The sequence below is a fragment of the Pseudomonas sp. FeS53a genome, assembly GCF_000931385.1.
GTDB lineage: Bacteria > Pseudomonadota > Gammaproteobacteria > Pseudomonadales > Pseudomonadaceae > Metapseudomonas > Metapseudomonas otitidis.
The window spans coordinates 1-57,671 of record NZ_JYFT01000002.1; the positions used below are offsets into that span (position 1 = coordinate 1).

Annotated in this window: 29 protein-coding genes (1 of these 29 running past the window's edge); 12 read left to right on the forward strand and 17 right to left on the reverse strand. The window is 69.3% G+C overall.

Annotated elements, in window-relative coordinates:
• Positions 1 to 78 precede the first annotated feature (78 nt).
• From pcaC to pvdP, 7 genes are all read right to left on the reverse strand, one after another.
• The gene (gene pcaC / locus SZ55_RS00010) at positions 79 to 474 is read right to left on the reverse strand and encodes a 4-carboxymuconolactone decarboxylase (protein WP_044399336.1); all 396 of its coding nucleotides are present in this window, start codon (positions 472 to 474) and stop codon (positions 79 to 81) included.
• Between the two features lie 95 nt (positions 475 to 569).
• Positions 570 to 1,358, reverse strand: a complete 789-nt coding sequence (gene pcaD, locus SZ55_RS00015; protein WP_044399340.1) for a 3-oxoadipate enol-lactonase — start codon at positions 1,356 to 1,358, stop codon at positions 570 to 572.
• Between the two features lie 9 nt (positions 1,359 to 1,367).
• Positions 1,368 to 2,720, reverse strand: a complete 1,353-nt coding sequence (locus tag SZ55_RS00020) for a 3-carboxy-cis,cis-muconate cycloisomerase (protein ID WP_044399343.1) — start codon at positions 2,718 to 2,720, stop codon at positions 1,368 to 1,370.
• A 145-nt stretch (positions 2,721 to 2,865) separates the two neighbouring features.
• On the reverse strand, positions 2,866 to 4,083 hold the full coding sequence (gene pcaF / locus SZ55_RS00025) for a 3-oxoadipyl-CoA thiolase (RefSeq protein WP_044399347.1): 1,218 nt from the start codon (positions 4,081 to 4,083) through the stop codon (positions 2,866 to 2,868).
• Entirely contained in the window at positions 4,080 to 4,865 is a 786-nt protein-coding gene (locus SZ55_RS00030; RefSeq protein WP_044399351.1) for a CoA-transferase subunit beta, read from the reverse strand. Before SZ55_RS00030 ends, pcaF begins: the two co-directional genes overlap by 4 nt.
• Positions 4,865 to 5,713, reverse strand: coding sequence for a CoA transferase subunit A (locus SZ55_RS00035; protein ID WP_044399355.1), 849 nt, complete (start codon positions 5,711 to 5,713; stop codon positions 4,865 to 4,867). The genes SZ55_RS00030 and SZ55_RS00035 overlap by 1 nt, the downstream gene beginning before the upstream one ends.
• A gap of 190 nt (positions 5,714 to 5,903) precedes the next feature.
• Positions 5,904 to 7,538, reverse strand: coding sequence for a pyoverdine maturation tyrosinase PvdP (gene pvdP, locus SZ55_RS00040; RefSeq protein WP_044399358.1), 1,635 nt, complete (start codon positions 7,536 to 7,538; stop codon positions 5,904 to 5,906).
• A gap of 461 nt (positions 7,539 to 7,999) precedes the next feature.
• Here pvdP and SZ55_RS27210 point away from each other — a divergent pair, with 461 nt between their 5' ends.
• The 6 genes from SZ55_RS27210 (at position 8,000) to SZ55_RS00070 (ending at position 17,230) form a co-directional block, all read left to right on the forward strand.
• Positions 8,000 to 9,127, forward strand: a complete 1,128-nt coding sequence (locus SZ55_RS27210) for an IS481 family transposase (protein ID WP_044405495.1) — start codon at positions 8,000 to 8,002, stop codon at positions 9,125 to 9,127.
• A gap of 252 nt (positions 9,128 to 9,379) precedes the next feature.
• Complete coding sequence (gene pvdM / locus SZ55_RS00050; RefSeq protein ID WP_044399365.1) at positions 9,380 to 10,735, forward strand: pyoverdine-tailoring dipeptidase-like protein PvdM; 1,356 nt, start codon at positions 9,380 to 9,382, stop codon at positions 10,733 to 10,735.
• Positions 10,732 to 12,021 carry a pyoverdine-tailoring periplasmic protein PvdN gene (pvdN, locus tag SZ55_RS00055; RefSeq protein ID WP_044399368.1) on the forward strand — a complete coding sequence of 430 codons (1,290 nt, stop codon included), beginning with the start codon at positions 10,732 to 10,734 and terminating at the stop codon, positions 12,019 to 12,021. Before pvdM ends, pvdN begins: the two co-directional genes overlap by 4 nt.
• 24 nt (positions 12,022 to 12,045) lie before the next feature.
• Complete coding sequence (gene pvdO, locus SZ55_RS00060; RefSeq protein WP_044399371.1) at positions 12,046 to 12,900, forward strand: dihydropyoverdine dehydrogenase; 855 nt, start codon at positions 12,046 to 12,048, stop codon at positions 12,898 to 12,900.
• 139 nt (positions 12,901 to 13,039) lie between these two features.
• Positions 13,040 to 14,689, forward strand: a complete 1,650-nt coding sequence (locus SZ55_RS00065; protein WP_044399374.1) for a cyclic peptide export ABC transporter — start codon at positions 13,040 to 13,042, stop codon at positions 14,687 to 14,689.
• Between the two features lie 114 nt (positions 14,690 to 14,803).
• Positions 14,804 to 17,230, forward strand: a complete 2,427-nt coding sequence (locus tag SZ55_RS00070) for a TonB-dependent siderophore receptor (protein ID WP_044399947.1) — start codon at positions 14,804 to 14,806, stop codon at positions 17,228 to 17,230.
• 741 nt (positions 17,231 to 17,971) lie between these two features.
• Here SZ55_RS00070 and SZ55_RS00075 read toward each other — a convergent pair.
• The 6 genes from SZ55_RS00075 to SZ55_RS00100 all read right to left on the reverse strand — a co-directional run bounded on the left by SZ55_RS00075 (position 17,972) and on the right by SZ55_RS00100 (position 46,793).
• Positions 17,972 to 18,922: an alpha/beta hydrolase gene (locus SZ55_RS00075; protein WP_044399377.1), complete on the reverse strand. Its 951-nt coding sequence runs from the start codon at positions 18,920 to 18,922 to the stop codon at positions 17,972 to 17,974.
• Positions 18,923 to 18,981: 59 nt separating this feature from the next.
• Positions 18,982 to 32,610: a non-ribosomal peptide synthase/polyketide synthase gene (locus tag SZ55_RS00080; RefSeq protein WP_044399382.1), complete on the reverse strand. Its 13,629-nt coding sequence runs from the start codon at positions 32,608 to 32,610 to the stop codon at positions 18,982 to 18,984.
• On the reverse strand, positions 32,603 to 40,507 hold the full coding sequence (locus SZ55_RS00085) for a non-ribosomal peptide synthetase (protein WP_044399385.1): 7,905 nt from the start codon (positions 40,505 to 40,507) through the stop codon (positions 32,603 to 32,605). Before SZ55_RS00085 ends, SZ55_RS00080 begins: the two co-directional genes overlap by 8 nt.
• Positions 40,508 to 40,509: 2 nt before the next feature.
• Complete coding sequence (locus SZ55_RS00090; protein ID WP_044399388.1) at positions 40,510 to 43,914, reverse strand: non-ribosomal peptide synthetase; 3,405 nt, start codon at positions 43,912 to 43,914, stop codon at positions 40,510 to 40,512.
• 473 nt (positions 43,915 to 44,387) lie between these two features.
• Positions 44,388 to 45,365, reverse strand: a complete 978-nt coding sequence (locus SZ55_RS00095; RefSeq protein WP_044399392.1) for a TauD/TfdA family dioxygenase — start codon at positions 45,363 to 45,365, stop codon at positions 44,388 to 44,390.
• An 18-nt stretch (positions 45,366 to 45,383) separates the two neighbouring features.
• Positions 45,384 to 46,793, reverse strand: a complete 1,410-nt coding sequence (locus tag SZ55_RS00100; RefSeq protein WP_044399396.1) for an aspartate aminotransferase family protein — start codon at positions 46,791 to 46,793, stop codon at positions 45,384 to 45,386.
• Positions 46,794 to 46,944: 151 nt separating this feature from the next.
• Here SZ55_RS00100 and SZ55_RS00105 point away from each other — a divergent pair, with 151 nt between their 5' ends.
• Positions 46,945 to 47,454, forward strand: coding sequence for a hypothetical protein (locus SZ55_RS00105; protein WP_044399398.1), 510 nt, complete (start codon positions 46,945 to 46,947; stop codon positions 47,452 to 47,454).
• Between the two features lie 4 nt (positions 47,455 to 47,458).
• Positions 47,459 to 47,770 (forward strand): cyclic-phosphate processing receiver domain-containing protein, encoded by a 312-nt coding sequence (locus SZ55_RS00110; protein WP_044399400.1) that lies wholly within the window; start codon positions 47,459 to 47,461, stop codon positions 47,768 to 47,770.
• Here SZ55_RS00110 and SZ55_RS28770 read toward each other — a convergent pair.
• The 3 genes from SZ55_RS28770 to SZ55_RS00125 all read right to left on the reverse strand — a co-directional run bounded on the left by SZ55_RS28770 (position 47,755) and on the right by SZ55_RS00125 (position 50,904).
• Complete coding sequence (locus tag SZ55_RS28770; protein WP_044399401.1) at positions 47,755 to 49,425, reverse strand: methyl-accepting chemotaxis protein; 1,671 nt, start codon at positions 49,423 to 49,425, stop codon at positions 47,755 to 47,757. The genes SZ55_RS00110 and SZ55_RS28770 overlap by 16 nt on opposite strands.
• Before the next feature lie 272 nt (positions 49,426 to 49,697).
• Entirely contained in the window at positions 49,698 to 50,129 is a 432-nt protein-coding gene (locus tag SZ55_RS00120; RefSeq protein WP_044399403.1) for a hypothetical protein, read from the reverse strand.
• A gap of 31 nt (positions 50,130 to 50,160) precedes the next feature.
• Positions 50,161 to 50,904 carry an AAA family ATPase gene (locus SZ55_RS00125; protein ID WP_044399406.1) on the reverse strand — a complete coding sequence of 248 codons (744 nt, stop codon included), beginning with the start codon at positions 50,902 to 50,904 and terminating at the stop codon, positions 50,161 to 50,163.
• Between the two features lie 133 nt (positions 50,905 to 51,037).
• Here SZ55_RS00125 and SZ55_RS00130 point away from each other — a divergent pair, with 133 nt between their 5' ends.
• From SZ55_RS00130 to SZ55_RS00145, 4 genes are all read left to right on the forward strand, one after another.
• A complete protein-coding gene (locus tag SZ55_RS00130) occupies positions 51,038 to 51,919 on the forward strand; it encodes a formate/nitrite transporter family protein (RefSeq protein ID WP_044399408.1) in 882 nt (293 codons plus the stop codon).
• Positions 51,920 to 51,986: 67 nt separating this feature from the next.
• Complete coding sequence (locus tag SZ55_RS00135) at positions 51,987 to 52,508, forward strand: RNA polymerase sigma factor (protein ID WP_044399411.1); 522 nt, start codon at positions 51,987 to 51,989, stop codon at positions 52,506 to 52,508.
• The gene (locus SZ55_RS00140; RefSeq protein ID WP_082078080.1) at positions 52,505 to 53,530 is read left to right on the forward strand and encodes a FecR domain-containing protein; all 1,026 of its coding nucleotides are present in this window, start codon (positions 52,505 to 52,507) and stop codon (positions 53,528 to 53,530) included. Before SZ55_RS00135 ends, SZ55_RS00140 begins: the two co-directional genes overlap by 4 nt.
• A gap of 564 nt (positions 53,531 to 54,094) precedes the next feature.
• A complete protein-coding gene (locus tag SZ55_RS00145) occupies positions 54,095 to 56,680 on the forward strand; it encodes a TonB-dependent receptor (RefSeq protein WP_044399420.1) in 2,586 nt (861 codons plus the stop codon).
• Positions 56,681 to 56,751: 71 nt separating this feature from the next.
• Here SZ55_RS00145 and SZ55_RS00150 read toward each other — a convergent pair whose 3' ends face one another.
• Positions 56,752 to 57,671 carry the 3' portion of an EAL domain-containing protein gene (locus SZ55_RS00150; RefSeq protein WP_044399424.1) on the reverse strand. The gene runs 724 nt beyond the window's last position, so 920 of the gene's 1,644 nt are visible here — the last part of the coding sequence; its start codon lies off the right edge, out of view; its stop codon occupies positions 56,752 to 56,754.

The following is a 57,671-nucleotide window of genomic DNA, read 5'->3' on the forward strand; positions in this document are numbered from 1 at the left end:
GGCAGGACATGACAGTGGCGTGAACCCGAGCCTGCCCGGCCGCAGGCTCTGGAGCCTGGGCCGGGAGTCGCTCGGCGATCAGGGGTGCAGCGACTCGACCCCCAGTTCATCCCACACGGCTTCGGCCAGGTGGAAGGTGGCGTTGGCGGCGGGGATGCCGCAGTAGATGGCGCTCTGCATGATCACTTCCTTGATCTCGTCGCGGGTGACGCCGTTGTTCTTCGCGGCGCGCAGGTGCAGCTTCAGCTCGCCCTCGCGGTTCATGCCGATGAGCATGGCGATGGTCACCAGGCTACGGGTGTGGCGCGGCAGGCCCGGGCGGGTCCAGATGTCGCCCCAGGCGTGGCGGGTGATCATTTCCTGGAACTCTTCGTTGAAGGGCGTGAGGTTCTGCAGGCTGCGGTCGACATGGGCGTCGCCCAGTACGGCGCGGCGGACCTGCATGCCGGCTTCGTAGCGTTCTTTTTCGTCCATCGATGAGGGCCTCGAACAGGGTCGCGGAAAGGCGACGCGGCATCCGCGTCGGGAAAGCGGTAGCCCGGGCTTCAGCCCGGGGTGATCCGGCGCGCTCAGGCGCTGAGGAAGGCCAGCACGCGCTGGCTGAAGGCCTCACCGGCCTGCACGTTGGACAGGTGGGCGGCCGGGAACTCGACGAGTTCGGCGCCGGCGATGTGCGCCTGCATGAAGCGGCCGTGCTCCGGGGTGGTGACCGGGTCGCCGCTGCCGCAGACCACCAGGGTCGGCGCCTGGATGACAGCTAGCTGCTCGCGGAAGTCGGCGTCGCGCACAGCGGCGCAGTTGGCGGCGTAGCCCTGGGGCGAGGTGCGCGCCAGCATGCCGACGATGGCCTCGACCTTCTCCGGCTGCGCCTTGGCGAAGTCCGGGGTGAACCAGCGGGAAATGGAGGCGTCGCGCAGATCGGCCATGGCCTGGGCCCCGCCCGCCAGCACGGCGTCGATGCGCGGGTTCCACACCTCGGGGGTGCCGATCTTGGCGGCGGTGTTACACAGCACCAGGCGCTGGATGCGCTCGGGGGCATTGATGGCCAGCCACTGGCCGATCAGCCCGCCCATGGACAGGCCGCAGAAATGCGCCTTGGGAATGTCCAGGGCATCCAGCAGGGCCAGCACGTCGCGGCCGAGCTGATCGATGCGATAGGGGCCTTCGCTGACCAGGGACTGGCCATGGCCTCGGGTGTCGTAGCGCAGCACCCGGAAGTGCCGGGTGAAGGCCGGGACCTGGGCGTCCCACATGTGCAGGTCGGTGCCCAGGGAGTTGGACAGCACCAGCACCGGCGCTCCGGCCGGGCCTTCGAGGAGGTAGTTCAGGTCGCCATCGGCGAGACGTACGGCAGGCATGGAAAACTCCTAGCGCGGGAAAGTGGTGTGTTCAGCGAGGGCACGGTCCACCCAGCGGCGGGCCTGCCCGAGGTAATGGGCGGGGTCGAGCAGGCGGTCCAGCTCGGCGGCGGACAGCTCGGCGGTGACCTCGGCGCAGGCACCGAGCACGGCGCGCAGGTGGGCGCCCTCCTTCACCGCCTGGCGGCAGCACTGCTCCACCCGATTGTGGGCGGCATCGCGGCCGATGCGCTGGGCCAGGGCGATGCTCACCGCCTCGGCCAGCACCAGGCCCTGGGTTAGGTCGAGGTTGCGGCGCATGCGCGCGGCGTCCACCTCCAGGCCGGGCACCAGCAGCAGCGCGTGCTGCAGGGCACCGGACACCAGGCAGCAGAGCTCCGGCAGGCTTTCCCATTCGGCGTGCCAGAGGCCGAGGCTGCGCTCGTGCTCCTGGGGCATGGCGGCGAACAGGGTGGCCACCAGGCCCGGTGCACGGGTGGCGGCGCCGATGAGCACGGCGGCGCTCACCGGGTTGCGCTTGTGGGGCATGGTCGAGGAGCCGCCCTTGCCGGGCGCGGCGGGCTCGAAGAGTTCGCCGGCCTCGGTCTGCATCAGCAGGCTGAGGTCGCGCCCCAGCTTGCCCAGGGTGCCGGCGACCAGGCCCAGCAGGCTGGCGAACTCCACCAGGCGGTCACGCTGGGTGTGCCAGGGCTGGTCCGGCAGGTTCAGCGACAGCTCGACGGCCAGCGCTTCGGCCACCGGCCAGGCCTGTTCGCCGAGGGCGGCGAGGCTGCCGGAGGCGCCACCGAACTGCAGGCACAGCAGGCGCGGCTTGAGTTCCGCCAGGCGCTGGCGATGGCGGGTGACGGCGCCCAGCAGGCCGGCGAGCTTCATGCCGAGGGTCACCGGGGTGGCCTGCTGCAGCCAGGTGCGGCCGGCCAGCGGGGTGTCGGCGTGGCGCTCGGCCTGCTCGGCAAGGGCGTCGCCCAGGGCCGCGAGGTCGGCTTCGATCAGGCCGATGGCAGCACGCAGTTGCAGCACCAGGCCGCTGTCCATGGCGTCCTGGCTGGTGGCGCCCAGATGCACATAGCGCTCGGCCTCCGGGCTGGCCGCTGCGATGCGCTTGCCCAGGGCCTTGACCAGGGGGATGGCGGAGTTGCCGGCGGTGGCGATGGCCTGGGCCAGGGCGGAGAAGTCGTAGAAATCGGCCCGGCAGGCGGCTTCGATGGGTGCGACGGCCTCTCGGGGGATCAGCCCCACGCGGGCCTCGGCACGGGCCAGGGCGGCCTCGAAGTCGAGCATGCCCTGCACCCGGCCCTGGTCGCAGAAGATCGCGCGCATGGCCGGGGCGGTGAAGTAGGCGTCGAAGAGTTGGTTGCTCAAGGCGACCTCGTTGCAGCGGTTGGGGGTGGGCCTAGGTTGGCAGGGCGATGGGAGTGAATCCAGTCTGTCGAGTGGGCTTCAGTTGGGCCTCAGCCCACTCGACCGTGCTGGGTCGCAGTCGTGGTGGGCTGAAGCCCACCCTGCGTCACTTCGCCTGCTGGACGCGCTCGATGGCCAGGGCTAGGCCCTGCCCTACCCCTACGCACATGGTGGCCAGGCCGCGCTTGCCGCCGGACTTCTCCAGCTGGTGCAAGGCGGTCTGTACCAGGCGCGCGCCGCTGGCACCCAGGGGGTGGCCGAGGGCGATGGCACCGCCGTTGGGGTTGACCTTCTCGCTGTCGTCGAGGAGGCCCAGCTCGCGCATCACGGCCAGCCCCTGGGCGGCGAAGGCTTCGTTGAGTTCGATGACGTCGAACTGGTCGATGCCCAGGTTCAGGCGCTCCAGCAGCTTGCGCACCGCCGGCACCGGGCCGATGCCCATGACCCGTGGCGCGACGCCGGCACTGGCCATGCCGAGCACCTTGGCGCGCGGGGTGAGGCCGTGCTTCTTCACCGCCTCGGCGGAGGCCAGGATCAGCGCCACCGCGCCGTCGTTGACGCCCGAGGCGTTGCCGGCGGTGACGGTCTTGCCTTCGCCGTTGACCGGTTTCAGCTTGGCGAGGGCTTCCAGGGTGGTGTCCGGGCGCAGGTGCTCGTCGGCATCGACCACGGTGTCGCCCTTCCTGCCCTTGATCACCACCGGGACGATCTCCTCGGCGAAGAAGCCTTCGGCCTGGGCGCGGCCGGCGCGCTGCTGGCTGCGCAGGGCGAACAGGTCCTGGTCGGCGCGGGATACCTGGTAGTCGTCGGCGACGTTGTCGGCGGTCTGCGGCATGGCGTCGACGCCGTACTGGGCCTTCATCAGCGGGTTGATGAAGCGCCAGCCGATGGTGGTGTCCTCGATCTTCTGGGTGCGGCCGAAGGCGCTGTCGGCCTTGCCCATCACGTAGGGCGCGCGGGACATGGATTCGACGCCGCCCGCCAGGGCCAGCTCCATTTCACCCGAGGCGATGGCGCGGAAGGCGGTGCCCACCGCATCCATGCCCGAGGCGCAGAGGCGGTTGAGGGTGACGCCGGGAATGCTTTCCGGCAGGCCGGCCAGCAGCAGCGCCATGCGCGCGACGTTGCGGTTGTCCTCGCCGGCCTGGTTGGCGCAACCGAGGAAGACTTCGTCGACCTCGCTCCAGCGCACCTGGGGGTTGCGCTCGATCAGGGCCTTGAGCGGGATGGCCGCCAGGTCGTCGGCGCGAACGGGGGCCAGGGCGCCGCCGAAGCGGCCGATGGGCGTGCGCACGGCATCGCAGATGAAGACGTCACGGCTCATTCCTCACCCCCTTGCTGGCCGTGGGCGGCCGCGGTGCGGGCTTCCAGGGCACGCAGGGCGCTCAGCTCCACCTCGTTGGGGGCGGCGGTCTCGGCCACCTGGTCGGCGAAGCGGATGGCCCAGCCGGTGTTGGCCACCACCTGCTCGCGGGTCACGCCCGGGTGCAGCGAGGTGACGATGAATTCGTGGGTGCCGGCTTCCGGCTCCATGATGCAGAGGTCGGTGATGATGGCCACCGGCCCCTTGCCGGGCAGGCCGAGCTGCTGGCGATGGTCGCCGCCTTCGCCGTGGCCCACGGAGGTGATGAAGGCCAGCTTGTCGACGAAGGTGCGGTGGGACTGCTTGAGGATGATCAGCACCTCCTTGGCGGAACCGGCGATCTCCGGCGCGCCGCCGGCACCCGGCAGGCGCACCTTGGGGGTGTGGTAGTCGCCGATCACGGTGGTGTTGATGTTGCCGAAGCGGTCCACCTGGGCAGCGCCGAGGAAGCCGACGTCGATGCGCCCGCCCTGCAGCCAGTAGCGGAAGATCTCGCCGGTGGGGACCACGGTGTCAGCGGTCTCGGCCAGCTCGCCGTCACCGATGGACAGCGGCAGCACGCTCGGCTTGGCGCCGATGGGGCCGGATTCGTAGATCAGGACCACGTCCGGGGACGAGGTCAGGCGCGCCAGGTTGGCGGCCTTGGACGGCAGGCCGATGCCGACGAAGCAGACGGCGCCGTTCTTCAGGCGACGGGCAGCCGCCACGGTCATCATTTCGTTGGTGCTGTACTGGGCGCTCATCACTTGGCCTCCGCAAGCTTCTGCTGGAACTGGGCGAAATCCTTGGTGCCTCGGATGTATTCGTCGATCCAGGCGGTGAAGGTGTCGCGGTCGCGGGCGATGGGGTCCCAGGCCTGGTAGAAGCGGTTGTCGCGCTCGTAGTAGCCGTGGGCGTAGGACGGGCTGGCGCCGCCGGGGACGTGGCACACCGCGGTCAGTGCCCAGGTGGGCAGCACGCAGGCGTTCATCGGCGCGTCGAGGTCATCGACGATCTCTTCCACGGTAACGATGCAGCGCTTGGCCGCCAGGGCCGCTTCCTTCTGCACACCGAGGATGCCCCAGAGCAGCACGTTGCCCTTGCGGTCGGCCTTCTGCGCGTGGATCACGGTGACGTCCGGGCGCACGGACGGCACGGCGGCGAGCGTCTCGCCGGTGAAGGGGCAGTCGATGAAGCGGATGTTCGGGTTGACCTTCGGCAGGTCGGAACCGGCATAGGCACGCAGTACGGCGAACGGCAAACCGGAAGCACCGGCCACGTAGGCGTTGGCCATGTCGGCGTGGCTGTGCTCGTCGAGTTCCAGGGCGTTGGGCCACTGTTTCTCCACTGCGTCACGCAGGCGGTGCAGGGAGCCCACGCCGGGGTTGCCACCCCAGGAGAAGGTCAGCTTGCGGGCGCAACCGGCGCCGATCAGCAGGTCGTAGACCAGGTCCGGGGTCATGCGCACCAGGTGCAGGTCTTTCTTGCCCTGGCGGATGATCTCGTGGGAGGCGGCGGTGGGAATCAGGTGGGTGAAGCCTTCGAGGGCTACCTTGTCGCCGTCGTTGATGAAACGCTCGACGGCCTCGCGGAGGGAAATGATTTCAGCCATGGTCGATCTCGTGTTGTTGTCCAGGGCGGCCTGGCGGCGCGCCCGTGGCGACACCCGGTGAAGCCACGGGCGGCGGGCCCGGGCCGGGGTCGGCTGGGGAGCAAGGTACCCCCCGCCTCCGGGTGTAACAATCCGATAATCGACTATTCGTTCGATAATCGAACGAATCCAGTATTCACCCTCTCCGGGGCTAGCGGCCCTCCTCGCGACGCTTGAGGTGGCGCGCATACCAGGGACGCCGGGGCGTTCGTGGCAGCAGCCGGCTGACCAGGTCGTCCTCGCCGAAGGTGATGCGCAGGGCCAGTTTCATGGCCTCCACCTCCAGTTCACCGGCGCCGCCGCCGGCATCGTCCAGCCCGCCGCAGCCATGGGTCAGCGCGCCCAGCCAGGGGTCGCCCACCTCCACCCAGCGCCCCGGCGCGAACCAGCGCACGCCCTGGACCTCGCGCACCACCACCTCGCCGGGGTGGGCGCGCTCGTGGGCGCGGTACCAGTCCTCGATGCGGTCGTCGATCCAGCCGTGGAAGCGCCAGAACACCGGGTTGACGTGGGATGAGAACGGGTCGCCGAGGTAGTCGTTGTCGACGCGGAACCAGCGGGCGCCGTAGTCCACCTGGTCGCGGTCGCCGGGCAACGGCATGCCGTTGGACGGGTCGCGGGTGACGGTGGCCCAGCGCATGTGCAGCCAGTCGTGGATGTTCAGTTCCATCTCCGAGCCCAGTTGGGCGAGGGTCAGGCGCGCGAGGTAGTCCGGGTCCTGGTACTGCGACTCCCAGACCTGGAAGTTGCTGTAGAAGGCCTGGGCGGACTTGATGTCGTGCAGCCACTGGCCCAGCTCGTCGTCGTCCCAGGCGAACCAGGCCGGCGGCACGGCGTTGCCGTCGTGGTTCTCCTGGTAACGGATGAAGCCGATGCGGTCGTGCTCCAGGTACGGGCACGGCAACGGCAGCCGGCTCCAGTTGGGCAGGCCCGGCTGCAGGCGGCGCGCCTTGGCCAGCATGTGCCGGTGCATGAAGAGAAAGTCCTCGCCAGAGCCGTTGAGGTGCTTGCGCCGGCCCCGTGCGCCGCGCTCGGCATCCCGTGGGCCGGGTTGCCAGCCGGCACCGCGCAGGGCATCGCGGCGACGGTCGTCGAGGCGGTGCCACTTGTCGCGGGTGGCGTGCCAGAGCTGGTGGAACAGGCGGTGCTCGGGGGACACCAGCCACTGCAGCAGCGCCGGCTCCAGGGGCGTCACCTGCCGCGCCTCGGGAAAGGCGCGCTTGCGGGCGACGAAGCGGCTGTCCGGCTCGGGCAGCGCCAGGGGCCGGTCGACGCGGCGGATGCGCCCACTCAGGCTGGCGTCACCGGCCTGGGCCCAGTTGCCCCAGACCTCGTCCAGCACGGCCTCCAGTTCATGGCTGGGGGCCGACTCGCCGACCGGGACCAGACGCCAGCGGATGCGCTTGCCGTCCTGGTCCACCACCTCGCCGAGCACCCGGTAGCGGGGTTCACCCGTGCCCCGCAGCGCAGCGCCCTGGTCGATGCAACCGCGCAGGGCCCGGCCGGTGGGGCCGATGTCCAGCAGCATCTCCACGCCCTCGCGGGGCAGCCCGTCCAGGCCGCCATCGAGGCCGTCGAAACGCAGGTCCCAGATACCGCGCAACTGGGTGGCCAGGCGCACCCCGCCCCAATCGGCGGCGTCCACCGTGGCCTCCCCCGGGGTTTCCACCTGGTCCGGTTCGAGGGTTTCGTCGTAATCCGGCTCACGCCGCGCGTACCACACCGCCGGTACTGCTGCGCCGGCCACCGCCAGCGCCCCCATGAACCCACGTCTGGAAAACCTCATCGCTACATCGCATCCGTGTCAGCCACGCCTATCACGCTAGAACGAGGCGATGGAGGGCAAATTTACCGCCACGCCTCCTCGGCATTCCGGGTCGCCATGCAGACCGCCTTCATCCCTGAGAGGAGAGGGCCTCGATTCCGAAGCACACGCAAAAGTGCCCGTCTGGCTCAAGCGGTGACGCGGGGGAAACGCCCCTTCAGAAGGCCGAGCGGAGTCATCGTGGAAGGGGCTGAGCGACATGGATGTCGCGAAAGCGCTGCCGGGCCATGGATGGCCTGTCAGCGCGGGCCCCTGGAACGATGATGGAGCGAGGGGAGTTCCGCGAAGCGGAACCCGTATGCAGGGGCAAGCCCTTTTGGCTCCTTTTGGGGCGACTGCTGTACGGACCGGAGACATAGCTGACAGGTGTGCGGAGACATGGTTGACACTTTCCGGCAAGCCAGCCTTGCCGGGTAACGACCATGCCTTGGAACACGAGAGACGCTATGAGCCTAAAAGCAGAGTTCATTGCCCTGGCGCTTCTTCCCGACAGCAACCGAAGGGAGCTGTGCCGTCGTTTCAACATCAGCCCGCAAACAGCCTACAAATGGCTAAAGCGATATGTCGCGGAAGGTGCTGCGGGTTTACAGGAGCAATCCCGGCGACCGCGCAGTAGCCCTCGGCAAGCGYCTGCAGAGATCGAGGCGCAAGTGGTGGCCCTTCGACGAGCACATCCAGCCTGGGGTGGGCGCAAGATCAGTCATGCTCTGGGCTGTTGTGTTGCGCCCAGTACGGTGACGAACATCCTGCATCGCAACAATTTGGTCGAATCGCCTGCATCGGAAGCGAAGAAGCCCTGGCAGCGCTTTGAGCACGAAGCGCCTAACGACCTTTGGCAAATGGACTTCAAAGGGCACTTCCAAACCCACCAAGGCCAATGCCATCCCCTGACGCTGATCGACGACCACTCTCGTTTCAGCCTCGCCATTCAGGCGTGTGCCAATGAGAGACGACAGACAGTTCAGGAACGCCTGATAGAAGTGTTCAGGCGATACGGCTTGCCAGAGAGAATCAACACCGACAATGGCGCGCCTTGGGGCTCCCCGCGTAACCCTGGCGAGCTTTCGGAGCTTGGTGTCTGGTTGGTCAGCCTGGGAATTCGACTGAGCTTCAGCCGTCCCTACCATCCGCAAACCAATGGCAAGGATGAGCGTTTCCATCGATCCCTCAAACTGGAAGTTCTCAAGGGTCGGCATTTCCATGATCTGGCTGAAGCCCAATCAGCCTTTGATCGCTGGCGGGAGATCTACAACCAGCAGCGTCCGCATGAGGCCCTGTCTTACCAGGTTCCTATCAACCGCTATCGGACGAGCCCCTGGAAGTATCCCGAACAACCAACAGAGTTCGAGTACGGTCTGGATGATGTGCTGGCGAAGGTCTACCACAGCCGTTTCCGCTTCAGAAAACGCTACTTCCGCATTGCCAAGGGATTGGCTGGGAAAGTGATAGCAATACGTCCGCACTCGGATGCCGAACATTTGTTCGATGTGTACTTCTGCCACCAACTACTTCGGACCATTGACCTGAATGACCCTGAGTGCAGTCCATAATGCGTCAACCATGTCCCCGTACATGTGTCCACCATGTCTCCGGTCCGTACAGGGCGACTGCCAAAAGGGGCTCGCCCGGGAGGGCGAAACAGGAGACACCCGCAAAACTCGGTAATCAACCTGACTTCAACTCCCCCGGCTGCCCCGATGAATCAGTTTTACCAGCTCTAAATTTCCCCACCCTGCCCTCGTTCTTCCGACACGGGCACCCACCCCGGGTGCGCTCGGCATCAACCCCTGGCAACGAACGGGATGGCAATGAACACGACCCGCAAGGCCCTCTACCTGATCGCCCTGGCGATCCTCCTGGCGCTGGTCGCGGCAGCGACCTGGCACTTCTTCCTGCGGCAGGCCCCGACCTACCCCCGGGACGTGATGCAGCACGCGGAGGAACTGCAGGAGCGTATCCTCTCCTTCGACAGCCACATCACCGTGCCCACCGATTTCGGCACCGAAGGCAACGAGGCGGACAAGGACGGCGAAGGCCAGTTCGACCTGGTCAAGGCCGGGCGCGGGCGTCTCTCCGGTGCGGCGCTGACCATCTTCGGCTGGCCGGAAATCTGGAACGGTCCCAACGCCCCCCATCGCCCCACCGCTGCCTTCGTCGACGAGGCGCGCCACCAGCAGGAGCTGCGCTACAGGATCATCAGCGGCCTGGTGCGCGACTTCCCCAACCAGGTCGGCATCGCCTACAGCCCGGAGGACTTCCGCCGCCTGCACGGCGAAGGCAAGTTCGCCATCGTCATCAGCTTGCTCAACGCCTACCCCCTGGGCGAGGACCTGAACGCGCTGGACGCCTGGCACGCTCGCGGCATGCGCCTGTTCGGCTTCAGCTACGTCGGCAACAACGCCTGGGCCGACTCCTCGCGCCCGCTGCCCTTCTTCAACGACACCGCCGATGCCCTCGGCGGGCTCTCGCCGCTCGGCGAGCAGGCGGTGAAGCGGCTCAACGACCTGGGCGTGGTGATCGACGTGTCGCAGATGTCCACCCTGGCCCTGGAAGACGTCGCCCGCCTCAGCCGCGCCCCCATCGTCGCCTCGCATTCGGCGCCCCGCGCGCTGGTGGACATTCCGCGCAACCTCAGCGACGCGGAGATGCAGCGGATCAAGGCAAGCGGCGGGGTGATCCAGGTGGTGGGCTTCCCCGCCTACCTCAAGCCCCTCTCGCAACCGACCCTGGACAAGCTCAACGCCCTGCGCGCGCGCTTCGACCTGCAGCCGCTCAACGGCCTGGCCAACGCGCTGATGCCGGGTGACCCGGTCATCGCCATCTGGCCGGAACAACGCTTCGGCGAATACGCCAGCGCGCTCTACGCCATCCTCGAGGAGGAGCCCCGCGCCAGCGTCAAGGAGCTGGTGGACGCCATCGACTACACCGTGCGCAAGGTCGGCATCGACCACGTGGGCATCGCCAGCGACTTCAACGACGGCGGCGGCGTCGAGGGCTGGATGAACGTCGGCGAGTCGCGCAACGTGACGGCCGAGCTGATCCAGCGCGGCTACTCCGACGCCGACATCGCCAAGCTCTGGGGCGGCAACTTCCTGCGGGTGTGGGGCGAGGTACAGCGTCTGGCCGCGCCGGCCAGCGCCGGGGAGGTGCGCCCATGAGCGACCGCCGCACCTTCCTCAAGCAGGCCGGCCTGCTGGCCGCCGCCCTGCCCCTGGGCTCCGCCTTCGCCGGCAACGCCCAGGCCGCCCCATCGCCGAACCGCCCCGCCACGGACAAGTGGCTGGCCCTGCGCGAGCAGTTCGACCTCGATCCGGACTACCTGCACTTCTGCACCTTCCTCCTGGCCTCCCACCCGCGCGTGGTACGCGAGGCCATCGCCCACTTCCGCGCCCGGCTGGATGCCAACCCCGGCGAGGTGCTGGACTGGGACCGCGAGGAACTCTGGGGCTATGAAGACGAGGTCCGCGCCTGGGCCGGCCGCTACTTCGGCGTGCAGCCCGCGCAGGTGGCCCTCACCGGCAGCACCACCGACGGCCTGGCGATGATCTACGGCGGCCTGCAGGTGGCGCCCGGCAAGGAGATCCTCGTCAGCGCCCACGAGCACTACTCCACCAACACCCGCCTGGAGTACCGCGAGCGCCTCATGGGCACGCCGGTGCGGCGCGTCACCCTGTTCAAGGACCCACACCTGGCCACCGTGGACGAGATGCTCCACAACATCCGCCAGGCGATCCGCCCCGAGACCCGCGTACTGGGCATGACCTGGGTGCAGTCCGGCAGCGGCGTGAAGCTGCCGGCGCGCGAAGTCGGCCAACTGGTGAAGGAACTCAACCAGGGCCGCGACGAAGCGGACCGCCTCCTCTACGTGGTGGACGGCGTGCACGGCTTCGGCGTCGAGGACCTGAACTTCGCCGATTTCAACTGCGACTACTTCATCGCCGGCACCCACAAATGGCTGTTCGGCCCCCGTGGCACCGGCGTGATCATCGCCCGCGACCCGCAACCCCAGGCCCACCTGGTGCCCAGCACGCCGACCTTCACCAAGGGCGAGACCTTCGGCACCCTGATGACCCCCGGTGGCTACCACGCCTTCGACCACCGCCTGGCGGTGGGCTCGGCCTTCGAGCTGCACCTGCAACTGGGCAAGGCCGACGTCCAGGCGCGCATCCACCAGCTCAACGACTACCTCAAGGCGCGCCTGGCCGAGTACCCCAAAGTGCAGCTGGTCACGCCGCGCAGCCGCGAGCTGTCCTCGGGCTTCACCTTCTTCCGCGTCGAGGGCCGCGACTGCGACGCCGTCGCCCGCTACCTGCTGGAGCGCAAGGTGATCAGTGACGCCGTGGACCGCGACGTCGGCCCCGTGGTGCGCCTGGCCCCCAGCCTGCTCAACGACGAAGCGCAGATCGACCGGGTGATGGCCCTCCTCGCCCCCCAGCTCGCCTGACCCATTCCCTTCGAGAGAATCGCCATGCCTGCAACCCAACCCCTGGCCCTGGTGGTCGCCCTGCTCGTCAGCGCACCGGCCCTGGCCGCCGACGCCAAGCAACCCGGCAGCCTGTTCAAGGACTGCAAAAACTGCCCCGAGATGGTGGTGCTGCCTGCCGGCAGCTTCACCATGGGCACCCCGGGGAACGAAGTGGGCCGCCAGCCCGACGAGGGCCCGCTGCACACCGTGACCTTCGCCAGGCCCTTCGCCATCAGCAAGTTCCAGGTGCTGGCCCGCGAATGGGACGCCTACATGAAGGAAGCCCGCATCACCCTCCCCGACGGCGACGACCGCCCCGGCCGCCGCTGCACCAACGGCAAGCCCAGCTACCCCCAGGGCCCGGACCAGCCCGCCGTGTGCATGGACCATGACGAGGCCCGTGCCTACGTCGCCTGGCTGTCGAAGAAGACCGGCAAGCACTACCGCCTGCTCAGCGAAGCCGAACGCGAGTACGCCGCCCGCGCCGGCAGCGAAGGCCCGTTCCCCTTCCCCTTCGACGAAGGCAAGGACTACAGCATCGCCCAGCACGCCAACACCTACGGCGCCGCCGACGGCTTCAACTACACCTCCCCGGCCGGCAGCTTCCCGGCCAACGCCTTCGGCGTCTACGACATGCACGGCAACGTCTACGAATGGGTGGCGGACTGCCTGCACGACAGCTACGTCGGCGCCCCCAGCGATGGCAGCGCGTGGGAGGAAGCCAACTGCGAGTACCGCCACATCCGCGGCAACGACTACAGCGAGCCGCCGATCTTCTCCCGCTCGGGCAACCGCAACTACCGCGAGCCCTACGTGCGCGGCGACTGGCTGGGGCTGCGAGTGGCGCGGGAACTGTGAACCGCACTGCCCACGCCGTCACCGGCGGCTAAATCAGGCGCCTTGCGGCGCGTCTACTCCATGAGGTCGCGCCGCCCGGAACACGCCACGGTCGCGGGTCGCCCGACCCGCCTTCCCGTGCCCCCATCCGGACCTGCCCATGAACACACAAGCCCCCGGCGCCCTGCGTGAACTGCTCACCCTGATCCGGCCCTATCGCGGCCTGGTCGCCCTCTCCATCGCCCTCGGCATCCTCGGTGGCTTCAGCGTTACCGCGCTGCTGGCCACCATCAACGGCCTGCTGCACGCCGAAGGCAGCCTGACCAGCGGCACCCTGCTGACCTTCATCGGCCTCTGCGCCCTGGCGCTGGCCTGCTCCATCGGCTCCGACATGGGCACCAACTACGTGGGCCAGCACGTCATCGCCACCCTGCGCCAGGACCTGGGGCGCAAGGTGCTCTGCGCGCCCATCGAGCAGATCGAACGCTACCGCAGCCATCGCCTGATCCCGGTGCTGACCCACGACGTGGACACCGTCAGCGACCTGGCCTTCGCCTTCGCCCCCCTGGCCATCTCGCTGACGGTCACCACCGGCTGCCTGGGCTACCTCGCCTGGCTGTCCTGGCCGATGTTCCTGGTCACCGCCTTCGCCGTGCTGCTGGGCACCGCCATCCAGTACCTGGCGCGGCTGCGCGGCATCCACGGCTTCAACGCCGCGCGCGAAGCCGAGGACGAACTGCAGAAGCACTACAGCGGCATCGCCTCCGGCGCCAAGGAACTGCGCATCAGCCGCCCGCGCCGCCAGCGCATGTTCGGCGAGCGCATCCAGCGCACCGCCGACTACATCCGCGACACCCACGTGCGCTCCATCAACATCTTCGTGATCGCCAAGAGCCTCGGCTCGATGCTGTTCTTCGTGGTCATCGCGCTGCTGCTGGTGATCCAGCAGGCCTGGAACCTGGCGGACGCCGTGGCCACCAGCGGCTTCGTGCTGGTGCTGCTGTACATGAAGGGCCCGCTGGAGCACCTGGTCTCCACCCTGCCCATCGTCAGCCGCGCGCAGATCGCCTTCCGCCGCATCGGTGAGCTCTCCGCGCAGTTCTCCTCCCCCGAGCCCTACCTGCTGCTGGAGGCCCCCGACGTGCCGGACCGGCAGTTGCAGAGCCTGGAGCTCAAGGGCGTGCGCTTCGCCTTCCCACCGGTGGAGGGCGCCGCACCCTTCGCCCTGGGCCCCATCGACCTGCGCATCGAGCAGGGCGAGATCCTCTTCATCGTCGGCGAGAACGGCTGCGGCAAGACCACCCTGATCAAGCTGCTGCTGGGCCTCTACACCCCGGACCAGGGCGAGATCCTGCTGGATGGCCAGGCCGTCACCGCCCGCACCCGCGACGACTACCGCCAACTGTTCACCACGGTGTTCGCCGACTACTACCTGTTCGACGACCTGCTCCACGGCGGCGACGCCATCCCACCGGATGCGGACAAGTACCTGCAACGCCTGGAGATCGCCCACAAGGTGCAGATCCGCGACGGCGCCTTCACCACCACCGACCTCTCCACCGGCCAGCGCAAGCGCCTGGCGCTGGTCAACGCCTGGCTGGAGCGGCGCCCGGTGCTGGTGTTCGATGAATGGGCCGCCGACCAGGACCCGACCTTCCGCCGCATCTTCTATACCGAGCTGCTGCCCGAGCTGAAACGCCTGGGCAAGACCATCATCGTCATCAGCCACGACGACCGGTATTTCGAGCTGGCCGATCAGCTCATCCAGCTGCGTAATGGCACTGCCGTGAGCAGCCGCCAGCCGGCGTGAAAAAAAGTTTTCCGGTTTCCGGGCGGTCTTCCGTCCTACTAAATGCGAACACTACTCACTATTAAAAACTGGACCATCTCGATGACGAAGTCTCTTTCACCCCGTTTGAAGGTCATGCTTCATCGCTCACTGCGCCCCACCCTGCTCGCCAGCAGCATCGGCCTCGCGCTCAGCGCGCCCTACGCCAGCCTGGTGCAAGCCCAGGAGATCAACCTCGACATCCCCGCCCAATCCCTGTCGAGCGCGCTCCAGGAGCTCGGTCGTCAAGGCAACCTGCAGATCCTCTACAGCCCGAGCCTGGTCAACAACCAGCGCACCCAGGCCATCAAGGGCCGCTACGAGCCCGCGGTCGCACTGGACATGCTGCTGCGCGGCAAGGGCATCAGCTACCAGGTCAACGGCAACAGCGTCACCCTCAGCGCCGCTGACCAGAGCACCCTGGAGCTGGGCGCCACCTCCGTGGTCTCCACCGGCCTGGGGGCCACCACCGAGGGCACCGGCTCCTACACCACCGGCGCCACCGGCACGGCGACCAAGCTGCCGCTGTCCATCCGCGAAACCCCGCAATCGGTCAGCGTGATCACCAGCCAGCGCATCCGTGACCAGAAGATGAACAGCCTGGAAGACGTGCTGACCAACGCCCCCGGCGTGCTCTACAAAAAGAAGAGCAACGCCTCGGACGACGAAGTGGGCATCTTTTCCCGTGGCATGAAGATCGAGAACTTCCAGGTGGACGGCATCCCCACCGTCTTCGAACCGGCGATGAGCAGCCAGTCCAACGACATGGCCGTCTACGACCGGGTCGAGGTAGTGCGCGGCGCCACCGGCCTGCTGGGCGGCATCGGCCAGCCCTCGGCCACCATCAACATGGTGCGCAAGCGCCCCACCAGTGACTTCGCCGCCTCGATCCAGGGCAGCGCCGGCTCCTGGGACAACTACCGCACCGAAGTGGACGTCTCCGGCCCGATGAACGAGCAAGGCACCCTGCGCGGCCGCATGGTGACGGCGTACCAGACCGCCAACTCCTTCGTTGACCGCCTCAGCACCGAGCGCAAGGTGGCCTACGGCATCATCGAAGCCGACCTCAGCGACCGCGACACCATCAGCCTCGGCCTCGACTACCAGGAGCGCAATTGCGACGCCTGCGGCTACTTCGGCTTCCCGGCGTTCTACAGCAACGGCCAGCGCACCGACTTCAAGCGCTCGTTCAACTCCGCCGCCGACTGGAGCCACGCGGACCGCCAGCGCACCTCGATCTTCGGCACCTACGAGCATCGTTTCGACAACGACTGGCTGGCCAAGGTCGCCGTCACCAACGTGCGCGACCGCAACGACTCGGAGTACGGCTGGTTCAGCAGCAACGGCTACCCAGACCAGCAGACCGGCGCCGGCACCAGCCTGTTCTTCGCCAAATGGCCGAGCAAGCCCGAGCAGAACTCGGTGGACGCCTACGCCTCCGGCCCCTTCAGCCTGTTCGGCCGCGAGCACGAACTGGTGGTGGGCGCCAGCGCCATGCGCTACCGCAGCAACACCGGTGCCTACCCGCTGTGGGCCTTTCGTAACGGCGCCGGTGGCAGTTGGGACCCGGCCATCCCCAACGTCTACGACTGGCGTGGCGACATCACCAAGCCGCCGTTCAACCGCATCGGCGATCTGAAGTACAGCCAGCGCCAGTACGCGGCCTACACCACCGCCCGGTTCAAGCCCACCGACGACCTGTCGCTGATCCTCGGCACCCGCCTCAGCTACTTCAAGGTGGACCAGACCTCCGCCTACTACGGCTACGAGCCCACCCACATGAAGAAGCGCGAGACCGGCGAAGTCACCCCCTACGCCGGCATCGTCTACGACCTGGACGACACCTACTCGGTCTATGCCAGCTACACCAGCATCTACAAGCCGCAGTCGAACCGGACCGTCGAAGGCAACTTCATGGACCCCACCGAAGGCGACAGCTACGAAGTGGGCACCAAGGCCGAGTACTACGACGGCAAGCTGAACCTCACCGCCGCCCTGTTCGAGTCCAAGCTCAGCAACTACGCGGTCGGCACCGGCATGGAAGATGCCTTCGGCAACGAGCTGGTGAAACCCTCCAAGATCAAGGTCAAGGGCATCGAGCTGGAGGCCACGGGTGAACTCATGCCGGGCTGGCAAGTGCAGGCCGGCTACAGCCACGTGAACACCTACTACCCGCAAGGCGTCGACGTGAACGTGGGCTTCCCGCGCAACACCCTCAAGCTGTTCACCACCTACGACCTGACCGGCGACCTCAACCGCCTCACCGTCGGCGGCGGTGTGCGCTGGGAGAGCGCCACCAGCTACGAGAACAAGAACGTGATCCCAGGCACGGCGGTCAAGGCGACCCAGAGCAGCTATGCCCTCGTGGACCTGCTGGCGCGATACCGCTTCGACGAGCACTTCACCGGCAGCCTCAACGTCAACAACCTGTTCGACAAGAAGTACTACGCCAGCACCAGCGTCTACAGCGACCTGTACGGCGACCCCCGCAGCCTGACCGCCAGCCTGCGTTGGGAATACTGAGTTCCACCACCACCACAAGGCCGCCCTCAGGGGCGGCCTTTTTCGTTCAGCCAACAAGAGCATCGCGGACAAATCCGCTCCCACAGACCGGCGTGTCGTCGGTCAGGGCGTAGGGTAGAGGGCGCTTTTTCCATCCACCAATGGCGTGCTCCGTGACCCCGCATGGTGGGCCGATGAAGCGCGGCACACCCTACATCCTGGCAAGGATCACCCTTGCCGTTTGGCATGGAATCTCCCGCAGAGCGGCCCTCGCCGGCCCCCCCCGTAGCCCGGACTTCAGTCCGGGGAATGGCACGCGCTACCAGACCTACCACGGGTTCCCGGGCTGAAGCCCGGGCTACTCGTACAGTGGGCGTCCCTGATGCGTAGCCAATCGCGGACAAATCCGTTCCCGCAGACCGGTGTGTCGCCGGTCAGGGCGTAGGGTGGAGGGCGCTTTTTCCATCCACCAATGGCGTGCTCCGTGACCCCCGCATGGGGGACCGATGAAGCGCGGCCCTCCTACGTCCTGGCAAGGATCACCTTTGCCGTTTGGCATGGAATCTCCTGCAGAGCGGCCCCCACCGGCACACCACCCGTAGCCCGGACTTCAGTCCGGGGAATGGCACGCGCTACCAGACCTACCACGGGTTCCCGGGCTGAAGCCCGGGCTACCTGTACGACGGGCGTTAACGGGTCACCCTCGGAGCCCTTCACGAAAAAGCCCCGCCGAAGCGGGGCCTGTCTTCATCGACACGGCGCCTATGCGCGGAGCAACGTCCGCAACGCCACAGCGAGTCGGTCGTAGACCTGCAGCACATCCGGCACCACCAGGGCCATGCGCAGCAGGTCGTGGGTCAGGCCGGGCAGCTCCACCAGGTCCACCTCGACGCCCGCCTCGCGCAGGCGCCCGGCGTAGGCCCGGCCCTCGTCCAGCAACGGGTCGAGCCCGGCCAGCGCGATGATGGCGGGCGCCACGCCCGCGAGGTCGTCGGCCAGCAACGGAGAGAACCGCCAGTCGCAGCGGTCCTCCGGGGTTCGCGCGTAGTGATCGTAGAACCACTCCAGGGTCTCGCTTTCCAGCAGGTAGCCCTCGCCGAACAGGGTGCGCGACACGCTCTGCCGGCTGGCATCGGTGACCGGGTAGCAGAGCAGTTGGGCACGGGGCATGATCGCCGCCTGCTCGCCTTGCCGGGCCGCATGGATGGCCAGCACCGTGGCCAGGGTCGCGCCGGCGCTGTCGCCACCGAAGGCGACGCGCCCGGTGTCCAGCCCCAGCTGTGCGCCCTCCCCGGCCAGCCAGGCCAGGCAGTCCTCGCCATCCTCCAGGGCCACGGGGAAGCGGTGCTCCGGTGCCAGCCGGTAGCCCACCGCCAACACCGCGCAGGCGGAGCGCGCGCACAGCTCGCGGCACACGCCCTCGTGGCTGTCGAGGCTGCCGACGACGAAACCGCCGCCATGGAAATACACCAGCACCGGCAGGGCACCCTCCGCCCGGACCGGGCGATAGAGCCGCAGGGGAATGCGCTGGCCGTCGCGGGCCGGCGCCTCCAGCGCCTCGCAGGTCACCTCGCCGGCCACGGCCCAACGCAGCTGCTCGGTGGATTGCTGGAAGACCTGGCGCGCCCGGCTGGGTGCCAGGCGATGCAGCGGGTCGTTGGCGACATTGGCCTCGGCCAGGTCGAGAAAGGCTTCGAGTTCAGGGTGCAGCATGGTGATCCTCGATGGGGCGGCGGCCCCGGTGGCCGCCGCCGGTTGCATGACGAAATGGCTCAACCCACCTGCTCCAGGCAATGGTCGATCAGCGCTTCCAGCTCGGCACGGTAGGCATCCATCAGCGCCTGCACCGTCTCCGGCCGGTAGCGACGGACGCTGTAGACACAGCGCAGCGCCAGGCTGCCGTCGTAGACCTGGCCGATGATCTCCAGCCAGTTGGCCAGGCAGGCCACGGGGCTGTAGCAGTCACCGGTGTCTTCCACCGCCGGCACCAGCAGCGCCTGCTCGTCGAAGCTCTGGTCGAGCTGCCCCAGGTAGTTGAAGGTCACCCGCGCCTGGGGCAAGCCCGCCAGGCGCTGGCCCAGGGCCGCATCGCCCAGGTGGCGCAGCACGCCGTAACCGATGCCCTTGTTGGGGATCGCAGCCAGTTGGCCCTGGATGGCCCGGACGGAATCGCCCAGGCCTTCGGCGGGAGCCAGCCGCACCGGGAACATGCTGGTGAACCAGCCGACCGTCCGCGACAGGTCGAGCGTCTCGAACAGGTCCTCACGGCCATGGCCTTCCAGCTGCACCAGCACCGAATCCTGCTCGCTCCAGCGACACAGCACACGGGCCAGGGCCGTCAGCAACAGGTCGTTGATCTGGGTGCCGTAGGCAGCCGGGGCTTCCTTGAGCATGCGCGCGGTATGAGCCGGCGACAGCGCCATGCGCGCGACGGCCTGCTGGCTGACCTGGTTGCGGCCCCGGGGGTTGTCGCACGGCAGGTCGCGGACCGGGTGGTCCAGCTGTGCCAGCCACCAGTCGCGTTCCTCGCCGGCAATGCGTGGCGCGTCGTCGACCAGGCGCTCGACCCAGGCACGGTAGCTGCTGCTGCGCACCGGCAGACGGGGCGCCTCGCCCAGGCAGCAGGCCTCGTAGGCGCTGCGCAGGTCTTCCAGCAGCACCCGCCAGGACACCGCGTCCACCACCAGGTGGTGGATCACCAGCAGCAGGCGCGCCTCGCCACCCGGCAGGGTCACGTGCAGCGCCCGCCACATTGGCCCGCTGGCCAGGTCGAGGCTGCGTTGCGCCTCGTTGGCCAGGCGCTCCAGCTCCGCCGTATCGGCGGCCTCGCGGCGCCACAGCACCGACTCGCCGATACCTTCGGGCTGGTAGTGCTGCATCCAGCGTCCGCCGTCACGGGTGAAGCGCAGGCGCAGGGCGTCGTGATGGCGCTCGATCACCGCCAGGGCGCGTTCAAGGGCGTCCAGGTCCAGCGGGCGGCGGGCCTTGAGCATCAAGGCCTGGTTGAAATGGTGCGGCTCGGCCATCTCCTCGGCGAACAGCCATTCCTGGATCGGCAGTAGGCGGAAGGCGCCCTCCACGGCTTGCTGGGTCTCCACCACGGCCACCGTGCTCGTTGCCTCGGCGGGCCGCTCGCACAGGCCGGCAATGGTCGGGTAGCGCATCAGGTCGCGCAGCTTCAGCTCCAGGTCCAGCTGCGGGTGGTTCTTCACCCGCGACACCACCTGCAGGCAGAGGATCGAGTCGCCACCCAGCTCGAAGAAGTTGTCGGTGACGCCGACCTGCTCCACCTGCAACACCTCCGCCCAGATGCCTGCCAGCAGCCGCTCGCGCTCATCGCGCGGGGCCACGTAGGCGTCCTGCTGGAAGCTCGGCTCGGGCAGCGCCTTGCGGTCCAGCTTGCCGTTGGGGGTGATCGGGAACGCCGGCAGCACCATCACCTGCACCGGCACCATCCACTCCGGCAGGCTGCTGCGCAGCGCGGCCTTGAGGTCCTCTCCGGAGGCCGCCTCCCTGCCCACCACATAGCCCACCAGCTGCTTGCCGCTGGCACTTTCCCGAGCCACCACCACTGCGTCTTCGACGCCGGGCTGATGGCGCAGCGCCGCTTCGACTTCGCCCAGCTCGATGCGGAAGCCACGGATCTTCACCTGCTGGTCGATGCGTCCCAGGTAGTCGAGGATGCCGTCCTCGCGCAAACGCACCAGGTCACCGGTGCGGTACAGGCGGGCACCCAGGGCGCCGAACGGGTCCGGCACGAAGCGCTCGGCGGTTTGCCCGGGTCGGTTGTGATAGCCACGGGCGACACCCTCGCCACCGATGTACAGCTCGCCGGCGAAGCCGGCCGGCAGGGGGTTGAGCTGGTCATCCAGCACATGCAGGCTGCGCTCGCCCACGGCGCGGCCGATGGGGGCGTAGTCCGCGCCACAACCTTCGCCCGCGCCCACCTTCCACAGCATCGGCGTCACGACGGTTTCGGTGGGGCCATAGCCATTGGTGAAGTAACGCGGGCGCAGGGCGGCCCGGACCTGCTCGAAGCTGCGCTCCGGTACTGCATCCCCGCCGAAGCAGTAGATGCGCACCGGCGGCGCGGGCATGCCGCTGCCCTCCACGAATTCGGCCATCTGCTTGAGGTAGGCCGGCGGGAAGCAGGCGATGTCGATGCGCTGCTCCTGCAAGACCCGGCAGGTCTGCTCCGGCGTCCAGAGCGCCCCGTCACGGATCACCAGCGTGCCGCCGACCATCAGCGTGGTCAGCCAGCGCTCATGGGCCCCGTCGAAGGCGAAGGACATGAAGTGCAGCTCACGCACGCCGGCCTCCATCTCGTACAGCTCGGCAATGGCCTGGCAATGCATGCCCAGCGGCCCCAGGGGCACCGCTACGCCCTTGGGTCGACCGGTGGAGCCGGAGGTGTAGATGAGGTACGCCAGGTTGCGTGGGTCGCTGCGACGGGCCGGTGCCTGGTCCGCCCACTCGGCACTGGCGAGGCGGTCCAGCAGCACGGGCTTCAGCCCATCGGACGCGGGAATGCGCGCCTGCAGTTCGGTACGGGTGACCAGCAGCGCCATGCCCGAGTCCTCGACCATGTAGGCCAGGCGCTCGGCCGGGTAGTCAATGTCCAGCGGTACGTAGGCGGCGCCGCTCTTCAGCACGGCCAGCAGGGCCACCAGGGTCTGCACCGAGCGCTCCAGGGCCACGCCGACGATCGTCTCCGGCCCGGCCCCCAGCGCCACCAGGTGGTTCGCCAGGCGATTGGCCTCGCGTTCGAGCTGGCCGTAGTCCAACCGTTCGGCACCGCACTGCACCGCCGTCGCCGTGGGGCGGACCTCGGCGTGCCGGGCGATCCGCTCGACCAGGGACTGCTGCGGCCAACGCCCTGCCGGCGCGGCACTCCAGTGCTCCAGCGCTGTCCTTTGCGCCTGGGGCAGGCGCTGCAGGTTGCCCAGCGGCACATGGGGCTGGCGGAGCATCTCCTCCAGCAGGTGCTCCATCATGGCGCGGATGCCTGCCACCACCGGCTCGCTGAAGCAGCCGCGCAGGTACAGGTACTCGATGGACAGTTCATCCCCCAGGTGAACGGCGAGGTCCATGGGGAAGTTGGTGACGTCGTGGTTGGACGATTGGCCGAAGTGCAGGCCACCGCCCTCGGCGGCGCCCAGGCGCTGGTCGATGGGGTAGTTCTCGAACACGATGATGCTGTCGAACAGCGGCTGGCCGCCCTGGCCGGACCAGCGCTGGACATCGGCCAGGGGCGCATGGGCATGCTCGCGCAAGGCCAGGTTGTCGCGCTGCAGGTCATGCAGCCAGTCGTGCAGCGGTTGCTCGGGCACCACCCGGCCAATCACCGGCAGGGTGTTGATGAACAGTCCCAGCATGTGCTCGGCGCCGGCCAGGCCCTCCGGACGACCTGCCACGGTCGCCCCGAAGCAGGGTGCCGACTGCCCGGTGTAGCGCTGCAGCAACAGCAGCCAGGCGCCCTGCACCAGCGTGTTGGCGGTGATGCGCAGCTCGCGGCAGGCCTGTTGCAACCGTGCCGTGCGCGCGGAGTCCCAGCGGGTGTAGAGCGCGTGGTGTCCCGGCTCATCACTGGCATGGCGCGGATGCACCGACTGGCTGAGCGCGGTGGGCTCGTCCAGCCGCTGCAGGCGCTCCCGCCAGAAGGCCTCCAGCGCTCCCTGGTCCTGGCGCTGCAACCAGGCGATGAAGTCGCGGTAACGGCCGACTTCGCCGGTCGCCTGGCCCTGGTGGTACAGCTCCATCACCTCGCCGAACAGCTGCGAACTGCTCCAGCCGTCCATGAGGATGTGATGGCTGGTCCACACCAGGTGGTAAGCCCAATCCGCCACCCGGATCAGCAGCAGGCGCTGCAATGGCGCGCGGGTCAGGTCGAAGCCGCGCGCACATTCCTCCTGCGCACGGGCAGCCAAGCGCTGTTCATCCACCGCCTCACCGCGCCAGTCCAGCTGTTCGAAATCCAGCTGGGCGCGGCGGTGCACCACCTGCACCGGCCGGGGCAGGCTCTGCCAGTGGAAGCTGGTGCGGAGGATGTCGTGACGGGCCATGACGCGCTGCCAGGCCTCTTCGAAGCGCCGGGGGTCCAACCCCTCCACCGGCAGGCAGACCTGGTTGACGTAGAGCGCCGAACCCAGGTCGGACAGCGTGTGGAACAGCATGCCCTCCTGCATCGGGGAAAGGCCGTAGACATCCTCGACATCCGCCAGGGGCACCGGCAGCGTGTCGAGCTGGGCCTGGTCCAGGCCGGCCAGGGGGAAGTCGGACGGCGTCAGCCCCTGGTTCGCGCCCTGTCGGCAGTGCTCCACCAGCGCTTCCAGGGCTGACCGGAAGGCCTCGACCAAGGCTTCGACACGGGCCGGCTCGAACACCTGATCACTGAAGGTCCAGTTGAGGCTGAGCACGCCCTCGTGCACCTGGCCGTCCACGCTGAGCCAGTTGCCCAGGGGCGCGTCCCGGTCCATGCCCTGGCCGGCTGGCTCGCGAGCCAGGCGCCAGGGTGCGTCCCCGGCAGCGCCGGCGTCGAACTGGCCCAGGTAGTTGAAGGTGATGCGCGGCTGCGGCAGCCCGGCCAGCGCGGCACGGGCTCCGTCGCGCCCCAGGTGGCGCAGCAGCCCATAACCGATGCCCTTGCCGGGCACGGCACGCAACTGCTCCTTGATGCGCTTGATGGAGGCTCCGATGTCGGCGGCCGGCTCCAGGCGCACCGGGAACAGGCTGGTGAACCAGCCGACGGTGCGCGACAGGTCGATGCCGTCGAACAACTCCTCGCGGCCGTGGCCTTCCAGCTGTATCAGCGCCGAGGCCTCACCGGTCCAGGCACAGACGGCCTGGGCCAGCGCGGTCAGCAACAGGTCGTTGACCTGTGTGCGATAGGCCGCCGGGGCCTCCTGCAGCAGGGCACGGGTCAGCGGGGCATCCAGGCGACAGGCCAGGGTGTGGGCATGACGCGCGGCCTGGCTGCCACCCGGGTGGTCGGGCACGAGGCCAGCCGCACCATTGCCTGCGAGCACGCCTTGCCAGTAGCCCAGCTCTGCTTCCAGGGCAGCGGACTGGGCATGGGCGACCAGGCGTTCGCCCCAGGCCTTGAACGAGGTGGTCTTGGCCGGCAACTGGAGCGGCTCGCCCGCTTGCAGCTGGCGATAGGCCGTCTGCAGGTCCTCCAGCAGGATGCGCCAGGAGACGCCGTCCACCACTAGGTGATGGATCGCCAGCAACAGACGCTGACCGCCTTCAGGCAAGGCGATCAGCGCCACACGGCACAGCGGCCCGTCTTCCAGGGACAGGCTGGCCTGCAGCTCACCGAGCACCTGTTCCAGCTCGCCAGCCTCCACCACGCGGCGTTCCAGCACCCGCTGCGGGGCGTCGGCGTCATGCTGCTGCGTCCAGCCCTGCGTGCCCTGGCGATAGCGCAGGCGCAGGGCATCGTGATGCTGGAGCAGGTGTCGCAATGCCTGGTCGAGCAGATCGGTATCCAGCTGTTCCACCGGCTCCAGCAACAGGGACTGGTTCCAGTGGTGGCGGTTGGGGATAGCCGTTTCGAAGAACACCCGCTGGATCGGCAGCAGCGGCGCCTCGCCGGTCACCGGCCCCTGCTCCGCCAGGCTCGCGTCGGCATACCGGACCACCGAGGCCAGGCGTTGCAGGTTCTGTTGCTCGAATACGTCCTTGGGTGTGACGTGCAGGCCCTCCCGGCGCGCACGGCTGACCAGCTGGATGGAGACGATGGAATCCCCACCCAGCTCGAAGAAATTGTCGTTCAGCCCGACCCGCTCGACCCGGAGCACCTCCTGCCAGATGGCGGCCAGGCGCTGTTCCAGCTCGCTCTCCGGGGCCACGTAGTCGCGGTTCGACTGGGCCATGTCCGGCTTGGGCAGGGCCTTGCGGTCCAGCTTGCCGTTGGGCGACAGCGGCATGCGCTCCAGCAGCACCCACTGGCTCGGCACCATGTAGTCCGGCAGCACCGCCGCCAGGTGGGCCTTGATCGCGTCCAGGGCGTCGGCCTGCTCCGGTACCAGGTAGGCCACCAGCTGCTTGCCGCTGGGACCGTCGGCGGCCACAACCACGGCTTCGCGTACGGCGTCCTGCTCCTGCAGGCGCGCTTCGATCTCACCCAGTTCGATGCGCAGGCCACGAATCTTCACCTGGTGGTCGATGCGCCCGGCGTATTCGATCACCCCGTCCTCGCGCTGGCGTGCCAGGTCGCCGGTGCGGTACAGGCGCTCGCCGTTACCGAAGGGGCTGGTGACGAAGCGCTCGGCGGTCAGCGCCGGGCGGCGGTGGTAGCCGCGCGCCAGGCCGATGCCACCCAGGTACAGCTCGCCGGTGACGCCGGGGCTCACCGGGTTCAGCTCGGCGTCGAGGACGTAGGTCTGCAGGTTGGCGATGGGCTGGCCGATAGGCACGGCGTCCTTGCCCTCCTCCACGCAGGTCCAGTGGGTGACGTCGATGGCCGCTTCGGTGGGGCCGTAGAGGTTGTACAGACCGGCCTGGGGCAGCAGCGCCATCGCCTGGCGTTGCAGCTCCACCGGCAGCGCCTCGCCGGAGCAGACGATGCGGCGCAGCGAGGTGCAACGGGCGGCGTTTTCATCACCGACGAAGGCCTGCAGCAGCGAGGGCACGAAGTGCAAGGTGGTGATCTGCTCGTCGGTGATCAGTTGCACCAGGCGTGCCGGGTCGCGGTGGTCGCCGGGCAGTGCCATCACCAGGCGCGCCCCTTCCATCAGCGGCCAGAAGAACTCCCACACCGAGACGTCGAAGCTGAACGGCGTCTTCTGCAGCACGCTGTCTTCGGCACTGAGCTGGTAGGCCTCCTGCATCCACGCCAGGCGGTTGTGCAGGGCGATATGGCGGTTGCCGGCACCCTTGGGCTTGCCGGTGGAGCCGGAGGTGTAGATGACGTAGGCGAGGTTTTCCGGGTGCAGCGGTACGACGGGGTTGGCGTCGCTGGTGGAGGCCCAGGCAGCGGATCGGTCCAGTTCCAGCACCGGCAACCCGGCGGGAATCGGCAGGCCGTCGCGCAGGTGCGATTGGGTCAGCAGCAAGGCAATGCCGCTGTCCTCGAACATGTAGGCCAGGCGCTCCTGGGGGTATTCCGGGTCCAGCGGCACGTAGGCGCCGCCGGCCTTGAGGATGGCCATGAGCCCCACCACCATCTCCACCGAACGCTCGGCGGCGATACCCACCAGCACGTCCGGACCGACGCCCAGGCCGCGCAGGTGATGGGCCAGGCGGTTGGCCTCGGCATTGAGTTCGGCATAGCTGAGGGTGCGGCCGGCGAAGGTCAGCGCCGGGGCATTCGGCTGGCTGAGCGCACGCTGCTCGAACAGCTGGTGCACGTAGACGCTGCCGGGGTAGTCGCGGGCGGTGGCGTTCCACTGCTCCACCACCCGGCGATGATCGCCCTCCTCCAGCAACGACAGTTCACCAAGCGCGAGCTGGGGCTGCGCCATGAACTGCAACAGCAGGTGCACCAGCTGGCCGGCGATGCGGCGGATGCTCAGTTCGGCGAAATCCGCAGTCAGGTAGTTGAAGGCCAGCTCCAGCTCCTCACCCACCTGGGCGATCAAGGTCAGGGCGTAGCCGCTCTGCTCGCTGTAGACGAGGTTGCTGAAGCCCAGCCCGCCCGGTGCCGCTTCCAGGGCTTCGGAAACCGGGTAGTTCTCGAACACCAGCAGGGTGTCGAACAGCGCTTCGCCGTTGCGGCCGGCCAGGCGCTGCACGTCCGCCAGGGGCATGTGCTCGTGGTCGCGCAGGGCCAGGTTCTGCGCCTGCACGGCCTGGGTCCACTGGGCGACGCTGAGGGCGCCCTCCGGGGTGGCGATCACCGGCAGGGTGTTGATGAACAGCCCAAGCTGCTGCTCGATGCCCGGCAGCTCCACCGGGCGCCCGGACACCGTGGCGCCGAAGGCCACGCTGCGCTGGCCGCTGTAGCGCTGCAGCAGGAGCAGCCAGGCGGACTGCACCAGGGTGTTGAGGGTGACCTGCTGCTGCCGGGCGAAGGCTTGCAGGCGGCGGGTCTGCCCGGCATCCAGGCGTGCGCTGTGCAGCGCCTGGCCGGGCTCGGGGCTGGCCACGCGGCCACAGGCCAGGGCCAGGCGGGTCGGTTCCTCCAGGGGCGCCAGTTGCTCCAGCCAGAAGCGTTCGCTGGCGGCCCTGTCCTGGCGCTGCAGCCAGGCGAGGTAGTCCTGGTAGCGCCCTTCCGGTGCGGCGACGTCCTGCCCGGCATAGGCCTGCAGCACTTCGCCCAGCAGGCGCGAGTTGCTCCAGCCGTCCATGAGGATGTGGTGGCTGGTGTAGATCAGGTGGTGGCTGTCGTCGCCGGTGCGCAGCAGGCACAGCCTGAGCAGCGGTGGCCGCGCCAGGTCGAAGCCACGGTCCAGCTCGTGGGCGGCACGCGCGTCCAGGGCGGTCGCGTCGGCGCCCTCCTCCACCCGGATCTCCAGGGCCGCCTGGCGGTGGATCACCTGGCGCGGCGCGTCCAGCCCCGCGTCCCAGATGAAGCCGGCGCGCAGCAGCTCGTGGCGGTCGACCGCCTGCTGCCAGGCACTGGCGAACCTCGCCACGTCAAGGCCACGGATGTCCAGGCGCATCTGGTTGACGTAGGTGCGCCCGCTGGCCTCGTACAGGCTGTGGAACAGCATGCCCTGCTGCATGGGCGACAGCGGGTAGAGGGTGGCGACTTCGCGGGCCGGCAGCGCCAGCGCGTCCAACTGGGCCTGGTCGAGCCCGGCCAGGGGCACGTCGCTGGGGGTCAGGCCGGCGTTGCGCGTGTCGCAGCAGTGTTCGATCAGCGCCTCCAGCGCCTGCTGGTAGGCCTCTGCCAGGCGGGCGATGGTGGCCTCGGCGAACACGTCGCCGCTGAAGGTCCAGTTCAGGCTCAGCTCGCCGCCGAACACCTGGCCATCGACGCTGAGCCAGTTGCCCAGGGGCGCCTGCGGGTCCTGCCCGGCGCCACGGCCCTCCTCGGCCGGCACCCAGAGCGCGCCCTCGGCGAAGTCGCCGTCGAACTGGCCCAGGTAGTTGAAGGTGATACGCGGCTGCGGCAGGCCGGCGAGTAGCGCACGGGCCTCGTCGCTGCCCAGGTGGCGCAGCAGGCCGTGGCCCAGGCCCTTGTCCGGGGTGCTGCGCAGTTGCTCCTTGATGCGCTTGATGGCGGTGCCGACGTCGGCAGCCGGCTCCAGGCGCACCGGGAACAGGCTGGTGAACCAGCCGACGGTGCGCGACAGGTCGATGTCCTCGAACAGGTCCTCGCGGCCGTGGCCTTCCAGCTGCACCAGCGCCGAGGCCTCGCCCGTCCAGGCGCAGACGGCCTGGGCCAGGGCGGTCAGCAGCAGGTCGTTGACCTGGGTGCGGTACGCGGCCGGTGCGTCCTGCAGCAGTTGCCGGGTGCGGGTGGCGTCCAGGCGGGTGGCGACGCTGCGGGCATGGCGGTTGTCCAGGGCGCCCGCCGGGTTGTCGCGCGGCAGGTCCGTCGGCGCGTCCTGCAGCAACTGCTGCCAGTAGCCGAGCTGATCGGTCATCGCCTCAGAACGGGCGTGGGCGCCGAGGCGTTCGCCCCAGGCCTTGAAGGACGTGGTCTTGGCCGGCAGTCGCGGCGTTTCGCCGGCCTGCAGCTGGCGGTAAGCGGTCTGCAGGTCTTCCAGCAGGATGCGCCAGGAGACGCCGTCCACCACCAGGTGATGGATCGCCAGCAGCAGGCGCTGCCCGCCGTCGGGCAGCTCGATCAGGGCCAGGCGCAGCATGGGGCCGGCAGCCAGGTCGAGGCTGCGCTGCACCTCGCTGCAGAAGGCCGGCAGTGCATCGAGGCTGTCCAGCTGGCCGCACCAGAGCAGCTCATCGGCGGCGACCGCCTCGGCATGGGCCTGCACCCAGGCCCCTTCGACCTGGCGATAGCGCAGGCGCAAGGCATCGTGATGCTGCAGCAGCTGGGCCAGGGCGCCAGTCAGCAGCACGGCATCCAGCGGCTCGCTCGGGGCCAGCAGCAGGGACTGGTTCCAGTGGTGGCGGTTGGGGATCCCGGTGGCGAAGAACGCCTGCTGGATCGGCAGCAGCGGCGCTTCCCCGGTGACCGGTCCCTGGTCCACCTGCAGCGCCTCGCTGAGCTGGGCCACGGTGGCCAGGCGGCGGATGCTCTGGTGCTGGAACAGGTCGCGCGGGGCGATGCGGATGCCCGCCTGGCGGGCGCGGCTGACGATCTGGATGGAGATGATGGAGTCCCCGCCCAGCTCGAAGAAGTTGTCGTCCACGCCCACCTGCTCCAGGCGCAGCACGTCCTGCCAGATCAACGCCAGGCGCTGCTCCAGTTCGTTGCGCGGCGCCTGGTACTCGCTGCGGGCCTGGGCCGGGTCCGGCTTGGGCAGGGCCTTGCGGTCCAGTTTGCCGTTGGGCGACAGCGGCATGCGCTCCAGCAGCACCCACTGCGCCGGCACCATGTAGTCCGGCAGCACCTCCAGCAGGCGTGCCTTGACGCCCTGCAGGTAGCCGCCCTGGATTTCCGCCTCGGCGCGGGCCAGGGATTCCGGCTCCGGCACCAGGTAGGCCAGCAGTTGCTTGCCGCTGGGGCCATCGGCGGCCACCACCACGGCTTCGCGCACGGCGTCCTGCTCCTGCAGGCGTGCTTCGATCTCGCCCAGCTCGATGCGCAGGCCGCGGATCTTCACCTGGTGGTCGATGCGCCCGGCGTATTCGATCACCCCGTCCTCGCGCTGGCGCGCCAGGTCGCCGGTGCGGTACAGCCGCTCGCCGTTACCGAAGGGGCTGGTGACGAAGCGCTCGGCGGTCAGCGCCGGGCGGCGGTGGTAGCCGCGCGCCAGGCCGATGCCGCCCAGGTACAGCTCGCCGGTGACGCCCGGGCTCACCGGGTTCAGTTCAGAGTCGAGGACGTAGGTCTGCAGGTTGGCGATGGGCTGGCCGATAGGCACGGCATCCTTGCCCTCCTCCACGCAGGTCCAATGGGTGACGTCGATGGCCGCTTCGGTGGGGCCATAGAGGTTGTACAGGCCGGCCTGGGGCAGCAGTGCCATCACCTGGCGCTGCAGCTCCACCGGCAGCGCCTCGCCGGAGCAGACGATGCGGCGCAGCGAGGTGCAGCGGGCGGCGTTTTCGTCACCGACAAAGGCCTGCAGCATCGAGGGCACGAAGTGCAGCGTGCTGATGCCTTCCTCGGTGATCAGTTGCACCAGGCGCGCCGGGTCACGGTGGTCGCCAGGCAGTGCCATGACCAGGCGCGCACCTTCCATCAGCGGCCAGAAGAACTCCCACACCGAGACGTCGAAGCTGAACGGCGTCTTCTGCAGCACGCAGTCTTCGGCGCCCAGTTGATACGCCTCCTGCATCCACGCCAGGCGGTTGTGCAGGGCGATATGACGGTTGCCGGCGCCCTTGGGCTTGCCGGTGGAGCCGGAGGTGTAGATGACGTAGGCGAGGTTTTCCGGGTGTAGCGGTACGCCGGGGTTGGCGTCGCTGGCGGAGGCCCACGCAGCGGATCGGTCCAGTTCCAGCACCGGCAGCCCGGCGGGAATCGGCAGGCTGGCTCGCAGGTGCGACTGGGTCAGCAGCAGCGCAATGCCGCTGTCCTCGAACATGTAGGCCAGGCGGTCCTGGGGGTATTCCGGGTCCAGCGGCACGTAGGCGCCGCCGGCCTTGAGGATGGCCAGCAGCCCCACCACCATCTCCACCGAACGCTCGGCGGCGATGCCCACCAGCACATCCGGGCCGACGTCCAGGCCGCGCAGGTGATGGGCCAGCCGGTTGGCCTCGGCATTGAGTTCGGCATAGCTGAGGGTGCGGCCGGCGAAGGTCAGCGCCGGGACATTCGGCTGGCTGAGCGCACGCTGCTCGAACAGCTGATGCACATACACGCTGCCGGGGTAGTCGCGGGCGGTGTGGTTCCAACCCTGGATGGCGCGCTCACGCTCACTCTCGGTGAGCATCGGCAGGTCGCCGAGGCGGCTGCGCGGCTGCTCGGCGATGGCGGCCAGCAGGTTCTGCCAGTGCACCGCCATGCGCTGGATGCGCTCGGCGTCGAACAGCTCGGTGGCGTAGATCAGCGAAGCGCTGAGGCCACGGGGATGCTCGGTGCAGTCCAGGCTCAGGTCGAACTGGGTGGTGGGCATGGCCCAGTGCACCGGCTCCACCCGCAGGCCCGGCAGCACGGCCGCCAGGCCGCCCGCCTCACCGGCGCTCACCTGGTAGTTGAACATCACCTGGAACAGCGGGCTGTGGCTGAGGCTGCGCTCCGGTTGCAGGGCGTCCACCAGTTGCTCGAACGGCAGGTCCTGGTGGGCCTGGGCAGCCAGGGCGGCCTGGCGGGTCTGTTGCAGCAGGTCGACGAAGGAGGCGTCGTTCTCCACCTGGGCGCGCAGCACCTGGGTGTTGACGAAGAAGCCCAGCAGGCGCTCGGTCTCGGCGCGGTTGCGGTTGGCGGACGGCACGCCGACGCGGATGTCGCCCTGCCCGCAGTAACGCTGCAGCAGGAGCTGGAAGGAAGCCAGCAGCAGCATGAACGGCGAGCAGCCTTCACGCTGCGCCAGCTGCTTGAGGCGGCCGAACAGCGCGCCGTCCAGCTCCAGGCTCAGGCGCGCGCCCTGGGCGCTGCGCAGCGCGGGGCGCGGGCGGTCGGCCGGCAGCTCCAGCAGCGGCTGCTCGCCACCCAGCTGCGCGGTCCAGTAGGCCAGCTGGCGCTCGCGTTCGCCAGCCTCCATCCACTGGCGCTGCCAGGCCGCGTAGTCGGCGTACTGGATGGCCAACGGTGGCAGCTTGGCGTCGTGCCCGAGGCGGAAGCCCTGGTAGAGGGCGATCAGCTCTTCCACCATCAGTTGCATCGACCAGCCATCGGAGACGATGTGGTGCTGGGTCAGCACCAGCACCCGGTCGTCCTCGCCCAGCTCCAGCAGGCGAACGCGCAGCAGCGAGCCGTGTTCCAGGTCGAAGGGGCGCTGCGCCTCCCGGCCGATGGCCTCGGCCAGCAGCGCCTCGTCGGCACCCGTCAGGGGCTCGTGCTCGATGACGACCCGTCCCTGGGGGTGGATATGCTGGCGCGGCTGCCCATCCTCCAGCACGAAGGTGGTGCGCAGCGGTTCGTGCCGGGCCACCAGCGCGTCGAAGCTCCGCTGCAACGCGTCGAGATCCAGCTCGCCCTTCAGGCGCAGCGCCGTGGGCATGTTGTAGGCGGCGCTGTCCGGCTCCAGCTGCCAGAGGAACCACTGGCGCTGCTGGGCGTAGGACAGCGGCAGCCCCTCGCGTTCGCTGAGCGGCACGATGGGCAGCCGGGCGAGGTTGACGCCCTTCTCCGCCAGCTTGCGGAACAGGGCCTGGCGACGCGGGTGGTCCAGCCCCTTGATGCGCTCGACCAGGACCTGGGCCTGGGACGATTCCTGCTTAAGCATCGCAGGCCTCCAGCTCGTCCAGTGCCTCGAAGATCGCGTCGAAATCGTCTTCCATACCGCCCTGCTCCCTCGTTTTCTCGATCAGCGCCGCCAGCTCCTCGATGGAGGTGGCGGTGTAGAAATCCTGCATCGGTAGGTCGATGCCCAGTTCGTTCTTCAGGCGCGAGGCCACCCGCACCAGCAGCAGCGAGTGCCCGCCCAGCTCGAAGAAGTTGTCCTTCAGGCCGACCCGCTCCACCTGCAGCAGCTCGGCCCAGATGCCGGCCAGGCGCTGCTCCAGCTCGCTGCGCGGCGCCTCGTAGTCCGCCAGCAGCTGGCGGGTGTCGAGTTGCGCCAGGGCCTTGCGGTCGAGCTTGCCGTTGGCGTTCAGCGGCATGCTCTCCAGCAGCACCCAGTGCGCCGGCACCATGTAGTCCGGCAGCTGGCGCCGCAGCGCGGCCTTGAGCGCCTCGCGGATGGCCCGCTGGTCGTCCTCGCTGTCGCCGCGTACGCCCCAGCTGACGGCATCGGCCACCAGGTAGGCCACCAGGTGGCGGCCCACGGCCAGGTCCTGGGCGAGCACGGCGATGTCGCGCACGCCTTCCTGCTCGCGGATGCGCGCCTCGATCTCACCCAGCTCGATGCGGAAGCCGCGGATCTTCACCTGGTGGTCCACCCGGCCGACGTACTCCAGCACGCCGTCCAGGCGCCGCCGCACCAGGTCGCCGGAGCGGTACAGGCGCTGCCCGGGCACCCGGGCGAAGGGGTCGGGCACGAAGCTCAGGGCGGTTCGCACCGGGTCGCCGACGTAGCCCCGGCCGACGCCGGTGCCGCTGATGCACAGCTCGCCCACGGCGCGCGGGCACACCAGCTCCAGCTGGCCGTCCAGCACGTGCAGCTGGTTGTTGTCGGTGGGCAGACCGATGGGCAGGTAGGTGCTGCCGGTGTCCGCCTCGGCCACACGGGTCAGCGACACGTCGTCCGAGCACTCGGCCGGGCCGTAGGCGTTGACCAGCGGGATCCGGGGGTAGCGCTGCAGCCAGCGGCGCGCCAGCTCCGGCGGCATCGCCTCGCCGGTGGTGAGCATCCAGCGCAGGCCCGGCAGCGCGACGGGCGCGGCTTCGAGCATGCCCTGGATCAGCGAGGGCACGCTCTCCAGCACGGTGATGCCGGCCTGGTTGACATGGTTCAGCAGCGCCTCGGGGTCGTGGGCGATCTCGTCCGGGACGATCTCCACCCGCGCGCCGCAGAGGCCGGCAGTGAGGAACTGCCACACGGAGATGTCGAAGCTCTGGGAGGCGGTCTGGGCGATCACGTCGTCCATGCCGAGGCCCAGGTACGGCAGCTTGCTCAGCTGGTTGTTGAGCATCCCCGCCTGCTCGACCATCACGCCCTTGGGCGCACCGGTGGAGCCGGAGGTGTAGATCACGTAGGCCAGGTGGCGCGGCCCGATGGGCAGGCACGGCGCGGCAGCGGCACGGCCGTCCTGCACGTGCTCCCACACCAGCAGGCGCGGGCGCGCGGCCTCCTCCACCTCGGCCAGCAGCGGCGCCAGGGCCGGCAGGCACGCCTCGGTGCACACCAGCACCGGCGCACGGCTGAGGGTGAGGATGTGGCGCAGGCGCTGGGCCGGCAGGTGCGGGTCCAGCGGCAGGTAGCCGGCGGCGGCCTTGAGGGTGCCGAGGATCATCCCCAGCAGCGGCAGGCCACGCTCGGCCAGCAACGCCACGCTCTGGTCGGGCTGCACGCCGGCCTCCAGCAGGGCCTGGGCCATGCGGTTGCCCAGTGCGTCCAGCTGCGCGTAGCTCCAGCTTTCGCCCTGGCAGCTGGCGGCGATGCGTTGCGGGTGCTGCGCCGCCTGGGCCTCGAACAGGCGCGGGTAGCCGCCGTCCAGCGGGTAGTCGCGGTCCGACCGGTTGAAGGTGTGCAGCAGGTGCTCGCGCTCGTCCGTGCCGAGCAGCGGCAAGGCGTCGAAACGCGCCTCCAGGTGCTCGCCCAGGGCCAGCAGCAGGCGTTTGAAGTCGCCCAGCAGCTGGCTGACGGTGGTTTCGTCGAACCAGCGGCGGTCGTAGGACAGGTGCAGGCCCAGGGCATCGCCGGGGTAGATGACCACGGTCATCGGGTAGTTGGTGTGGGTGCGCCCGGAGTCCGAGCTGATGTTGAGGTTCTCCACCTGGGTCAGCACGCCGTCCTCGATGGGCGCGTTCTCGAACACGAAGAGGCTGTCGAACAGCGACTGGCCCTTGCCGATCTCGCTGCAGGCCTGGATGTCCACCAGCGGCAGGTGCTCGTGCTCGCGCAGGCGCAGGTTGAGGGCGAACAGCTGCTGCAGCCAGCCGCTCACCGTCGTGGCGCTGCCCGCCTCGGGCAGGTGCACGCGCAGGGGGATGCTGTTGATGAACAGGCCGACGGTGCGCTGCATGTCCGGCACGTCCACCGGGCGGCCGGCCACGGTCACGCCGAAGACCAGGTCACGGGAGCCGCTGTAGCGGTGCAGCACCAGCGCCCAGGCGGCCTGGACCAGGGTGTTGACGGTGAGCTGGTGGCGCTGGGCGAGTTCGCGCAGCTGTCGGCCTTCGCTTGCCTCCAGGTGGGCGTGCAGGTCGCCGATGCTCGAATGCCCGGCATCCTTCAGCGGCTGGCGGTCGAAAGGCAGCCCGGTGGGCTGCTCGAAGCCGGCCAGCTGCTCGCGCCACAGCTGCGCGGAGGCCGGCAGGTCCTGACGGTTCAGCCAGCGGATGAAGTCGGCGTAGCGCGAGGCCGGCGCCAGGCGCGCCTCACGGCCTTCGCCGAGGGCGGCGTAGAGCTCGAAGAACTCGTCCACCAGCAGCGAGCGGCACCAGGCGTCGATGAGGATGTGGTGGTTGCTCAGGACGAAGCCGAAGCGGCGCTCGCCCAGCTGGATCAGGCGCAGGCGGAAAGGCACCGCGCCCTGCAGGTCGAAGCCCTGGCGGCGCTCCTCGGCAAGCATCTCGCGCAGCTTGGCCTCGTGTTCGGCGGCCGGCAAGTCGCGCCAGTCGTGCAGTTGCACGTCCGGCTGCGCGGTGCGGCGGACGATCTGCAGCAGGCGCTCGCCCACGGTCCAGGAAAAGGTGGTGCGCAGCGCGTCGTGGCGCTGGCCGACGGCCTGCCAGGCACGGGCGAAGCGCTCGGGGTCGATCTCGGTTTCGACGCTGTAGCAGTACTGCATCATGTAGATGCCGGAGCCCGGCTCCAGCAGCGTGTGCATCAGCAGGCCTTCCTGCATGGGCGACAGCGGGTAGATGTCCTCCACCTCGCGCAGGTCCACCGGCAGCGCGTCCAGCTGCGCCTGGGTCAGGCCCGCCAGGGGGAAGTCGGCCGGGGTGGCGCCGCCGGCCTGGGCGTCCAGGCAATGCCCGACCAGCGCCGCCAGCTCGCGGGCGTAGTCGGCGGCCAGTGCGGCGATGGCGGTCTCGTCGAACATCTCCTGGCTGAAGGTCCAGCCCAGCTCCAGTTCACCACCCAGCACCTGGCCGTTGACGCTCAGCCAGTTGCCCAGCGGCGCCTCGGCCGACTGGGTGGCGCCGACGCTTTCGGCGGCAGGCGCGAACAGGCGCTCGTCGCCGAAGCCCTGGTCGAACTGGCCGAGGTAGTTGAAGGTCACCCGCGCCTGGGGCAACGCCGCCAGGGCGGCCCGCTGCGCGGGTGTGCCCAGGTGGCACAGCACGCCATGGCCGATGCCCCGGTCGGGCACCCCGCGCAGTTGCTCCTTGATCGCCTTGATCGAGCCGGCCAGGCCCTCGGCCGGGGTCAGCGCCACCGGGAACAGGCTGGTGAACCAGCCGACGGTGCGGCTCAGGTCGACGCCCTCGAACAGGTCTTCGCGGCCGTGGCCCTCCAGTTGCACCAGCGCACTGCCCTGCCCGCTCCAGCGGCACAGCACCCGCGCCAGGGCGGTGAGCAGCAGGTCGTTGACCTGGGTGCGATACGCGGCGGGCGCCTGCTGCAGCAGCTGGCGGGTGGTCTCGGCATCCAGGCGGCAATGCAGGGTGCGGGCGTGGCGCACCTGCAGCCCGGCGTCGCGGCGTGCGCCCGGCAGGTCATCCGCCTGGCCGCTGAGGCTCGCCTGCCAATAGGCCAGCTCGGCGTCACGGGCCGGCTCGCGGGCCCATTGGCCCAGGCGCTCGGCCCAGGCCTTGAAGGCGGTGCCCTTCTCTGCCGGTGCCGGGGTGCGGCCGGCGAGCAGCGCCGTGCAGGCCTGCTCCAGGTCCTCCAGCAGGATGCGCCAGGACACGCCGTCCACCACCAGGTGGTGGATCACCAGCAGCAGGCGCTGGCTGCCGTCGGCGAGGTCGAACAGCACGGCGCGCAGCAGCGGCCCGTCGCCCAGGTCGAGGCTGCGTTGCGCCTCGTCGGCCATCGCCTGCAGCTGCGCGGCATCACTCGCCTGGCGCTGCCACAGCAGGCCGGCCGGCGCGGTGGCCTGGTGTTCCGCACGCCAGCCGTCCGCCTGCTGGCGGAAGACCAGCCGCAGGGCGTCGTGCTGGGCCACCATCACCGCCAGCGCCTGTTCGACGACGGGGGCAGTCAGCGGCTGGCGCGGCTGCAGCATGACCGCCTGGTTGTAGTGATGGGGCTCGGCCTGCACCCGTTCGAAGAAACGGGCCTGCACCGGCAACAGGGGCATCTCGCCGCTGACCTGGGCCGGCGCACGGGGCGCTGCCGGGCGGCTGTCCACCCTGGCGACCTGGGCCAGCTGGGCGATGGTCTGTTTCTCGAACAGCTGGCGTGGGGTCAGCTTGATGCCCTGGCGCTTGGCCCGGGCAATGATCTGCAGGCTGAGGATGGAGTCACCGCCCAGCTCGAAGAAGTTGTCCTCGACGCCGATGGCCTCGCGCTTGAGCACCGCCTGCCAGATGGCCACCAGTTGTTCCTCGACCGGCGTGCTCGGCGCCACGTGGCGCTTCTGCTGCACCTCGGGCTGGGGCAGCGCGCGGCGGTCCAGCTTGCCGTTGGCAGTGAGCGGCAGGCGCTCCAGCAGCAGCAGGTGGGCCGGCACCAGGTAGTCCGGCAGCCGTGCCTGCAGCTGTTCGCGCAGGGCCTGGGCGCTCAGGTTGGCGTCCTCGGGCACGCACCAGCCGATCAGTTGCAGCTGCGCCGGCTCGTCGCCCTGGGGCACGGCCAGCACCACGGCGTCGTGCACGCCGGCTAGGCCACGCAGCACGCGGGCGACCTCGCCCGGCTCGACCCGGTAGCCACGGATCTTCACCTGGTCGTCGGCGCGGCCGAGGAAGTGCAGCAGCCCCTCGCCATCGCGGCGCACGCGGTCGCCGCTGCGGTACAGGCGCGCACCCGGCGCGCCGAAGGGGTCGGGCACGAAGCGTTCGGCGGTGAGCGCGGCCTGGCCAAGGTAGCCCTGGGCCAGGCTGTCACCCCCGATGTACAGCTCGCCGGCGACGCGCGCCGGCAGCGGGTTGAGCACATCGTCCAGCACCTGCACGCGGGCGCCCGGCAAGGCCTCGCCCAGGGGGATGCCGGCGCCTTCGGCCAGCTCACCCCGCACCTCGTGGGTGAGCACGCCCACGGTGGTCTCGCTGGGACCGTAGTGGTTGATGAAGCGGCAGCCGGGCTTGAGCTCGCGCACCTTGCGGTACAGCGCCGGGGAACAGGCCTCGCCGCCGACGATCAGCGCATGCTCGGGCAGCGCATCGGCCGCATTGGCCGCCTGCAGCAGGCCACCGAGGTGGCTGGGGACGATCTTCAGCACGCCGATGCGCTGCTCGGCCATGTAGGCGGCGAAGGCATCCGGGTCGAAGCCCAGGGACTCCGGCAGCACGTGCAGCGTCCGCCCGGAACACAGGGCGCCGAACAACACGGTGTGGCCGAGGTCGGCGGCGATGGTGGAGACCAGCGCCAGGCTGGCGTCCGCCGGCAGGTCCAGGCGCTGCAGCAGGCCGTCGACGTAGCTGGCCAGCGCGCCGTGGCTGACCACCACGCCCTTGGGCTGGCCGGTGGAGCCGGAGGTGTGGATCACGTAGGCCGGTGCCTCGGGCAACGCCGCAAGCACAGGCGCCTCGGCAGGCAGCACAGCCCAATGTTCGGGCTGGTACGGCTGCACCTGGCAGCCGCTGCCGGCCAGTGCCGCCTGGCGCGTCTCGCCCGCATCACACAGCAGCACCCGGGCACCGCTGCGCTGGAGCATGCCCTGCAGGCGTTCGGTGGGTGCCTTGACGTCCAGCGGCATGTACAGGCCGCCGGCCTTGAGGATGCCGAGCAGGCTCACCAGCCAGTCCAGCGAGCGCTCCATCAGCACCGCCACCGGCACGCCAGGGGTGACGCCGAGGCTGCGCAGGTGCTGGGCCAGGCGGTTGGCACGGGCATCCAGCTCGGCATGGGTCAGCTGGCTGTCGGTGCAGACGGCGGCCAGGGCCTCGGGTTGGCGGCGCACCTGCTCGTCCCAGCGCTGCAGCACCAGGGCCGGTTGCGGCCGCTCGGCGGCGGGCTGCGGCGCAGGGGATTCGACCAGGCTGTGCAACGGCGCATCGGGGCGCTCCAGCAGGGTTTCGAACAGTGCCCGCAGGGAGGCGATGAAGCCCTCGATGCTGGCGCGCTGGTAGAGGTCGCTGGCGTAGGTCATCTCACCATGGATGCGCTCGCCGTCATCGGTGATGTCCAGGGCCAGGTCGAAGTGGGTGCCCTCCTTGCGCAGCGGGTATTCGCTGACGACGAGGCCCGGCAGTTGCAGCGCGGTCTGTTTCTGCACGCCGACGTTCTGGTTGAACTTGGCCTGGAACAGCGGGTTGTGGCCGAGGCTGCGCTCGGGCGCGAGCACGTCCACCAGTTGCTCGAAGGGCAGCTCCTGGTTGGCCTGGGCGGCGAAGGCGGCCTCGCGCACCTGGGCCAGCAGTTCGCGCAGCGACTGGCGTTCGTCGATGACGCAGCGCAGCACCTGGGTGTTGACGAAGAAGCCGATCAGCCCTTCCACCTCCTCGCGCCCGCGGTTGGCGTTGGGCACGCCGATGCGGATATCGCGCTGGCCGGAATGCCGCGAGAGGAACAGCGCGTAGCCGGCCAGGGCCAGCATGAACAGGGTCACGCCCTCGACGCGGGCGGTTTCGCGCAAACGGCTGGAGAGCGCCGTGCCGAAATCGAACCGCAGCGTCTCGCCCTTGAGGCTCTGCACCGGCGGGCGGGGGAAGTCGGGGGCCACCTCCAGCAGCGGGTGCTCCTCACCCAGCTGCTCGCGCCAGTGCTGCAGCTGGCGTTCGCCCTCGCCCGCCTCCAGCCAGCGGCGCTGCCACAGGGCGTAGTCGGCGTACTGCAGGGGCAGCGGCGGCAGGCTCTCGGCACCGGCCTGGTAGGCCTGGACGAACTCGCGGACCATCACGTCCATGGACCAGCCGTCGGAGACGATGTGGTGCATGCACACCACCAGCACGCACGTGTCCTCGCCGAGGCGGAACAGGCTGGCGCGCAGCAGCGGGCCGTGCAGCAGGTCGAAGGGCCGGCCCACCTCCTCGTCCACCTGGCGGGCCAGCTCGGTCTCGGGGTCGTTGCTGCTGGAGAGATCGACCTGGCGCAGGGCCAGGGGCGCGGCGGGCAGCACCCGTTGCAGCGGCTGCTCGCCGTCCACCTGGAACACGGTGCGCAGCGCTTCGTGGCGCTCGATCAGGGCATCGAAGGCGCGCTGCAGGCGGGCTTCGTCCAGCTCGCCCTTCAGGCGCAGGCCGGCGGCCATGTTGTAGGCGGCGCTGCCGGGGTCCAGCTGCCAGAGGAACAGCAGGCGCTGCTGGGCGTAGGACACCGGGATGGCGTCCTGGCCGTGACGGCTCACGGGGATCGGCAGCAGGCCGAAGTCCTTGCCGTCCTGGCGCAGCTTGTCGAGGAACTGGCGGCGTTGTTCGAGCGGCAGGCCGATGAATTTCTCGGCGATGCGCAGCGTGGTGGTGCGGGACATGCTCAAACCTCCTCCAGTGAATTCATGAACGCTTCCATGTCGGCCCAGTCCTCGTCGGCGGTGCCGCCCAGGGCCTCCAGCTCTTCGGCCAGGGCCGCCAGGTGCGGGCGTTCGAACAGGCAGCGCATGGGCAGCGCGACGCCCAGCTCGGACTTGATCCGGGCGATGACCTGGGCCGCCAGCAGCGAGTGCCCGCCCAGGTCGAAGAAGCTGTCGTCGAGGCCGACGCGGGGCACCTGCAGCACCTCMATCCAGATGCCGGCCAGGCGCTGTTCCAGCTCGCTGGCCGGCGCGCGGTAGGCGGCCTGCAGCTGGCTCGGGTCGGGCTCGGGCAGGGCCTTGCGATCGAGCTTGCCGCTGGGGGTCAGCGGCAGGCGCTCCAGCAGCACCAGGTGCGTGGGCACCATGTAGTCCGGCAGGGTCGCGCGCAGGGCCTCGCGGATGCGCTGGCGCTGCGCGTCGGGGCCGCTGCCGTCGGTCTCGGTGGCCAGGTAGCCGACCAGTTGCCGCCCGCCGGCCATGTCCAGGGCCAGCACGGCGGCCTCGCGCACGCCGGGGCATTGCTGCAGGCGCATCTCGATCTCGCCCAGCTCGATGCGGAAGCCGCGCACCTTCACCTGGTGGTCGACGCGGCCGACGTACTCGATGGTGCCGCTGGCGTTGAAGCGCGCGCGGTCGCCGGTGCGGTAGAGGCGCTCGCCGGGCACCTGCGGGTCGGGCAGGAAGCGCTGGGCGGTGAGCCCCGGCTGGCCGTGGTAGCCCCGCGCCAGGCCCGGGCCGCCGATGTACAGCTCGCCGATGGCGCCCGCCGGCACCGACTGCAACTCGCCGTCGAGGATGAACAGGCAGCGCCCGGCCAGGCCCTGGCCGATGGGGATGCCGCGCCAGGAGACATCGGCCGAGGCCAGCTCGCTGCAGTCATGGACGCTGGAAACCACCGTGGCCTCGGTGGGGCCGTAGGTGTTGAGCAGGCGCACGCCGGCCAGCCCGGCACGGCGCCAGAGGTCGAGGCCGTCCACGGCCATGGCTTCGCCACCGACGTGGATCTGGCGCAGCGCGCCGAAGGCCTGCGGGGCACCCTGGGCGTAGTCCTGCACCAGCATGTGCCAGTAGGCGGCGGGCAGGTCGGCCAGGGTGATGCCATGCGCCACCAGGGCCTGCTGGAAGGCTGCGCTGTCCCACAGGCGGCCGTCGCGCAGCACCACGCGGGCGCCGACGCACAGCGGCGGGTAGAACTGCTCGACGAAGCCGTCGAAGCTGCAGGTGGCGAACTGCAGCACGCGGTCGCCCGGCTGCAGGCGCGAGTAGTCGGCGGCCAGCACGCAGAACTCGGCCAGGGCGCCGTGGCTGATGGCCACGCCCTTGGGCCGGCCGGTGGAGCCGGAGGTGTAGATCACGTAGGCCAGGTTGCCAGGCGCCACCGCCACGTTCGGCGCGTGCTCCGGCTGGTCTTCGAGCCCGTTGCCGGCCTGGTCCAGGCACAGGCTGTGGATGCCCGAGACCTGGGGCAGCGTGTCGTGCAGTGCGGCCTGGGTCAGCAGCAGGCGCAGGCCGCTGTCGTCGAACACCTGGGCGATGCGCTCGCCGGGTGCCTGGGGGTCGAGGGGCACGTAGGCGCCGCCGGCCTTGAGCACCGCCAGCAATGCCACGCCCATGTCCAGGGAGCGCTCCAGGGCGACGCCCACCAGCACCTCGGGGCCGACGCCCAGTTGCACCAGGCGGTGGGCCAGGCGGTTGCTGCGGCGTTCCAGCTCGGCGTAGGTCAGCTGGGCGCCGGCGCTTTCGCCGGCCAGCACCAGGGCGATGGCCTCGGGGGTGCGCGCGGCCTGGGCCTGGAAGCGCAGGTGGGCCGGCTCCGGTGCCTGGGGAGCGGCGCCGCGCAGGGCCCAGGCCTGCAATTGGCGGGTTTCTTCGCTGTCCAGCACTTGCAGTTCGCCAAGACGGCGACTGGGGTCGGCGACCACGCTGTGCAGCAGGTTGCGCCAGTGACCGGCCATGCGCTCGACGGTGGTGCCGTCGAACAGGTCGGTGGCATAGGTGAAGGCGGCCAGCAGGCGCTCGCCCTCCTCCCGGGTCTCCAGCATCAGGTCGCTGGCGGCGGCATGGTGGCGGGCGCCGGCGACGCTCTGCTCGGCGTCCAGGTGCGCCAGTTGCAGGCCACAGCCCAGGCGCATGCCCTGGATGTCGGTGACCAGCGGCTGATGGTTGTACATGACCTGGAACAACGGGTTCTGGCTCTGGCTGCGATTGGGCTGCAGGGCCTCCGCCAGCGCGTCGAAGGGCAGCTCCTGGTGCGCCTGGGCACCCAGTGCAGTGAGGCGCAGGTCCTGCAGCAGCTGTGCGAACGGCAGGCGCCCATCCAGCTGGCTGCGCAGCACCTGGGTGTTGACGAAGAAGCCGATCAGGCCCTCGACCTCGCCCCGGTTGCGGTTGGCGATCAGCCCGCCGACCCGGATGTCGCCCTGGCCGCTGTAGCGGTACAGCAGGGTCTTGAAGGCCGCCAGCAGCACCACGAACAGGGTCACGCCCTGGCGCTGGGCCAGGGCCTTGAGGCCGGCGTGCAGCGCCGGTTCGAGGGCGAACTCGATGCGCGCACCGGCATGGCTGGGCTGTGCCGGGCGCGGGCGGTCGCTGGGCAGCTCCAGGGGCAGGTGCTCCTCGCCCAGCTGGCCGCGCCAGTAGTCGAGCTGGCGCTCGCGCTCGCCGGCTTCCAGCCAGCTGCGTTGCCACAGGGCGTAGTCGCGGTACTGCACGGGCAGTACCGGGAGCTGCGGTTCGGCACCGGCGCTGCGGGCGTCCAGGCAGCGCATGAACTCCTCGATGAGGATGTTCATCGACCAGCCGTCGGCAATGATGTGGTGCATGGTCAGCAGCAGCACGTGCTCGTCGGCGGCGAGGCGCAGCAGCACCACCCGCAGCAGCGGGCCCTGCTCCAGGTCGAAGGGCTGGCCGGCCTCCCGGGCGACCGCTTCGCGGGTGCATTGCAGGCGCTCGTCGGGCGCCAGGGCGGACAGGTCCAGGTGGCGTACCTGGGCGTCAGCACCGTCGCCGACCCGCTGGAAGGCCTGGCCGTCGGCCTCGTGGAAGGTGGTGCGCAGGCACTCGTGGCGTGCCACCAGGTCGGCGAAGGCGCGGTCCAGCGCGCTGCGCTCCAGCGGGCCCAGCAGGCGCACGGCGCCGGGCAGGTTGTAGGCGGCGCTGGTGGGTTCCAGCTGCCAGAGGAACCACATGCGCTGCTGGGCGTAGGACAGCAGGTCGCGGCTAGGGCTGCCGCTGCAATCGGGGATGGGGAAGCTGGCGAAGTCCATCTGCTCACCCTTGAGGGCTTCGAGGAACAGGTGGCGCTTTTCGGGGGGAAGGTCGATGAACCGACGGGCCAGGAGGCGGGATTGATCGAGGGTGGTCATGGGTCGTCCGATCGGGTGGAGGGAGCCCTGGGCTCCGCGATACCAGATGAACGAACGATTTGGCTTTGCATTTAGCCGTTGAAGAAGCCCACTTATGAAACCCGGCCATCGGCATTGCAGCCCTCGACAAGCACTAGGCCAAGCCGATTAGCGAGCACTGCCTGAGCATTCTGTTTCGCCTTGCCGGGCGAGTTTCTTTTGGCAATCGCCCCAAAAGAAACCAAAAGGTCTGGCCCCTACATGCGGGTTTGGCTTCGCCAAACTGCCCTCGCTACATCATTGCGCCGGGGGTACGCCGCGACAGGCCATCCATGGCCTGACGCGTCTCTCGCGGCATCCATGCCGCTCAACCCCCTCTGCAACGATTACGCTCAGCCTTCTGAAGGGGCCCTTGTCCCTGCCCAACCCTTCCATCCCGGAAATACCCCGGAATGCGCACCAGATTGCTCTCACCCTTCTCTTGGGTGAGCCGATCAATCGGCTCCATGACCCTCGGCCATGGCGACGATGACCTTGCGTGCGCCGGTGAAGCGGCTGCGGGCGTGGGCGGCGAGCATGTTGTCGAGCATCATCACGTCGCCTTCCTGCCAGGGGAAGGCGATGGTGCAGTCGTCGAGCACGCCGCGCACTTCGTCGAGGATGGCGTCCTCGATGGGCGAGCCGTCGCCGTAGTAGACGTTACGCGGCAGGTCCTCTTCCTCGACGATCTCCAGCAGGCTCTCGCGCACCTCCGGGGGGAGGTTGGAGACGTGGAACAGGTGCGCCTGGTTGAACCAGACGTCCTCCCGGGTGCGTGGGTGGCGGGCGACGGCCTGGCACACCTGGCGGGTGCGCAGTTCGCCGTCCTCCTTCCATTCGCAGGCGATGCGGTGGCGCTGGCAGTAGGCTTCCACCACCGCCGGGTCGTCGCTGTTGAACACCTGCTCCCAGGGCACGTCGAGGCCGTTGCCGAAGTTGCGCACGTACATCAGCCCATGGCGGGTGAAGCGTTCGTGGATGCGTGGGTCGATGCGGCGGAACACCTCGCGACTGTCGGCGATGGGCGTTTCACCGCCGGTCTCGGCGGCGACCATGCTGTAGAACCAGATCTTCATCGGCCATTCGCGGGTGTAGGCCTGTTCGTTGTGCAGCGGGATCTTCTGGTGCGGAGGGTACTCGGTGGAGGTGTACACGCCCTGGGTGACGTTGGTGCGCGGGGTGGAGCCGAACTCGTAGTTCAGCAGCGGGTGGCCGAAGCCGGCGGCGAAGCGGCGGAAGGCTTCCGCGCCGCCCACGTCGAACCCACGGAAGAGGATGCCGCCGACGCTGAGCAGGTGGCGGTCCACCAGCTCGCGGATCGGCTCCAGCGCCTCGTTCAGGTCCAGCCCCGGCTCCGGGGCCTGGACCAGCAACGGCAGGTTGCCCACGCCCGGCAGCAGGGGCCGGGCGAGGAGTTCCAGCAAGGTGCTCATGACGATCTCCCGGCGGCCTCAGGCCGCTTCCTGCAACGCAGCGGCCAGGGCACGGGCGAAGCGGCGGGCGACTTCGTCCACCTGGTCGGCGGTGATGATCAGCGGCGGCAGGAAGCGCACCACGCTGCCGTGGCGGCCACCCAGTTCGAGGATCAGCCCGCGCTTCAGGCACTGGGCCTGCAAGCGCGAGGCCAGGGCGCTGTAGGTGGGCGGGTGGCCGAGGGCGTCCGGCGTGCCGGAGGGGTCCACCAGTTCGACGCCGAGCATCAGCCCGCGCCCACGGATGTCGCCCAGCTGCGGGTAGTCGCGCTGCAGTTCGCGCAGGTGACCGGCCAGGCGCTCGCCCATGGCGGCGGCATGGGTGGGGATGTCGTGGTCCTTGAGGTAGCGCATCACCGCCGAGCCGGCGGCCATGGCCATCTGGTTGCCACGGAAGGTGCCGGCGTGGGCGCCCGGGCCCCAGGCGTCGAGCCATTCGCGGTAGACCATCACCGCCAGCGGCAGGCTGCCGCCGATGGCCTTGGACAGCACCACCACGTCGGGCACGATGCCGGCGTGCTCGAAGGCGAACATCCTGCCGGTGCGGCCGAAGCCGCTCTGGATCTCGTCGACGATCAGTGCCACGCCGGCCTTCTCGGTGATGCGGCGCAGGCCGCGCAGCCACTCGATGTCCGCCGGCACCACGCCGCCCTCCCCCTGTACCGCTTCGACGATCACCGCCGCCGGCAGCATCACGCCGGCCTCGGGGTCGCTGAGCAGGTTTTCCAGGTAATGCAGGTTGGCGCGCACGCCGGCCTGGCCACCCAGGCCGAAGGGGCAGCGGTAGTCATAGGGATAGGGAGCGAACTGCACGCCATTGCCGAGCACGGCGCCCAGGGCCTTCTTCGGCCCCAGGTTGCCCATCAGCCCCAGGGCGCCCTGGCTCATGCCGTGGTAGCCGCCCTGGAACGAGAGGATGGTGCTGCGCCCAGTGGCGGTGCGCACCAGCTTCAGCGCCGCCTCCACCGCGTCGGTGCCGGTGGGGCCGCAGAACTGGATCTTCGCCTCGCGGGCCAGGCCCTCGGGCAGCAGGCCGAAGAGGTCCTGGACGAACTGGTCCTTCACCGGGGTGGTGAGGTCGAGGGTGTGCAGCGGCAGCTCGTCGGCCAGCACCTGGCGGATGGCCTCGATCACCACCGGGTGGTTGTGCCCGAGGGCCAGGGTGCCGGCACCGGCAAGGCAGTCGATGAAGGTGCGGCCCTCGACGTCCTCGACATACAGCCCACGCGCGCGCTTGAGCGCCAGGGGGATGCGCCGGGGGTAGCTGCGGGCATTGGATTCCTGCCGTGCCTGGCGGGCCAGCAGCGGTGAGGTTTCGAACTGGTAGAGCGTCTCGTCTTCGGCAACGGCGTGCGGTTGGCTGGTGGTGAGGCTGGTGGCGACGTGCATCCTTCGACCCTCGATGAAAGTGGCATCTGGCTCCGGGCCGGTGCGTGTGGCGCATACCGGCCGTGTGCACAGAAGACGTTGCAGGGTGATGGGGATTTAGCGGCGGACGAACCGCTACACTGCGCGCCTCGAAACGAGGTGGGACGACACGATGCAAACCCTGGAGCAGGCACGCGCCAGCCTGGAAACGGTTCGCACACTGCTGGGGCGGAAGCTGGTCCGGGTCCGCAATGCCCGCTACCTGTTCAACGGTGCTCCCGAGCCGGAAGCCGTCGGCGAGGTGGAGTTCACCTGCGAAGGCGGCAAGGCAGTGACGCTGTCACTGGCCTCCGACGGCGAGAGTGTCATGGCGGCGAGCCGCGCACTCCAGGTGCTCGAGGAGTTCGACATCAGCGACGACGCCCGTTGCGACTGGAGGGCCGAGGACCTGCTCGCCACGCTGGACGCCAGGCATCTCATCGGCCGGCAGGTGATCGGAGTCGAGGGGTTGCGCGTCGTTTACCAGCAGCATGAGGCGTGCCTGCTGGAGGGTTTCAGAATCACCCTGGAAGGGGGTGATTACCTGGTGTTCTTCAACTGCGGCGATGAGGAGGCGGTACGCCTGAACCAGCCGCCACCGCCCCTGAGCGAAGCCAGCGAGCAATGGGTAACGGAGCTCTGATGCAATGAAGGTCTATCTGGACGACGAACGCGCGACGCCCGAGGGCTGGGTCCGTGCCTGGTGGCCGGATGAGGTGATCGCGCTGCTGGAGACCGGCCAGGTCAGCGAACTGAGCCTGGACCACGACCTGGGCGATGACCAGCGTGGCACCGGCTATGACGTGATCCTGTGGATCGAGGAAGCGGTGGCGCTGCGGGGGTTCGTGCCGCCGCACATCCATGTGCATTCGGCCAATTCCGCCGCCGTGGCGCGAATGCGCGCCGGGGTGCGGGCCATCGAGGCGCTGGCGGCGCGCAACGCTCAGTCGGCGCGGTAGCGTCCTACCAGGCGCTGCAGGCCGCCGGCCATCTCGGCCAGGCGCTGGGTGATGCCGTTGGCGGTGTGGCTGCTCTCGGCGGTGTGCTGGGCGATGGTGACGATCTGGTGCACGTTGTGGTTGATCGACTCGCAGACCCGGGTCTGCTCGGCGGCGGCGTCGGCGATCTGGGCGTTCATGCCGTTGATGATGCCGGCGGCCTCGCTGATGGCCTCCAGGGCCTGACCGACCCGGGCCACTTCGGCGACGCTGCGGGCGCAACCCTGGCGGATCTGCTCGATGACGGCGATGGCCTCGCGGGCGCCACCCTGGAGGCGCTCGATCATCCCCTGGATTTCCGCCGTGCTGCTCTGGGTGCGGCCGGCCAGGGTGCGCACTTCGTCCGCCACCACGGCGAACCCACGCCCCTGCTCGCCGGCACGGGCCGCTTCGATGGCGGCGTTGAGTGCCAGCAGGTTGATCTGCTCGGCCACGCCACGGATCACATCCAGCACCCCGCCGATGTTCTCGGACTCGCTGCCGAGCTGGCGGATGGTGGCGACGCCTTCCGCCACCTGGCCTTCCAGCCCGCGGATCTCCGCCGTGGCGCCGCCCACCAGGCTGCGTGCCTCGTCCACCCGGTGCTCGGCATCACGGGCGGCCTGGGCGGCGCTGGAGGCACTGCCGGCGATCTGCTGGGCCGCGCCGGACATTTCCTCGGTGGCGGTGGCCAGCTGGTCGCTCTCGCGGTGCTGGGTGTCGATGCCCTGGCCGATGCCGGCCATGAAGGCTTCCAGCTCTTCGCTGGCGCGGCCCAGGGTGTCGGAGGACTCGCGGGTCTGCCGCACCAGATGGCGCACCTGCTCGGCAAAGCGGTTGAAGGAGGTGGCCAGGGCGCCGAGTTCGTGGCCGCTGGATTCGTCCAGCCGGCGGGTCAGGTCGCCCTCGCCCCGGGCGATGTCCTCCATGGTGGAGACGGCCTGGCCCAGTGGTGCATGGATGCTGCGCACCAGCAGCATCACCAGCCCCACCACCAGCCCGAGCAGCAGCACCACGGAAAAGCCGCCGCGCATCAGGCTCTCGCGCAGGGCTCCGGCGAACTCCTCGTCGAGGGCGGCGACCAGGGCGTCGAGGTCGTCGATGTAGAAGCCGGTGCCCAGCACCCAGTCGGTGCCGGGCACGGGGACGACGTGGGCGAGCTTGGGGGATGGGGCGTCCTGGCCCGGTTTGGTCCAGCCGTATTCCAGGTAGTCGCCGCCGCGCTTGGCAGCCTCGATGTACTCCTGCACCAGGGCGCGTCCGTCCGGGGTGCTGGAACTCCAGTAGTCGTTGCCTTCCCGCGAGGGGTTGTCGCCGCTGACCACCTGCACGCCGTGGGTGTCGTAGACGAAGAAGTAGCCGCTGTCGCCGTCGAAGCGCAGGGCGCGCAGCAGGTCCTTGGCCCGTTCCGGCTCGCCCCGCGCGAGGGCCGGTTCGACGGCGGACAGGGCCAGCTCCATGTAGTTGGCCAACTGGTCGCGGCGTGCATCCAGCAGCGACTGGCGCAGGGTGTCGCGCCCCAGGTCGCGCAGGTCGCGGGCCTGGTCGAAGCCGGTCCAGGCGCCGGCCAGCGCGAGCAACAGCAATGGCAGCATGGCCAGCGCGAGGATCTTCTGCTTGATGGACAATCCCTTCATTTCCCACCCCTCCGGTCAGTGAACTGGCTCCGGGTTCTAGCACAGGGCCCAGCCCTGTTCAGGAGGCGACGCGAAGGGGTGGGAACCGAAGCGAGGGCAGCCGGCGGATGCCGGGCCGTCTGCGGCGCAGACCCTGCCGAGTCTGTAGGAAAAGCGGCGCCAGGCGGGTCGAACGACCTGACGCTGCGGGGCGGTATTTCCCGCTGAAGGCTGGGTGGGCACACCGCCATCACGCGCTGCGGGCTGTCAGCCTGGCGCGCCTGGAGGCGGCCTCAGAGCGCCGGCCAGGCCTGCAGCAATCCCGCCAGGTGCAGGCCACCCAGGGCCAGGCAGATGAGCGAACTCCACAGCCAGAACGCCGGGCCGCGGCCGAGCCCGACAGGGATCAGCGCCAGCCCGCCGACCCCGCGCAGCAGGTAGACGGCGGCGATCCCGCCCAGGGCCAGGCGGCTCAGGGGCAGCGGCCGGCCGAACCCGGCACAGAACGCGTACAGCGCAAACAGGCCGAGCACCAGGGTGATGCCCAGGGTCACCCGCGTCGGGAACGGGCTGCCGGCCTCGGCCAGGCGCGCCATGCGCTCACCGGCGCCGAAGAAGCGGTACCAGGGCGCGCCATAGCGGATGCAGCCGAGGTGCAGCAGCGCAGCGAGCGCACTCAGTGCGCCACCGGCCAGCAGGAAGGGGTTGGGGAACAGGTCGTCCATGGTCGGGTCCGTCCGTAGGTGGTGGGCAGGTTCAATCCAGCAGGGTGCGCAGCGTGCGTGCGGGGTTGGCGAGAAAACCCCGGGTCACCCGCACGTGTTCGGTGTCGTCGTAGTCCACCCGCTCGAAGCCCTGGGGCCCGCACTGATAGATCCAGGCGCCCGGGTAGGCCATGAGGATCGGCGAGTGGGTGGCGATGACGAACTGCGAGTCGTCCTTCACCAGGTCGTGGATGCGCGCCAGCATCGCCAGCTGGCGCTGGGGCGAGAGCGCGGCCTCGGGTTCGTCCAGCAGGTAGACACCCTTGCCGCCGAAGCGATTCATCATCAGTGCGAAGAAGGATTCGCCGTGGGACTGCTCATGCAGCGAGAGCCCGCCGTAGGAGTCGATCACCGGCGGCGCCGGGGCGGGCTCGGCGTCCATCCGCTCGATCTCGGTAGCGACGTTGAAGAAGCTCTCCGCCCGCAGGAAGAACCCATCGCGGGCGCGGCGCACGCCTTTGCCGACCCGCAGGGCCTGGTGCAGTTCGGAGTGGGAGGCCCAGGTGCCGAAGTTGAAGTTGCGGGTGCCACCCTCGGGGTTGAAGCCCAGGGTCACGGCCAGCGCCTCCATGAGGGTGGACTTGCCCGAACCGTTCTCCCCCACCAGGAAGGTCACGGTGGGACTGAACTCCAGGCGCCCCAGGTGCCTGACCGCCGGGAGCGAATAGGGGTAGTCGCTGCGGCCCTCGGCCTTGTCGGCCTTCAGGCGCATGTCGATCAGGTAGCGCGTGTCCATCGCGGGCCTCCGAAAACAGGCCGCCATCCTAGCCAGCGGCGGGCCCTTCCACCAGCCGCCGAGCGGCACGAAACGCAGCCGAACCAAACGCCACTTGCGAGGATCAACCCTGCATCACCTGCAGGAGCCCGCCATGAGCGAAGACGGCAAGACACCGGGGCTGTCCCCCCGCGAACGCCAGGACGTGAACGAGAACCAGCCGCCCCGGGCGGCGGTGCTCCACGAGATCATCCGCACCCAGGGCGACCAGGAACTGGAGCGCAAGGCCGCCGCGCTGTGGTGGTCGGCCCTGGCGGCGGGCCTGACCATGGGCCTGTCGCTGATGGCGATGGGTTTGCTGCATGCGCGCCTGCCGGACAGCCCCTCCAGCCAGGTGATCGCCAGCCTGGGCTACTCGGCGGGCTTCCTGGCGGTGATCCTCGCGCGCCAGCAGCTGTTCACCGAGAACACCCTGACCGCCGTGCTGCCGGTGATGAGCCAGCCGACCCTGCACAACCTCGGCCGCCTGCTGCGCCTGTGGGGCGTGGTGCTGGCGGGCAACCTGGCCGGCACCCTGCTGGTGGCCTGGGTGATGCTGCACCTGCCGATCTTCGACGGCGCCACGGACCGTGCCTTCCTCGACATAGGCCGCAAGGTGATGGAGAACGACAACGGCCAGATGTTCGCCAAGGGCATCGTCTCCGGCTGGATGATCGCCACCCTGGTGTGGATGATCCCCTCCCAGGAAAGCGCCAAGCCGCTGCTGATCATCCTCGTCACCTACCTGATGGCACTGGGAGACTTCACCCACATCGTGGTCGGCTCGGCGGAGGTGTCCTACCTGGTGTTCGCCGGGCACCTCGATTGGGCGGCCTTCTGGCTCGACTTCGCCGGCCCCACCCTGGCGGGCAACATCGTCGGCGGCAGCCTGATCTTCGCCCTGATCAGCCACGCCCAGGTGCGCAGCGACACGCGCCGCCTGCACGATGCGCGCACGGCCGAGGCGGAGGCGCCAAGGCAGCGCAAGCGGGACTGAGCGGGCCGCTACCCAACACAAATAAAAGCAATTATCATTTGCGATTTTCTGGTGGCCGGATGTCGCAGTGACCCCTTCCAACCTCGATGCCGTATTCCTCGCCCAGCGCATGCCGCTGTTGCGCACCCTGGCCCGCATGGTGAAGAGCCCCAGCGTGGCCGAGGACCTGGTGCAGGAAACCTACCTGCGGGTGGCGCGGACCCTCCACGAGCGGCCCATCGACCACCTGGAGCCGTTCCTCTTCCAGACCGGGCGCAACCTGGCCCTGGATCACCTGCGGCGCGTGCGCATGCAGTCACGGACGCTGCTGGAGGACGTGCCCGAGGCGGTGATCGAGGCCGTGGCGGCCCCCACCTCCTCCACCGAGGACGGTTTGCACGCCGAGCGTCTGCTGGAGCGCCTGGGCGACACCCTCGGCCAGTTGACGCCCCGCCAGCAGCGGATCTTCGTGCTCAGCCGCCTGCATGGCCTGAGCTACGGCGAGATCGCCGAGCAGCTCGGCGTCTCGCCCAGCACGGTGCAGAAGGAACTGAAACTGATCATGACCCTCTGCCTCACCCTGATGAGCCGGCTGGACCCGCCCGCATGACGGGGTTTCGCTCCTGCCCGGGTTCGACAAGAATAGGCGCCCACCGCCCCGAGGACGCGCCCGTGCCCGACGAACACCGCCCTGCTTCCGATGCCCACCCACCGGTGGACCCGGCCTGCCTGGGCGAGGCGCTGGACTGGCTGATCCTGCTGGAGGAAGCCGATGACGCGTGCCGCCAGCGCTTCGAGTGCTGGCGTACGCAATCCCCCGAGCACGCCCGCGCCTTCGAGGCCGCGCGGCGGATGTGGAATGCACCACTGCTCGGTGAAGCCGCTGCCCGTCTGGAACCCACCCTCGCCCGTCCCCGCTCCGACCGCCGGCTGCGTCCGCTGTGGGGTTTGGCAGCCGCGGTGCTGCTGGCGGTGGGCGTGGGTTTTCACAACGAGCTGGTCTTGCGCGTGCAGGCCGACCACCTGACCGCCACCGGCCAGCGCCAGACCGTGGAGCTGGCCGACGGCTCGCGGGTGCTGCTCAACACCCGTACGGCCTTCGCCGCCGACATCGACCCGACCCAGCGCAGCGCCCGCCTGCTGCAGGGCGAGGCCTATTTCAACGTGGCCCCGGACCCCAGCCGCCCCTTCGAGGTGGAGGCCGGCCCCGTGAGCCTGTCGGTGCGCGACACCACGTTCGCCGTGCGCTACCTGGGGGACGAAGCCGAGGTCAGCGTGGAACGCGGCGAGCTGGACCTGCGTTCCCGCCGCAGCGATGCGCGCATGAGCCTCGCCGCTGGCGACAGCGTGCGCATCGGCCCGGATGGTTTCAGTGATCGGCGCCGCCTGGCCGCCGAGGACCTGGCCTGGGTGCGTGGTCGCCTGGTGTTCCAGGACTGCCCGCTGCGCGAGGTGCTGGCGGAGCTGCGGCGCTACTACCCCGGCTGGATCATCAACACCGATGAGCGCCTGGGTGAGCGCGCGGTGACCGGAAACTACCGCCTCGACGACCCCATCGCCGTGGTCCGCGCCCTGGCGGACATCACCGCCGCACGCCTGCACGAGTACCCCGCGCTGGTGGTCATCGACTGATCCCGGTGCCCTGCCGCCCTCCTCCACGCAGCTCCATTCCATAGGCTTCCGACCGCCTCGGATGCGGGCCCCTGCGCGCTTGCTGGCGGCACGGGCTGGGCGTCTTGCTCGCGGATTCCCGGGCTGAAGCCCGGGCTACGTCGGTGGTTGCGTGGGAAGGTCCATGTCCATTTGCCGTAGCGACGCGAGGTCGATAGGGCTTCGGATTTCTCATCACGGCAAAGGTGATCCTTGCCAGGACGTAGGGGGGACCGCGCTTCATCGGTCCACCCTGCGGGGTCACGGCAAACCGCATCGATGCCCCGTACGTGGCGGCCATGCAGGGAATGTCCCAACCCGCCTGGCGGCACCCGGTGGGAGCGGATTGATCTGCGATGCGCCAGCGGCGCGGCTGCCGTTTCCGGGAAGTCGCTCAGGTCCGTTCCAGGCGCGTGGCGGCTCTGCGGCAAAGCCGGCTGAAAGTTTTTTTACGCGATTGCGGCGGTACGTTCGTCTGGTCAGATGCCAATGCAACTGATTCGCATTAGATGCGCATCACCAGACGGACCGAAGAGAGCCGAACCCATGACCACGCGTTCCACCTCCCCCGCCCTGCGTCGCCTCGCCCACCCTGCCAGCCTGTCGCTGCTGGCCCTGTCCATCGCTCTGGGCAGCGCACCCGCCAGCGCCCAAGGCGCTGCGCCCCAGGCAACCGGCCAACTGGCCAGCCAGGGCGGCTACAGCTTCACCATCGCCCGCCAGCCCCTGGTGGATGCGCTCAATGCCTTCAGCGCCACCAGTGGCTGGCAGGTGGGGCTCTCGGCGGACCTGGCCAGCGGCCTCCAGTCCCCGGGCGTCAACGGCCGGCTGCCGGCCGAACAGGCCCTGAAGCGCCTGCTCAACGGCACCGGGCTGGACTACAAGCTGGTGGGCGAACGCAGCGTGGTGCTGCTCAAGACCGTGACCCCAGGCCTGGCCATGGAACTGCAACCCCTGGCCGTGACCGCTACCCGCCAGGAGCAGCGTGCCAGCGAGGTGCCGGCCAGCGTCAGCGTGGCCAGCCGCGAGCAGCTGGACCGCCGCAACGTCAACAGCATCAAGGACCTGGTGCGTGGCGAGCCCGGTGTCTCGGTAGGTGGCGCCGGCCAGCGTGCCGGCATCACCGGCTACAACATCCGTGGCATCGACGGTGACCGGGTGCTGACCCAGGTGGACAGTGTCGAGGTGCCCAACAGCTTCTTCTACGGCCCCTACGCCCAGACCCACCGCAACTACGTGGACCCGGAGATCGTCAAGCGCGTGGAGATCCTCCGGGGCCCGGCCTCGGCCCTGTATGGCAGCAACGCCATCGGCGGTGCGGTGAGCTACTTCACCCTGGACGCCGACGACATCATCAAGCCCGGCCGCGACACCGGCGCCCGCCTGAAGACCGGCTACAGCTCCGCCGACGACAGTTGGCTCACCTCCGGCACCGTCGCCGGCCGTCACGAACAGTTCGACGCCCTGCTGCACCTCTCCCAGCGCAATGGCCACGAGACCGAGTCATACGGCGGTCATGGCGGCACCGGCCTGGGCCGCACCGAAGCCAACCCGGAAGATGTGCGCACCACCAACCTGCTGGCCAAGCTGGGCTGGAACTACAACGACACCGACCGCCTGCAGCTGACCTACGAGAAATACAAGGACGACCGCGACACCAACCAGCTCAGCGCCGTGGGTGGGCCGTTCATCGGCAACAACGCCTTCAACTGGTACCGCTCCCGGACAGGTAACGACACCATCACCCGCGAGCGCTTCGGCCTGGAGCACACCCTGGCCCTGGACAGCCTGCTGGCGGACAACCTGAAGTGGAGCCTCAACTACCAACTGGCCAAGACCGACCAGAGCACTGTCGAACACTACGTTCCTGGCTCACGCAATGTGATGCGCTACCGCGAGACCACCTACAAGGACCGCCTCTGGGTGCTCGATGCACAGTTCGACAAGGCCTTCTCCCTGGGCGAGACCGAGCACCTGCTGACCTACGGCGCCAGCCTCAAGCGCGAGCAGGTCACCGGCCTGCGCAGCGGCACCGGCGTCTGCGCCGCCTCGGTGGGCACCTGCACCAACCGCGTTGGCCAGATCAGTGCCGGTGATGTACTGGCTGCGCAGAGCGACTTCCCGGACCCGACCATCCAGACCTACGGCCTGTTCCTGCAGGACCAGATCCGCTGGAACCAGTGGACCTTCCTGCCGGGCCTGCGCTACGACTACACCCGCCTGAAGCCCGAGCTGACCGACGAGTTCCTCGCCACCATCAGCAACGCCAGCGTCACTGCCTTCAGCGACAAGGCCCAGACCTGGGACCGCGTCTCGCCCAAGTTCGGCGTCACCTATGAGTTCGACGAGCACTACACCGCATTCGGCCAGTACGCCGAGGGCTTCCGTACGCCCAGCGCCAAGGCGCTCTACGGCCGCTTCGAGAACATCGCCGGCGGCTACGTGGTCGAGCCCAACCCCAACCTGGAGCCGGAGAAGAGCCGTGGCGTGGAAGCGGGCCTGCGCGGCCAGTTCGATGCCGGCAGCTTCGACGTGGCGGCCTTCTACAACGAGTACCGCGACTTCATCGACGAGAACGCCAGCGTCGCCACCAGCGGTGCCACCTTCAAGAGCGTGAACATCGCCCACGCCAGCATCCGTGGCATCGAGGCCAAGGGCCGGCTGAACCTGGACGCCTTCGGTGCCCCGACCGGCCTCTACAGCCAGGCCTCCATCGCCTACGCCCGGGGCCGCGACGACGACACCGGCGCGGCGCTGAACAGCGTCAACCCGCTGACCGGCGTGTTCGGCCTGGGCTACGAGCAGGACACCTACGGCACCCTGCTGAGCTGGACCCTGGTCAAACGCAAGACCCGTATCGACCAGGGTGACTTCAACGCCCCGGATGGCCGCAGCAGCCAGTTCAAGACCCCAGGCTTCGGCGTGCTCGACCTGACCGGCTACTACAAGCTGACCGACGACCTGACGGTGAACGCGGGCCTCTACAACCTCACCGACAAGAAGTACTGGCTGTGGGATGACGTGCGGGGCTACGACGGTGTGGGCGAGGCCGGCGTGACCAGCCCGGCCAACCTCGATCGGCTGACCCAGCCGGGGCGCAATTTCGCGGTCAATCTGGTGTGGGATATCTGAGCAACCGCTCGACACGACAAAGGGGCCCAAGGGCCCCTTTTTTTCAGCGCGGCATCCATGCCGCTCGTCCTTTACTGCAACGCCAACTCCACGGCCTGAACCAGGTGGGCGTCGTTCCAGGGTTTGCTGATGAAGCGACAGACCGCGCTCTGGCTGATGGCCTGCATCAGCGTCTGGGCGTCGTTGTGGCCGGTGAGAAGGATGCGCCGGCACGCCGGGTAGAGCTGGCGTGCGCGGCTGAGCAGCTCCACCCCGGTGATGCCCGGCATGCTGTGGTCGGAAATGATCACCTGCACCGGCTGGCTGGCCAGCAGGGCGAAGGCTTCCTCGGCGTTGCCGGCGCACAGCACGTTCCAGCCACGACCCCGCAATACGCGGCGCAGGGCGCCGTGCACGGCCGGTTCGTCGTCCACCAGCAGCAGCGTGGGGGCGTCGGGGTGGTCGGCGCAGGCCGGTTGCGGGAACCAGCGCCGTGCCTGGCCGCGCCAGGGTACGACGGCGTCCAGGGGCATCGGCCGGGCGGCGAAGTAGCCCTGCCACTGGTTGCAGCGCAGGCTCTGCAGCAGGCGCATCTGGGTTTCCTGCTCCACGCCTTCGCAGAGCACTTCCACGGACAGGTGCTGGAGCATGGCCATCAGTGCACGGAACAGGGCCAGGCCGTGGGCGTCCTTGCCGGTGCCACTGAGGAAGCACCGGTCCACCTTGACCCGATCCACCGGCAGGGTCTGGAGGTAGCCGAGGTTGCAGAAGCCGGTGCCGAAGTCGTCCAGGGCCAGGCGTACGCCGAGGCGACGCAGGCCGGCCAGTTGCTCGCGCACCAGGGCTTCGTCGTCCAGCAGGCAGGACTCGGTGATCTCCAGCTCCAGCCGCGAGGCCTCCAGGCCGTGGCGCTGCAGGGTGCGCTGGACGAAACCCACCAGTTGGCGGTCCCGCAGCTGGGAGGGCGACAGGTTCACTGCGAGGGTGGCGTGCTTCTCCGCCAGCAGCGCGC

What these genes read in the sequence shown, in the direction of transcription:
- pvdM (WP_044399365.1), top strand. Translation starts at nt 9,380, where the DNA reads ATGGCAATGAACACGACCCGCAAGGCCCTCTACCTGATCGCCCTGGCG.
- SZ55_RS00130 (WP_044399408.1), top strand. Translation starts at nt 51,038, where the DNA reads ATGAGCGAAGACGGCAAGACACCGGGGCTGTCCCCCCGCGAACGCCAG.
- SZ55_RS00145 (WP_044399420.1), top strand. Translation starts at nt 54,095, where the DNA reads ATGACCACGCGTTCCACCTCCCCCGCCCTGCGTCGCCTCGCCCACCCT.
- pcaD (WP_044399340.1), bottom strand. Translation starts at nt 1,358, where the DNA reads ATGCCTGCCGTACGTCTCGCCGATGGCGACCTGAACTACCTCCTCGAA.
- SZ55_RS00065 (WP_044399374.1), top strand. Translation starts at nt 13,040, where the DNA reads ATGAACACACAAGCCCCCGGCGCCCTGCGTGAACTGCTCACCCTGATC.
- SZ55_RS00105 (WP_044399398.1), top strand. Translation starts at nt 46,945, where the DNA reads ATGCAAACCCTGGAGCAGGCACGCGCCAGCCTGGAAACGGTTCGCACA.
- pvdO (WP_044399371.1), top strand. Translation starts at nt 12,046, where the DNA reads ATGCCTGCAACCCAACCCCTGGCCCTGGTGGTCGCCCTGCTCGTCAGC.
- pvdN (WP_044399368.1), top strand. Translation starts at nt 10,732, where the DNA reads ATGAGCGACCGCCGCACCTTCCTCAAGCAGGCCGGCCTGCTGGCCGCC.
- SZ55_RS00125 (WP_044399406.1), bottom strand. Translation starts at nt 50,904, where the DNA reads ATGGACACGCGCTACCTGATCGACATGCGCCTGAAGGCCGACAAGGCC.
- SZ55_RS00070 (WP_044399947.1), top strand. Translation starts at nt 14,804, where the DNA reads ATGCTTCATCGCTCACTGCGCCCCACCCTGCTCGCCAGCAGCATCGGC.
- SZ55_RS00075 (WP_044399377.1), bottom strand. Translation starts at nt 18,922, where the DNA reads ATGCTGCACCCTGAACTCGAAGCCTTTCTCGACCTGGCCGAGGCCAAT.
- SZ55_RS00100 (WP_044399396.1), bottom strand. Translation starts at nt 46,793, where the DNA reads ATGCACGTCGCCACCAGCCTCACCACCAGCCAACCGCACGCCGTTGCC.
- pcaF (WP_044399347.1), bottom strand. Translation starts at nt 4,083, where the DNA reads ATGAGCCGTGACGTCTTCATCTGCGATGCCGTGCGCACGCCCATCGGC.
- SZ55_RS00095 (WP_044399392.1), bottom strand. Translation starts at nt 45,365, where the DNA reads ATGAGCACCTTGCTGGAACTCCTCGCCCGGCCCCTGCTGCCGGGCGTG.
- SZ55_RS00110 (WP_044399400.1), top strand. Translation starts at nt 47,459, where the DNA reads ATGAAGGTCTATCTGGACGACGAACGCGCGACGCCCGAGGGCTGGGTC.
- SZ55_RS00080 (WP_044399382.1), bottom strand. Translation starts at nt 32,610, where the DNA reads ATGCTTAAGCAGGAATCGTCCCAGGCCCAGGTCCTGGTCGAGCGCATC.
- pvdP (WP_044399358.1), bottom strand. Translation starts at nt 7,538, where the DNA reads ATGAGGTTTTCCAGACGTGGGTTCATGGGGGCGCTGGCGGTGGCCGGC.
- pcaC (WP_044399336.1), bottom strand. Translation starts at nt 474, where the DNA reads ATGGACGAAAAAGAACGCTACGAAGCCGGCATGCAGGTCCGCCGCGCC.
- SZ55_RS00030 (WP_044399351.1), bottom strand. Translation starts at nt 4,865, where the DNA reads ATGAGCGCCCAGTACAGCACCAACGAAATGATGACCGTGGCGGCTGCC.
- SZ55_RS00120 (WP_044399403.1), bottom strand. Translation starts at nt 50,129, where the DNA reads ATGGACGACCTGTTCCCCAACCCCTTCCTGCTGGCCGGTGGCGCACTG.
- SZ55_RS28770 (WP_044399401.1), bottom strand. Translation starts at nt 49,425, where the DNA reads ATGAAGGGATTGTCCATCAAGCAGAAGATCCTCGCGCTGGCCATGCTG.
- SZ55_RS00035 (WP_044399355.1), bottom strand. Translation starts at nt 5,713, where the DNA reads ATGGCTGAAATCATTTCCCTCCGCGAGGCCGTCGAGCGTTTCATCAAC.
- SZ55_RS00085 (WP_044399385.1), bottom strand. Translation starts at nt 40,507, where the DNA reads ATGTCCCGCACCACCACGCTGCGCATCGCCGAGAAATTCATCGGCCTG.
- SZ55_RS00140 (WP_082078080.1), top strand. Translation starts at nt 52,505, where the DNA reads ATGACGGGGTTTCGCTCCTGCCCGGGTTCGACAAGAATAGGCGCCCAC.